Genomic DNA, 57,671 nt, shown 5'->3' on the forward strand with positions numbered 1-57,671 from the left:
GCTCTGCACGGCTAAAACACATTTCCTAGTCATATCTACCATATAATTATCAAGCTCAATAGCTGAGTTCCACTCTATCTTATGTGCCCATGCTTCAACTACATTTAGCTCTTCATCAGCAATAGATCCATCCACGGTAACAAAAAGCAAAGCAAGATCTAGAAGTGATTCTTTTTGTAGTTGTTCGACACAGATACCCATATCAAAATTATTTAATAATTGCTCAAATTTCATAACGGTCCTTTGATAAAATAAAGATAGAGTATTTGAGCTTATACCAAACCACTTTAAAAAGTAACCAAATAGGCTTCACTAATTAGGTGTGTTCGACTTGAGACGGCTGAACTTTTAATTGAGCTTGTCGCTGTGAGTGTGGTTTTTTAGGCAAGGCATAACTTACTTTACAGACTATTATTAACTGCAAATAGCGCTTTCATTATATATTTCACCTACAAACGCGGTGCTGGCTTGTAGTGAAATTTATACAAAAACACCGAGCTAATTTGCTCGGTGTTTAATTATTTTTAACAGCGGGTGCTGATTTAGCTTGTTTGGCCTTGTATAAACTTAAACAACATACCCACTAAAACCTAGCGCTTTAAAATACAGCTTTGGAATACCAAATTTGCACTCATTTAGCAGTTCGCTAAAGCGCATTCTATCAAGCGGGTAAAACTCGCTTTCTAGGTTGTGCCCCATTTGTGTTTGCCCTGCTGCTGTTAAACCAAGCTGCGCGCATGTTGTAAGTTGTGCTTCGCGCTCAAATGAAGTTTCGGGGCGCATTAAATCGGCAATATATAGGTTCGCGTCTTTTTTAAGGCTTCCTTTAATTGCTTTTAATAACTCTTTTTTATCGCCGTTATCTTCTAAAAAATGCATAACGAGTAAACATAAAACGGCATCAGCTTGTGTGTTTAACGTCTCAACTGAACCGCTATGAATAGTCACTCGGTTTGTTATGCCTTGCTCGTCAAAGCGTTGTTTTGCGATCGCCAGCATATCAGCAGATAAATCTTGCGCGGTAAATTGCCACGTAGGGTTCTGGGAGGCCAGTGTCAAAATTTCTTTGCCAGTGCCTGCCCCTACTACTAAAACATGTGCATTGTCGCTCAGCGTTGCTTGTAATTGTGCATTAGTAAGTTGATGTAATAGCTCGTAACCAGGTACTAAACGGGTAATGCGGCTATCGTACTGAGTTGCTTCTTCGCCTGTAAATGTTGGCACTTTAAACTCCTACTAATTTGTTATAAAACTTCAACGGTGGAGTATCCACCTGGTTTTTTACTTACATATACTTGCGTGGCTACGCGTTCACTCATTTCGCTAACGTGCGAAATAACGCCTACTTTTCTACCCTGTGCTTGCAAAGAATCCAAAGCGTCCATTGCAATGCTTAGGGTTTCGCTGTCTAACGTACCAAACCCTTCGTCAATAAACAAAGAATTGATTTGTACTTTGTTTGACGAAAGCGATGCTAAACCAAGTGCAAGCGCTAGCGATACTAAAAACGATTCACCGCCTGAGAGTGTATTAACAGAGCGTTGCTCGTCGGCCATGTCGCGGTCGATAATAGCAATGTCTAGCGATTGCGCAATAGCAGTAAGCTCGTAGCGTTTGTTGAGTGTTTTTAAATGGCTGTTGGCATAGTGCAGTAATATTTTTAACGTTTGTGTTTGCGCTAAGTTACGCATGGTTTTACCCGTTGCATCACCCAATACTTTATTAAGCAAATGCCACTGCTCAACCTGCGATTTAAGCGTAGCTAACACAGCTTGTTTGCCTTCAAGCGCTTTCGCATTTTGGTTATGTTGTTCAATAGCGGTATTAGTTGTTAGTAGTGAATTTTGCAGCTGCGTTTGTTGCTCGTTTAAGCTATTTAATTGCGTATTTAAAGCCTCTGCGTCTTGCGTTGGCTTATCACTATTGTTGTGTTTATCAAGAGTAAGTTGCTGCTGTTTTAATGCGGCATTCACATCTGTTAGCGCCTGAGTTAACTGCTCGTGTTGAGTTAAATGCGCTTTAATAGTATCACTACTAAGCGTTAGTAAAATTTTGACCTGTTCGTGCGTTGCATTGCTGTATTGCGCTTTAAAGTCAGTAAACCACTCGTTATAACGTTCTTCAAGCGTTGCTAGCTCTTGGCTGTTTTCAAGTAAGCGTTGCTCTACATTTTTAAGCGTTATAGCGTGCTCATCTCTTTGTTTTATAGCGTCGTCATAGGCTTTTTGACTCGCTTGAACTTGCGTTTGGCTTTGCTCTTGCTCACTTATAATTTTTGCTTGGTAGTCGTCTGCGCTTATTGGCTGGTTATTAAATAAAGCTAAGCGCTCACTTTGCGTAGCGTTTAATAGCGCTTTAGCTTTTGCGAGTTCTTCATTAAGCGTTTTTAACGACAGTTCGCTTTTACTTATAAGTGGGGTGAGCTGCTTTATTTGCTCATTAGCTGTGTGTTGATGTTTTTGGCTTTGCTCAAGTTGCATTTGAGTTTGCTGATACTGCGTAACCAGCTCGTGCAACTGGATAAGCTCAAGCGTATTGGCCTGTAGTTGTTGCCAAAAATCACAGTTTTCAAATTGAATATTGAGCGTTGTACCCAGCTCGTTAATTTGCGCACTTAGCTCGCTATGTTTACTCGTTATTTGGTTTTGCTGGTGTGTAAGTTCAAGGTGTTTATTACTCAGTTGCTGCTGAGCCTGCTGCTCTGCTTTAAATGCTGCTTGTAACTCATTTACTTTAGTTTGAAGAGTACGTTGGCGTTTTTGTTGCTCAAAGTACTGCGCTTTCTGATTGTTTAATTGCTTATAAGTCACTTCAAGCTGATCAGGCGTTAAGTCGTTAAGCTCACTACGTGCGCCTTGCATGGTATTTTTAATGTCGAGCTGTTTAGCTTTTGCCGTTTGTATTACTTGATCAAGTTGTCCGTGCTCTGCGGTTAATACTGCATGTTGAGTTTGATGCTTATGCAGCTCACTTTGTGCATGCTCAAATTGCTTTTTAGCAGTATTAAAAGCATTTTCAAAATCAGCAATTAAGTTACTTAATTGCTGATTTTGATTTACCGCATACGGGTGCTCAGTTGCGCCGCACACTAAACAAGGCTCATTAGGACGAAGTTCAGTACGTAAATGCTCTACGTTTTCGCTGGCTCTTAAACGCGCTTGGTTAAGTGCGTACTCGTTGCCTTTAAGCGCTTGCTCGCTGGTTATTAAATGCTGATTAAGTAAAACATGGGCTTGCTGGCTTTCATTTAACTGCTGATTGAGCACTTGTTGGCGTTGAGTGCTTTGTTTTAGTTCTGCGTTAAATTGCCCGTAACGCTCTCGCTGCTCTTTTAGGTAATCAATATTTTTTAGCTGCGCGTCGCAGTGCTCTGCATTAAATTCATTAAGCTGATTATTTAATACCTGCAAAGCAGACTGCTCACTGGTGAGCACCGCCTCGCACTGCTGCACTTTATTATTTTGCGTATTTAAACGATCACTCTGATTTGCAAGCTCATTATTAAGAGTTTGGTTTTGCGCAGCGTTTGCGGTTAATTGCTGCTGTGCATTTAAGTAGGTATTAAAGCTTTGCTGATAGTAGCTCCAGTCTTTTGCTAAAACGTGCAGCTGTGCATGCTCATTAAGCCATTGCTGGCTTTTAGTTGAGTCGAGATTGGCAATTTCTAGCTCGTTATTGCTTTGCTTAAGCTGTTGTTTGAGATCATCAAACTGAGATTGCTCTTTAGTTATTTGTGACTCAGTGCCTTTTACCGTTTGGGTTTGCAAAGCAATGTTGCTGTCGAGCTCTCTCGCTTTAACTATAACGGGCGCTGCATTTTGTTTTTGCTCATTGGCGTTATTAAGCAGCTCGGTATGCTTAACAAGTGCTGTATTACGCTCGTTAATGACCGCTAAATGATCAACACTTTTAAGCGATGAAATTTGCTGATTTAACGTTGTGTTTTGATCAGTTAATTGAGTAAAGCGGCTGCGGTTATCTTTTATTTCAAGCGCTTGTTTAGCTTGTTTTGCCTGCTCGCTTTGTGAGGTAATACTTTCAAGCGCTGAGCTTGCTTGTTGCTGGGTTTGCTGTGCTTGTAGTAGATTTTGTTCAAGCACTGTAGCTTGTTGATACCAGTTAAGTGCTTTTTCGGTTTTGGTTAGCTCTTTTTTAGTGTGTTCGGTTTGCGCTTTTAAATCGGTTAACTTGGTTTGTTGTAGCTCAAGTTCTTCAGGTGTTAACAAGGTATAGCTTTGAAGGCCTGCTTTAAGCGCTTCAAGCTTTGCTACTTGCTCTTTATGGCGTTCAAAAATACGCACGCCAATATGGCTAAATTTATCGGTGCCTGTTAAGCACTCTAAAAGTTGCGCTCGCTCATCGCCAGTGGCTTTTAAAAATGCAGCAAACTCATGTTGTGCTAAAAGTACGGCACGGGAGAACTGCTCAAAGTTAAGCCCTATTTTACTCTCTACTTCTTTTATTGTGTGACTTTTGTCAGCTATAAGGGTTTCGTCTGGCAAAGTTACTAAGGTGTGCTCTGCTACTTTAAGTTTGCCTGTTACCTTTTTATGAGTGCGTGAAATTGTATAGCGCGCGCGATAAAGCTGTTTATCTTGGCCTAAAAAGTCAACTTCGGCGTAGCCTTCCCAGGTACCTCTGCGCAGTAAATTACGCGCGTCATTGAGCTTTATGCTGTCGCCGTTAAACTCAATTAAATTACCTTTATCGCCACGTAAACGTGCTGTTTTAGTATAAAGCGCTAAACAAATGGTATCTAAAAAGGTACTTTTACCTGCACCGGTATCGCCTGTTATCGCAAACAAGCCTGCATCTTTTAATGGGGCTTTAGTAAAGTCTATTTCAGCGTCAACAATGGAGGCTAAATTATGAATACGAACTGCGGTTATTTTCATAGTTGCTCTTGCTCCGTAAGCTCGTTGATCACGTCACTTAAAAGTGCTTTTAGTTCATCGGGAACACTTTGCCCTGCCATGTCTTTATCGTTTGCAAATGCTTGTTCTAATAAATTAAGTGGATTGAGCATTTCAACTTCGCTTAAATCTTCAAATACGGTGTCATCTTCATTATTAGCGGATTGCTCACGTACGCGTTCAATACCACAAAATTTAATATGCTTGCCTTCAAGTGCTTGTTCTATTTGTTCTCTGAAGGTGGTGTCGGTATCGCTTGATTTAAGCTTTACCCGCAAATAAGGCGCTATTGTATTTTGTGTCGTGTCGAGCACTTTAATTTGCTCGCATAGTTCGCTTAATGGTACACACTCCCCTTCTGGTAAAATAATTACATCGGCAGAGCGCGGAATGTAAAGGGGGTTTACAGTCGTACTAATATGTTGTTTTTCATCAGTTATAAACTCAATAATATTTACTTGGTGCGTGTAATTACGCTCTGAAAACGACATAGGTATTGGTGTGCCGCTGTAACGAATAACATCACTTTTAGCGACTTGTTGCGCTTTGTGTAAATGGCCAAGGGCGATGTAGTTGGCCTGTTTACCAAATATATTGGCTGAAATGGACTCTTCACCACCAATTACTAAATTACGCTCAGAATCACTAGAAATATCCCCGCCTTTTGCATGTAAGTGCCCCATAACTATTAATGGTGAGTGTTGCTCATTTATATGAGCAGCATGCTCTAGGGCAAGTTCGTAAGCTTTTGCAACGCCTTGTGCATAGCTAGGGCCGTTTTGAGTTTGGCTAATTGAACTTACATCGCTTGCGCGCAAAAAGGGCATAGCAACGATTACAGCATGTTTACCATTGGTATTTATGGTAATAACTGCTTCATTGGGTGTTGCGACATCAAAGCGCCCTACTACATGTGTATCAAATTGTGCTAGTAATGGCTGAGCTGCCAAAATACGATTTGCAGAGTCGTGGTTACCGGCAATAATAATTATGTGTAATGCTGGGCACTGTTTTTTTGCGTCTTTAATAAATTGGTATAATTGGTTCTCGGCATTAGCACTGGGTGTTGCTGTATGATAAATGTCGCCAGCAACTAAAAGTAAGTCTATTTGTTGTTCAACAAGAGTGGCTAATAACCATGTAAAAAAGGCTTGGTGTTCAACACGGCGGTCGTGTTCATAAAATTGTTGGCCAAGGTGCCAATCTGAGGTGTGGAGGACTTTCATGCTGCGCTCTTAAAAAACCAATAAGAGCGCCAATATACCCAAGGCATTTAAAGATGCAAGCCTAGGGTAACCTTTAACTTAGGTTAAACTGTACCAAGCGGTAAAAATAATCGGTAATGTTAAAAATGCGACCAGTAATGGAATTTTCAATGTTCTGGTTTGTTTTGTTTGCAATGCTTTTAACGCATTAGTTTCGTTACAAGCCGCTACTTTATCAATGTAGAAATAACCAGAATCAAGATACTCTTTGCAATTGTTCTCATTTGCTGGAATTGCAATTAGTTCTTGTTGTTTTTTTAGGATATAAAAATCCATGAGTCCACCGCATTTATTGCTACTAATCTATATTTATTTGAGGATAAATGTGACGAATTTATTTGCCTCAAATAAAAGGGTGGGCGATTTTAAATACAAACAGCATTAAAGATCAATAAAAATATTAACTATTTTTAATTTATCGTATAAATAGCCAATATTATTGAGAGTACAGCAATATTTACGCCAACAATAACACGTTTCTTATTGCTTTTTTGTATGGATGGGAACCTTTTTAGTGCATCTTGTTTATTGCATGCAGATACCACATTTACAAATTTGTAGTTGTTAGCTTGGTAACTTTCAAGGATTAACCTTTGTGCAGGAATTGCTTCGAGTTGCTGCTCTTTTTTACAATATAAAACTTCATAGCAATCTCCGCTATTTAAAAATACATACTCACTGTAACGAATAGGAATGAATTAGGCCTGAACTTTTAAGTTGAGGTATTTCTCCTTTTTTTGATTCCACTGAATGTGTTTTGTAAACCCCCTTTACAGTTTTTTCTGTGTATTTTAGGTATATTGATAACGATAAAAAAATGATGTGAAAAAATAGTGAATATCAACGTATAAAAGCAGCACTTTATCGCTAATTTATTGAAGCCAAGCTGTTATTTTGTCAAAGTACCATTACTAAAATCTATTAGGACTAACAATGAAAAAAACAGTTCTTACGCTAAGCGCTTTTGTGTTGCCATTGGCAATGTCGAGTGCTGTTATAGCGTCTTCAGTTGAACAAACAAAAGGTTCTTACGTTGATAAATTTCGTCAATTAGATGAAGCCCTTCCAACACCCAATGTTTATCGTAGTGCCGCAGGCGAACCTGGGGAAAAATACTGGCAACAGCGCGTTAATTACGATATTGATGTAAAGCTAGATGAAAAAAAGCGCCGTATTACTGGTAGCCAAAGCATTGAATATAAAAATAACTCTCCGCATACACTCAAATATTTATGGTTACAGCTAGATCAAAATATTTTCAAAAGCGATTCTATTGCCGAGACAACTAAAACGTTTAAAAGTACGTTAAAAAGCTTGCCAGCCCAAAAGCCAGCGAAGTTAAGTTTAGGTGACTTACGCCGTCAGCAATTTATGAGCGACAACGAGCTTGGTTATACAATTAATGGTGTTAAAGATGAAGACGGTAAAGAACTTCGTGTAACTGTAGTTGATACTTTAATGCGCATTGATTTAAATGAGCCATTAAAACCGGGTAAAGAAGTCGAATTTAGCATGAACTTTGCCTTCAATATTGTAGAAGAAGATGCTGTAGGTGCGCGCTCTGGTTATGAGCACTTTGAAGAAGATGGCAACGACATATTCTTAATTGCGCAGTGGTTTCCTCGTTTAGCGGCCTACACTGATTACGAAGCATGGACAAACAAACCATTTTTAGGATCTGGTGAGTTTACACTTGAGTTTGGTGATTACGACGTTGAGATCACTGTTCCTGCGGATCATATTGTATCGGCAACAGGTAAGCTTGATAACGCGAGCAAAGTACTAACAAGTACTCAGCGTAAACGTTTAAAAGAAGCTGAAACATCAAAACGCCCTGTGTTTATTGTTAACGCAGAAGAAGCGTTAGAAAACGAAAAAGAAGGCACTGACAAAACTAAAACGTGGCACTTTAAAGCGCAAAACGTACGTGACTTTGCTTGGGCGTCGTCTCGTAAATTTATGTGGGATGCAAAAGGCTATCAACAAGGTGGTGATGTTCAACCATTAGTAATGGCTATGTCGTTTTTTCCTAAAGAAGGTGGCGATTTATGGGAAAAATACTCAACTGAATCTGTAGTGCACACTATGGAAGTGTACTCTAAGTACTCTTTTGATTATCCGTATCCAACAGCACAGTCGGTAAACGGTCCTGTTGGTGGTATGGAATACCCAATGATCACGTTTAATGGTCCGCGTACTAAGTTACAAGATGATGGCACACGAACTTACTCTCAATCAGAAAAACGCTTTTTAATTGGCGTAGTAATTCATGAAGTTGGCCATATTTACTTTCCAATGATTGTGAACTCAGATGAGCGCCAATGGACGTGGATGGATGAAGGTTTAAACAGCTTTTTAGATGGCGTTGCTGGTCGTGAATGGGATCCTACTATTCCTTGGGGCGTAGAGCCTCGCGATATAGTGAGCTACATGAAGTCTGAAAACCAAGTCCCTGTTATGACTCAGTCAGACAGTGTATTACGTTTAGGTCCTAATGCTTATACAAAACCAGCAGCAGCGCTAAATATTCTACGTGAAGTTATTTTAGGCCGTGATTTATTTGACTTTGCATTTAAAGAATATGCGCAGCGTTGGAAATACAAGCGCCCTACTCCTGCTGACTTTTTCCGTACAATGGAAGAAGCCTCAGGTGTTGATTTAGATTGGTTTTGGCGTGGCTGGTTTTACACCACAGACCATGTCGATATTTCTTTAGATAAAGTGTATCAGCTGCGTTTAGATACTAAAAATCCTGATATTGATTACAGTCGTCTACGCGATATTGAAGCTGATAAGCCAACGTCATTATTTGTTGAGCGTAACCGTGCAGAAGGTAAAAAAACGTGGGTTGAGCAAAACTCTGACGTGACCGATTTTTACGACGAGAACGACCGCTTTACAGTAACTAACAAAGAACGTAATGCGTACAATAAGTTTTTAAAAGGCTTAGAGCCGTGGGAGCGTAAAACGCTTGAACGTGCATTAGAAGAAGATAAAAACTACTACGTTATGGAGTTTTCAAACCTAGGTGGTTTGGTAATGCCTATTCTACTTGAGCTAACATATGAAGATGGCACTAAAGAAGAGCGTTATATTCCGGCTGAAATTTGGCGTCGTAATTACAAAAACGTTCAAAAGCTGATTGTTACCGATAAAAACAAACCACTTGTTTCAGTGACCGTTGACCCAGGTTGGGAAACAGCTGACGTAGACGTTGAAAATAATAACTACCCTCGTCGTATTATTCCTTCACGTATTGAAGTGTTTAAAAAGAAAAAAAGCAAAGCTAAAGTAAGTCGCGATATCATGCAAGATATTAAAACTGAGCTTAAAAGTGATGATAAAAAAGACCAAAAGGATGACGGTGAGGAGCAACAATAATGCGCTTTTTGCTTATTATTGTTTGCCTTTTAGTTGCTGCGCCAAGCATGGCGCATCAATTGAAATCGTCAATTACAACCGTGCTTTTTAATAAACGAACGCATAATGTTGAGCTAATGCATCGCTTTTACTTACACGATACCGAACATGCTGTAGGCACATTGTTTAATGGCAAAATCGATATTATTAGTAATAAAGTAGATCAGCAACGTTTTGCTAAGTATGTTGAATCGCACATTGCGCTACAAACGTTAAGTGGTGAACCTTTGCCACTTAGCTTTGTAGGGGCACAAGTTGACGGTAAGTTTTTTTGGGTTTATCAAGAAGCACCTATTCCAAAAGGGATTGAAGGAATTAAAATGAGTAATGGTGCACTGCGTGATCTGTGGCCTGCTCAAGTAAATATGGTTAATATTGAGGGCAAAGGGAAAATTAAAACCTTAAACTTTGCGCAAGATGATACTTGGCTTGAAGCACGCTTCGAGAAAAATTAGCTAATATTTCTTTTTACGCGCACTGTAATTAATGTGCGCGTACTTCCCTCTATTATTTTAGATACCCTCATAATTGATCTGTACTATGTAAAGTTACGTAAAATTTCTGAAGTTATATTGTATATTTACTTTATTTTACGCAATCTATTAGCAGATTTATTATCCAGAGTTCAGGTTACTTAGCATCATTTATCCAAAATATTGAGTATAAGCAGTAGATCATTTATGTTTAAAGTACGTTTAACTAATTATTACCACATTCAAGGAATGATATGATGACTCAGGTAGAGGCTATTAACGGTGTTATTTTTGATTTAGACGGTACGTTAGTATCATCAGAGTTAGATTTTTCACTTATAAAAGCACAAATAGGCTGCCCTTGTGAGCAAGACCTGCTCGACTTTATAGCGCAACTCCCTTCGGCTTATATGCGCGAGGAAGCCATGAACATTGTGCATCAGCACGAGTTACTCGATGCCCAGCACGCGACTATATTGCCTGGCGTCAGTGAAGCTATTGCACAATTAGACGCAAAAAAAATTCCGATGGCCATAGTAACGCGTAATTTTGACAAGGCTGCTGCAATTAAATTACAAAATAATCCACTGCCAATCAGCACGGTTTTAACCAGAAGTGATGCACCAGCAAAGCCCGATCCAAGTGCATTGAATGCCATTGCAACACTTTGGGATATTAGCCCTGCAAATATACTTTATGTAGGCGATTACTTGTATGACATACAAGCCGCGCACAACGCTAATATGCGTGCATGTTTATATGCTCCAGATATAGCACCTGCTTATGCCGATCAAGCCGATTACATATTGCATAATTTTTATGAGTTGGTAGGGCTAGTAGAAAGTTATTCCAAAAAAGTAGCGTTATGTTAAATAGCGTATTGTTTTTTTATTCTTAAGTTTAGTCTTTAGTTATACAAATTTTATTAATTGATTTTTGCCCATGGTGGAGCTAGCCCAATACGTTTCGAATTGGTAAAATACCGCAAAACGTAACGTATTCATTAGGGGCACAAAATGGGCAGAGCATTTGTAGTTCGTCAAAGTTCTATGATCAAAACAGCTAATGCGAAAACGAAAATAAACTCAAAGTATGGTAAAGAGATTTATGTAGCAGCAAAAAATGGCGAACCCGATCCGGAAGTAAATCAAACCTTGCGCCGCCTAATCGAAAAAGCTAAAAAAGATCAAGTTCCAGCGCACGTTATTGAAAAAGCAATTGAGAAAGCAGCCGGTGGGGCAGGGGAAGACTATTCTGTTGCGAGATATGAAGGCTATGGACCTGGCAATTGCATGGTTATTGTTGATTGTTTGACTGACAACCCAAATCGTACCATTAAAGATGTACGCTTACCATTTACAAAAACTGACTCAAAAATTGGTACACCCGGTTGTGTCGCGCATATGTTTGATCATTATGCAGTACTTGGCTTTGCAGGGGATGACGACGAAGTAGTACTCGACGCGTTAATGATGGCTGATGTTGATGTAAGTGATGTTGAAGCCGAGGACGGTAAAATATCGGTATTTGCGCCGCCAACAGAATACTTTAAAGCTAAAACAGCCCTTGAAGGTGCCTTTGAAGGTATTAACTTTGAAGTAGACGAAATTACGTTTATTCCTCAAGTTAATATTGAGATTGAAGACGAAGACGTTATTGCTAATTTTGATAAATTTATAAATATGCTTGAAGATTGTGACGATGTGCAAAATATTTATCATAATGCCATTGTAAAAAATTAGATTTAATTAGCTAAAAGCTTTTAAAAGCGTGTTTTGTGTATACAAAACACGCTTTTTTACGTTTGAATAAATGTTAGATATTCATGCTCGTTATGTTTATTTGAATATATCTTTTTAAAATGTCATAAAAGTGCTGTTATTTTAATTTCAGGCGATAAAAAACCAGCTTAAAAGCTGGTTTAGTACTTAATTTGAACTTTGGTTACGCAGTTAAAGCGTGTTCGTTTTTAGTGCTTTATATTTTATGCGGTAGCTATGCAGTAGTGGCTCTGTGTATCCGCTTGGTTGTGTTACACCTTCTAAAACGAGGGCAACTGCCGCCTGATACGCGATGCTGTTGGTAAGGGCTTCTTCGTTTGTTGCCATTGGTGTGTATGCGCTGTCGTGCTCATTTTGACTATCAACCACTTTAGCCATCTTAGCCATGGTTGACTTTATTTGCGACTCTGAACATACACCATGAAGTAACCAATTGGCCATATGTTGGCTTGAAATACGCAGGGTTGCTCTGTCTTCCATTAATCCAATATGGTTAATGTCGGGCACTTTTGAGCAGCCTACACCTTGGTTAATCCAGCGCACAACGTAACCTAAAATACCTTGTGCATTGTTTTCAAGCTCACTTTGAATATCTTCTTTTGAAAGCGTACTCGCATCGACCATCAATGGCGGTGTAAGTAGGTCGCTAAGGCTTGCAATAGCGCGTTTAGCAATACTTTGCTGCTCAGTAAAAACGTTTACATCATGATAATGCATTGCATGCAGAGTAGCTGCAGTAGGGGAGGGCACCCATGCCGTATTAGCGCCTGATTTAGGATGCGCTGATTTTTGCTCCATCATTAATGCCATTTTATCTGGCATTGGCCACATGCCTTTACCTATTTGTGCTTTATGACTTAAACCACAGGCAAGGCCAATATCGACATTGCGATCCTCATAAGCTTGTATCCACGGTTGCTGCTTAATCTGTGCTTTTGGAAGTACAACGCCTGCTTGCATTGAGGTATGAATTTCGTCACCTGTTCTGTCTAAAAATCCAGTATTTATAAATACAACACGCTCTTTAGCTGCATGAATACAGGCTTTTAAGTTGACAGATGTGCGGCGCTCTTCATCCATAATCCCCACTTTAAGCGTGTTTTTAGGTAAGCTTAAGGCTTCTTCTACATGGCTAAATAAAGTGTTTGTGAACGCGACTTCTTCGGGGCCATGCATTTTTGGTTTTACTATATTAATACTTTGTGCACTGGTGTTTTTAATGCCGGTTTTTTTATTTATGTCATGCAGAGCAGCAGTTGCTGTAAACATGGCATCCATAATGCCTTCAAATACGGGTTGGCCGTGTAAATCAGTAATCGCAGGGTTTGTCATAAGATGGCCAACATTTCGTACAAACATCATGCTGCGACCTTTTAACGTAACAATGCCACCATCGAGTGCGGTGTATGTTCTATCATTTTGCAGTGTTCGTTCTATGGTTTTATCACCTTTTTTGAAAGATTCAACTAAATTACCTTGCATCAAACCAAGCCAGTTTTTATAAACTTGTACTTTATCCTCTGCATCTACGGCGGCGACTGAATCTTCACAATCCATAATGGTTGTAAGGGCGGCTTCTAACACAACATCTTTTAAGCCCGCTTTATCTGCTTGGCCAATAATATGATGATGATCTATGTGAAGCTCTATATGTAAGTCATTGTTTTTTAATAAAACCACGGTTGGGTTTTGCGCTTCACCTTGATAGCCAATAAGCTGAGATGGATTGGCTAGCGTAGTTTGAGAGCTGTCGCGTAAAGTGATTGAAAGCGCACCATTGGTGACTGAATAGTTAGTGCTTTCTATATGCGAGCCATTGGTAAGTGGCAATGCTTTATCTAAAAATTGGCGGGCATAGGCCATTACTTTAAAGCCACGCACAGGATTGTAAGTATTGCCTTTCTCTGCACCATCGTCTTCACTTAGCACATCTGTGCCGTATAAAGCGTCGTATAGCGAGCCCCAACGTGCGTTAGCGGCATTAAGTGCAAAACGTGCGTTGCTAACAGGCACAACCAACTGCGGGCCTGCTGTAAGCGCTATCTCGGGTTCTACATTTTGAGTTTCTATTTCAAAGTTTGCAGGCTCTTTTACTAAGTAGCCAATATCTTGCAAAAAGGTATGGTATTTAGCACTATTCCACGTTTTATTCGTTAAATGATAGTCGTTTATTTTCTGTTGAAGTAGCTCTCGCTTTTCAAGCAGCGTCTTATTTATAGGGGTAAGTGTTTGAACTATATCTGCAAAGTTCTGCCAAAATTGCTGTTCATTTAGATGAGTACCAGGTAATAGTTGGTTTTTTACAAAATCAGCGAGTTGAGTATCTACGCTGAGGCCTGAGTGTGTGAGAGTGTGGGTCATAATAGCCTTCCTTAAACGGTCGCAGTGTGCGTTAAGACAACAATAACTCAAAAAAGCTACGTTGAGTGCTTTTTGCTCATTCATTAAATTTATAGCCGTAATAACAACTATAAATTTACTAAATCTAAAAAATGAGCCTAATGTTGATTTAAGCGCTACGGAGCATGAGCTTGGTAGCCACTCTCATAACACTAAATATTACATACCCGTTCGAAGGACTTTATTATGACAACATATCAACGCGAAACAGATACACTTTCTACTCTTTGCCAATCTCAAGGCAGTGCATGGCATGCAGTTAACCCTGAATATGCAAGTCGTATGCGTTTGCAAAACCGTTTTCGTACAGGAATTGAAATTGCACAATACACAGCAGACGTAATGCGTGAAGATATGGCAGCATACGATGCAGATACAAGCCAGTACACACAATCTTTAGGGTGTTGGCACGGTTTTACTGCACAGCAAATGATGATGGCAATTAAGCGCCACCAAAAAACGACAAAACGCAGTTATGTCTACTTAAGCGGCTGGATGGTTGCCGCACTTCGCTCTGCATTTGGCCCGCTACCAGATCAAAGCATGCACGAAAAAACATCGGTACCTGCACTAATTGAAGAAATTTACACATTTTTAAAACAAGCCGATGCACGTGAACTAGACCACTTATTTAACGATTTAGACGACGCAAAAGCAAACGGCGGTGATGTGCAAGCTGTTATTGATAAAATAGACAACTTTGAAACTCATGTTGTGCCTATTATTGCTGACATTGATGCAGGTTTTGGTAACGAAGAAGCCACTTATTTACTGGCTAAAAAAATGATTGAAGCTGGCGCATGTGCCATTCAAATAGAAAACCAAGTATCTGACGCCAAACAATGTGGTCACCAAGCGGGTAAAGTGACTGTACCGCATGAGGATTTCTTAGCAAAAATTAATGCGGTACGATACGCCTTTTTAGAACTCGGTATTGATAACGGTATTATTGTGGCTCGTACCGATTCATTGGGTGCCAGCCTTACGCAAAAGGTACCTGTATCGAAAAAACCTGGTGATTTAGCAAGCCAATACAATGCATTTTTAGAAACCACGCCAATTAACGGTGTTGATGACTTAAATGAAGGCGACACGGCAATGAAAATTAATGGCCAGTTATGTAAACCAACTCGTTTAGATAACGGCTTATTCCAATTCCGCGAAGGCACTGAAAAAGACCGTGTTGTACTAGATTGTATTACTAGCTTGCAGTCTGGCGCTGATTTACTGTGGATTGAAACAGAAAAACCGCATGTTAAACAAATTGCAGAGTTGGTAAATCGCGTTAAAGAGCAGGTGCCAAATGCAAAACTGGTATACAACAATTCACCTTCGTTTAACTGGACGCTTAAGTTTCGTGAGCAAGTTTATCAAGAGTGGGCTGATGAAGGTCGCGATCTTAGTGCTTATCCAAGCATTGGCGATAATAAAGCCCTTATGGCACCAGAAATGGATGCAACAGAACTTGCACAAGCAGCTGATTTATTAGTGCAAAACTTCCAGCGTGATGGCGCACGTGAAGCCGGTATTTTCCATCACTTAATTACTCTGCCTACCTACCATACAGCGGCGCTAAGCACTGATATTTTATCAGAAGGTTACTTTGGCGATATGGGGATGTTGGCTTATGTACGTGATGTTCAGCGTCAAGAAATCCGTCGTGAGCAAGCATCTGTTAAGCACCAAGATTTAGCGGGCTCTAATATGGGCGATACGCACAAAGAATACTTCTCTGGTGATAACGCGCTAAAAGCCGGTGGTGAAGATAACACCATGAACCAGTTTTAATTCCTAACTAGATAGTGTTACTCAAGGGCCTTAAGGCCCTTTTTTATTGTTTTAAATAAAGTTAGAACATTGAAGCATAATTACAGATCAGACTTTAACTAGCCAAATCATGTTGGATCACTATTTAACTACCTAAGTGAATGTACGGATCAGAGTTTAACTAACCTCTCATAAAACGGCATTTTTTAAGTGATTTTGCTGTAAATATCTTTTACAGCGACCTAAAAATGTTGATAAGTGACTGATTTTTGCTTTAATCGGCAAACTTAGCGAATTCACAAACCGATTTTTTACTAACTTCTCGTTGCTATAAAACAAAATTTTACTAACTGAGAGGTTATAAACAGTGACCCAAACCGGTTTTTTACCAACTCAAGTAATAAAAAATGCTATAAACCGAAATTTTACTAACTGAATTATTAACTAAGTCCGATATTTAATTGTCATAGAAGTGTAAAGGGGGTTTACAGTTTGAATACTACCGCAGTAAATACAAAAGCCACTTGTTTGAAGTGACTTTTATTTAAGCTATAAATTTATTATCCAGAGTTTATTTAGTGTGTTTATCAAACCACCATTGAATATAAGCAACCTTAGTCATTAAATTAGATGGGCGAGCTGTAATACCATGTGATGCATTAGGAATTCGCACCATTGCGGTATCAACGCCTTGTAGTTTTAGTGCTTGATAAAACTGTTCAGTTTCTGAAATTGGTGTCCGGTAGTCAGATTCACCAGTGAGCAACATAGTAGGAGTTTTCACACTACCAACATAGCTAATCGGTGAGCGCTTCATATAATGCTCAATGTGATCCCATGGTTTTCCTGGAAACCAGTAATCAGCAAAAAACGGGTAAAAATCGGCAGTTAGTACAAAGCTGATCCAATTAATAACAGGCTTAGCAACTACAGCTGCAGCAAAGCGATCGGTATGACCTACAATCCATGCAGTTAATACACCGCCGCCAGAGCCACCGGTTACAAACAATTTAGACTCGTCAATAAAGCCTTTCGCTATTACTGCATCAACGCCAGTCATTAAGTCATCAAAATCATTACTTGGGTAATTATGATGAATGGTTTGTGCAAATTCTTTTCCGTATGAATTACTACCACGTGGGTTCATATATAAAACGACATTTCCTTTTGCTGCAAAAAGTTGAATCTCGGTGCTAAAGTGTGGACCGTAATTAGCAACTGGGCCGCCGTGAATTTCTAGTATTAGTGGGTATTTTTTGCTGCTATCAAACTCTGGCGGGTAGGCAATCCATCCCTGAATCGGGAGTTCATCGTGGCTCGATTTAATCCATATTTCTTCAACCTTGGCAAGTTGCTTATTGCCTAGTGCATCTTTATTAAGAGTTGTTAAGCGCTGCGCATTACCACGTTTAATTGTTGCTATATCTGAAGGGCGCTGGGTGTCAGCAAGGGTAAAGGCGACTTCACCGTCTTCGCTCACATCAAAGTCGCCGCCAGAATAAGGGCGGCCAAAGGCAACGCTGCCAATTTGCTCTGTAATTATTTTACGTTTACCGTTGCGTGGTTGATAGGCAAGCGCCGTTTGACCCTTATCGTCGTAACTAAAGTAAAGACCTTTTGAATTTGCACTCCATTTTACTTGACCTACGCTGCGATCAAAATCAGGCGTTATACTTGTCGTGTTAGCTGTTTTTAAATCGCGAATATAAAGCTGAGTGTTTTCGTAGTTAGTGCGTTTATCATCGTAACCTGTGTACGCTAAGTAACGACCATCAGGAGATACTTTAGGCTGTTCGTCAGGGCCATTGCGGTCGGTAATTGCGGTTATATTTTGTGAGGCTAAATCAAGTTGATAAATTTCACTGTTCGTGGGTTTTAGCTGGTAGTTTTCATGTCTATTTGCAGAAAAATAAAGCGACTTGCCGTCTTTACTAAAACTTACATCACCGGCGTTATTAAATTCATCATGGGTGAGTTGTTTAGCGTTACCGCCGTTAGCGTCTATGGTAAATAGCTGATTAAAACCCTTTTGTGTATAACCGCCACCGTCTGAACGATAATAAACATCATCAATAAACTTGGCGGGCTCTGCCCACGTTGCTCCTTTTGGTTTGCCTGGTAAGCTTACTGGCGCAGAAGTAGCGCTTGGAACAAACATGCTAAATATTAATTGGTTAGAATTAGGGCTCCAAGTGATTGCACGTGGGCTGTTGGTTAAGTTGCTAATTTTTGCCATAGCACCTGTTTTAAGCCATTTAATATATATTTGGCTGCTACCATCGCGGGTTGATATAAACGCAAGCCTTTCACCATCAGGTGACAGTACTGGCGAATAATCCATATGAATGCCAGAAGTTAATGGCTGCATTTGTTTTGTTTTATAATCAACGGACCAAATATTACCTACTTTACGATCTGTTTTTATGTCCATGCGATTACGTACAAAGTAAACAGTTTTACCATCTTCGGTTATGTCTATTTGATTGGCGTACTCTAAATTGAATACATCTTGTAATTGTAGTGTGTTTGTTTCAGCGTAGGCTAAGTTGCTACAGCCTAAAACGAGGCTAAGTGTTAAAAGTTTTTTCATTTTTATCCCTGTTGTGATTTTACTTTTGTTAATACAGTTATATGTTAGGTAAACAAGGATTAATAGAAGGGTGCGATGAAACTCTAAATTTTATCTGTGAGTTAAAGCTGTAAAGGGGGTTTACAGCTTATAATTTAAGGTTGTGTGAAAAGCCTAATTGGCTGAGTTACAAAGCGCTTTAATCTCTTTTATAAGTGCGATGCCATCGGCATTATCGCCATGTACACATAAGCTATGTGCATTAAGCATTAATTTTTTTCCTGTTCGTGTTGTCACGCTACCATCGGATAAAAGTTGAGTAACTTGTTCTAATAAAGCTATTTTGTTGTGAACGCTTCCTTGCAGTTTTCGTGAAACTAGCTGCCCGTCATCGTTATATTGCCTGTCGGCAAATGCTTCGAGTATTAGCTCAACGCCTAAGTCTTTAGCTATTTGAGTATGCTTATGGGTATTTTCAGTGGCTAAAATCATTAATTTTAAATTGCTAGGGTAATTAGCAATAGCACTTATAACGGTTTGTAATATTTCCTCGTTATTCATCATATCGTTATAAAGCGCGCCATGTGGTTTTACGTAGCTAAGAGTTAAACCTTGTATTTTTGCCATGCCTTCAAGGGCCGCAATTTGGTAGTGTAGGCAATTTGTAAGCTCTTTTTCGCTAAGCACCATTGAACGTCTACCAAAGCCCTGCAAATCTGGGTAGCTTGGGTGAGCGCCAATTTGTACATTATGCTGTTTGGAAAGCGCCAGCGTGTTTGCCATTACATCGGCATCGCCGGCATGAAAACCACAGGCAATGTTAGCCATATCAATATGTGGCATTACGTCATCATCAAGGCCCATTTTCCATGCACCAAAACTTTCTCCTAAATCACAGTTAAGTTTCATATTAGTGCGCTTCTTGCGGTTTTATCGTGACAGGTAATACGCCGTTAGCAGGCGATTTCCCTAATAGTACTTTCGCAAGCGCTGTAAAAGCAGGGCCCGCTACCATATCGTCTTTATCTACATCAATATTGTATGCATATGATGCGAGCACAGCATTGGCATAATCGCCAAATTCGGCAATATCGTAAGGCGCTCTGAGGCTTATAAATACAGTGTTTTTATGTTTAGTTTTAGCAAAGTTGAGTAATGATTTAAGGGCTTTTGGTTGCTCTGCATTATTAAGTGCAAAATTAGGATCGTCTTTTAAATCGTCCATACCGCCAATTTCTACCGCACTTTGATTGGGCGTGGCATTACCAGCAATGATCACGTCGGCAGTAGTAATATCTGCATGTGCTTGTTGTGGATTAAATCCTTGGAGACTACTACAGGTATAGTTGAGCTTTTTATCACTTATAGCTTCAATCGCTTGCTGCATTGCCATGCATTTACGTGTGTCAGGCATAATAATATGCACATGCTGACCCGATTTAAGATTAAGCGGTAAAGTGTTTTGTTTATTTTTAACTTGCGTTATTGCCTCTACAGCAAGCTGCGCTTCTATGTCACGATGTGCTGCACTGCCAATTGTTTGCTTTGCATTTATGAGTGCGTTGATAGGGTCAAAATGAGTACTTAACTCAAATTTGTTTTTAAGTAAAACGATACGCTGAGCCGATTGTGATATTTCCTGCTCATTTAGTTGTTTTGCTTTGACTGCGTCAACAAGCCTTTTAATCAATTCATCTAATTTTATAAAATCGTCTGGTGTTCTAATTTCAATAGGCATCAGAGCTATATCAACACCTGCTAAAAATGTATTGATCACCGCTTGAGTGGGTGTGAAAAAGTGGCTAATACCTGCCATATCAAGTGCATCCGTTATTACAACACCCTGATAATTAAGCTCGCCTCGTAAAATATCAGTAATGATTTTACGTGACATAGTCGCGGGCTTTATCATCGTTTTACCATCAACACTTACAAACGTGGTGCTATCAAGGGCTGGGTATTGAATATGCGCCGTCATTATCATACCAGGGTTTTGTTTGGCGATAATGTGTTTAAACGGTGCTAAATCTTGCTCATAAATAATCTCTTTAGAATGGTTTACTTTGGGTAAACCTGTATGGCTATCTACGTTTGTATCGCCGTGCCCAGGGAAGTGTTTTAACGAGGTGATAACACCGTTGTTTTCAAAGCCTGCAACCTGCGCAGCGCCAAGTTCAGCTACTATTGCAGGGTTCTCTCCGAATGAACGTACGTTTATAACGGGGTTGTCAGGGTTCATGTTTACATCAACAGTCGGGCCGTAATTTACGTTTATACCTAAAGTACTCAGCTCTTTAGCAATGACAGTGGCTGTTTTAGTCGCAAAGCTTACTCCGTGTTTTTTATATGTAGCACCAATCGACATATTACCTGTAAATGAGGTGGCGACATCACGTGGTAGTCTAGCGACACGTCCGCCTTCTTGATCTATTGATATGAATAACGGCAGTTTACTACTGGATTGGCTTGCTGCAGCTTGTAATTGGTTATTAAGGGTAATTATTTGTTCAATTGATTGGGTATTTTCAGAAAATAAAATAACACCACCAATATTATGCTTTGTAATTGCCTGTGCAAGCTCGTTTGGTAATTGAGTTAAAGGTGTTCTGCATTGTTTACTGCTGCCTTGCTCACAAAAATAGCGAAGATCAACCATAAGTTTTTGGCCAAGTTGTTGCTCAAGAGAAAGTACAGGTTTAGCAAAGGAAGATTGTAATGGCATTAAGCACCCAGATAAAAAAACGATAGACGATACAACATACTTATTTAGCAAAACTGACTCCAAGGCTAAATAAAATAGATAAGTATATGCAGCTTATCTACTTTTTGAAGCAACTGCAAAGCCATACAGAAGGCGTTTTTATAAACCTTGTTTTTAACAACTAATTTGTATATGTGGAAGCATATTTGGCACGCTGTTATTGAGCTGAGCGTTAATATTATAAACGTGCTTAAGTCGCTCTGCGGTTAATACTTCCTCAGGAAGGCCCGTTGCTTCAATTACACCGTTATTAATCATGTAAATTCTATCGGCAAAACTTGCCGCTAATGATAGGTCATGGATCACTGCCACAACACCGGCACCTTGTTGTGCAATATTTTTGGCTTGAGCCATTACATCGTACTGATGAAAAATATCTAAGCTTGATGTTGGCTCGTCGATGAGTAAGTAGGCCGGTTTATTTATTTTTAAAGTAGGTTGAATTTGGCACAGCACGCGGGCTAGCTGAACTCGTTGCTTTTCTCCGCCTGAGAGTTGCGTAAAAGTATGATCTTTTAAATGCGTAATGCCAAGCGCCTCAATGGCTTGGTTTGAAAATTCCTTCAAAGTTTGTCGGCTATATTGCATTTGATGAGCAAAGTGAGACATATCAACAACTTCGCTTACTGTGAATGGAAAATCGAGTTCATAATTTTGAGTTAATACGGCGCGGCGCGTAGCTAAATCTTCAACTGTGTATGTATGCAATGGTTGCTCGTCAAGCAAAATACTGCCTTGTGTCAGTTTAATGTCGCCACAAAGCGCTTTTAATAACGATGACTTACCAGCGCCATTAGGACCAACAATGACAATGACTTCTTTTGGTTTTACGTAAAAATCAACATTATTCAGTAAGCATTTTGAGCCGACTTGTGCAGAAATATTGTTAGCATACAGCATTAGTGACTCCGTTTTTTGTATGTTTTTAATAGCATTAGTAAAAAGAATGGACCACCGATTGCACTCGTTATTAAACCAATTGGAAGTTCAGCGGGTAGCATCACAGTACGTGCAAATAAATCGGCAAAGCTTAGTAATAATGCCCCACCTAATATACTTGCGGGCATTAAGTAACGGTGATCGGGTCCTAATATTAATCTCACAATATGAGGCACTATGAAGCCTACAAAGCCAATTATGCCAGTAATTGATACCGCAGCACCTGTGCAAAGGGCAGTGCAAATAAAGACCTGTTTTTTGAGACGTGTAACATTTATGCCTAAATGTTTAGCTTGTGCTTCGCCAAGTAAATATAAGTTGAGTGGTTTAGCTAAGCGCATTAACAGCGAAATACTAATGACAATAATACAAAGGGATGGCAGCATCATTGCAAAATGGTTGCCAGCAAGCGAGCCCATACTCCAAAACGTAAGGTCCCGAAGTTGCTGCTCGTTACTAATTAAAGTGAGCCCGCCAATAAATGAACCAACTATTGCATTTACGGCTATTCCTGCAAGCAATAAGCTAATAATAGTAAACTGGCCACTGTGCGCACTTAATCTATAAATAAACACACATACAGCAATACAGCCCAAAAAAGCGCCTATAGGCACAGCGTAAACGCCAAAAGTGTTACTAAAATTAGTAAATAGACTGGTGCCCAATACTATGGTTGCTACCGCGCCAAGTGCAGCACCACTGGATACGCCAATTAAACCAGGATCGGCTAATGGATTTCTAAAGATAGCTTGCATAGCAGCGCCACACGCAGCCAAGCCTGCACCTACCGCCATTGCTAATACAATACGTGGTAAACGAATTTGCCAAATAATTGCATTTTTTAAACTATCACTTTCAAGATTGTTAATAATGGCGATTATTTCACTAAAACTTAAGTTAACCCCACCTTGACTAAGCGCCGTAAAAAACATTAAAACACAGGCTATGAGTAAACACGGGATCGCCATTTTGCGCTGTTTATGCCCTGTGAGCATGGTACTGCCTAATGCAAGCATGTTGATTACTCGCTTAATTCAGTTGTTGTCTGAGAGGTTTTAGCAAAGCGAAACTTATAACCAGTAGGCAGTTGAGTACTGGGGTGTAATACGCTGGCAAGTTCAACTACGGCCTGCGGAGTACGTGGACCCATACCCAATAAGTAACTGCCATCAAAACTATATACTTGTTTATTTTTTGCTGCGTTAGAGAACTTAAAATGAGCTAATTTGGCTATGTCGGTAAGAGGGTCATCACCATGACGGCCCATCGTTATAATTGCATCGGGGTTAAATGCTAATGCAGCTTCGCTAGAAAGTGGTTTCCAGTTATCTAAGTGCTTTTCAGCTATATTAATGCCGCCAGCAGCATTAATTAACTCATTTGCAGAGGTATGCGCCCCAGCAACAATAGGCTGCCCACTGCGAACGCTTAAAACAAAGAGCACGCGAGGTTTATAGTCAGATTGTGATAAAACATAGCGTAGTGCATCTCTATCGGCTTTTAGGCTGTTTGCTAAAGTGTGGCCTTTAGCAGGTACATTAAGCAATTTTGCAATATGATTAATTTTATTCTCTATGGTTAAAAAGTTATCTTCCTCTGAGAGAATAACCATATTTACGCCCGTACTTTGTAGTTGCGAGACGACTTTTTTTGGCCCAGTGTCGGCTTCCCCTAAAACAAGATCGGGCATTAAAGAGAGTATGCCTTCAGTGCTTATCTTTCGTACGTAACCTATTTGCGGCTTTAGTGTTGCAGCAATAGGAAACATGCTAGTGCTGTCGACTCCTACAATGCGATCTTGTTCTTCAAGTGCATAAATTATTTCGGTTATTGAACCACCAGATACTACGACTCTTTGCGGGGTAGGTTCTAATGCTTGAGATATGTTCGTAGTGATTAAAAAGCTAGCGATGACTAAATATGTAAATAGGGGTTTCATAACAAATCCGATATTGATACCATTGGTTAATGCAAATAATAACAGTTATCATTTATATTTAAAAGATATGAAATTTACTATTTTTATCATTCTATCTGGGTTTTTCCACTTTATTGGTTTGTTTATTCAACCCGAGACGCACACCCCTATTACGTTTTTACAGGGGCAAAGAGCCGATAAAGTCTCAATTAATCTGATTAATTCACAAGTCGCGATAAGCAAAAGCCTCTTGGTAAAAGCAAGCGAGCAGCCCCAAGCTGTAATTGAGCCTACAGCGAGTACAATGTTTTCAGGTCAAAGGCGGCACGTTAGTAAAACAACAAAGCCAGATAGCAAAATTATAAGCAAATCGGTTATAAATAAGCCGCCTCGTAAAATAAAACCACAAACAAAGAAAACAGTTAATCAGCAAACAGTCGCCAAAAAGAAACCTGTGCAGCGGAAACCTTCAAAAACAGCAGCAAGCGTTAAGGCTGACTCTTTAAAAACGCCGACACAGATGGCTTCTGCAGCTGAGTTAAGTAAACAAAATTCAGCGACCAGTGAACTAGTGAACATTGCAAAGCTACCTTTATTTAAAGCCCCAAAACCTACTTTATCTTATCCATTACGTGCAAAGAAAAGAGGTTATGAAGGTGTCGCCATGTTGCAAATAGAACTAAATAAAAATGGAGAAATAGCCAAGCTTACGCTGATCAAAAGCAGTGGTTTTGTAGAACTTGATCAGGCTGCACTTAATAATGTGGCGCAATGGCAGTTTTATCCTGTATTAAAAAATAGCCATCCAGTAAAAGCATTGTTTAGTGTGCCAATTAAATTTTCGTTAAACGTATAATTAAGAGTGATCGTATGAAATTTATATTTAATGCCATTGGTATAATGGCTTGGCCGTTATTATGTTTATCGATAATTGCACTGGCTATTGTACTTGAGCGCAGTTTCGTAATGCTCGTTGCTAAGCTGCAGTTACAGCAACATAAAGCTGGGCACAGTCAATTTGCAAAGGCGCTTAAGAGTAAACAACAACAACCAAGCGAACAGCGTCTGCAGTGGTGCCAGTTGTACTTACAAGATTGTTTAGTTAACTGGCGTAAGCGTTTAAATATACTTAGTTTACTTGCTTCTTTAAGCCCATTAATGGGCTTATTAGGAACTGTGTGGGGATTAGTCCTTATGTTTAAAAATATAGCACAAACAAATCAAGCTGTTACCCCTGCATTACTCGCCGATGGACTATGGGAGGCGATGTATTCGACTATGGCTGGATTAGTTATTGCTATTCCATGCTTATTAGCAAGTGGCTTATTAAATGGCATGTTGGATGCTCTACAAAATGAATTTACACGTGTTATTAATCATCTAAATTATACCTTTACATTTAATGAATGCCCGCATGCTTGAGCTGCCCAAAAATAATTCAACCCCTCCTTTATTACCTGATTTAACAGCCTTATTAGATGTGCTGTTTATTTTGTTGGTGTTTTTGCTACTCACTGCGGCAGTAAAATTAAATATGCTTGATGTAACTCTCCCTGATACAGGAAAAAATACCAGTACGCCGGTACAGCAATCTGATGTGCAAGTGTTGAGTGTACGTATTCATAATAAAAAAACACAATATGGATTTGACCACCAACTCTATGACTCGTTAAGTAGTGCTATAACAGCATTAAAAGCAGAAAAACAAGATATCCCACTTTATTTAGCCGTTGATGAGCAAGTACCAAGTGGTGAGCTTGTTGTGCTATTGGCCGCTTTGTCGAGAGAGAAATACCAAGTTGCAAATATTTTAGTTAAAAGCGAGTGATAATGATTATCATTTGAGTTTTATTTTGTTATAGTGCAGCGGCTTGAGACTACTAGGGCCTGTTGACCTTTTAGGATTAAAATTTGTTCAATCTAGGGGCGATTTAATCGCGGCGTGAGGTTTGTAACCTATGGGCTAAGTAAAAACCGAGCAACAAAGAGTAAATTGCCCCTAGGCAGAACCCAAAGGGCAGCGCATGTTTGGCATTTATGCTGCGTTATCGCCTATTTATGGGGAGTAACCACACACCATAGGCTCTGCCTTGCCTAAATACCAAACAGACTGCTGCAAATTTAACCTCGAAAGATAAACAGGCCCTAGGGGCTATGTCTTAAGCATAAAGTAATAAAATATGGCCGACCAGCCGTGTTTAAACAAAATAAAACTATTATACGGAGTAAATTATGCGCCTTTCAAAACTGGCTTTATGTATTGCCAGCGTTTCAATGCCTCTTATGGCTGCTGAGATAAAAGTAATAGACAGCTTAGACAATCAAATTCCAATCACCACCCTTGATGCAGTAACCGTTACGGCAACGCGTACCGCCAAATCAGCCTTAAACTCAGCTCAAGCCGTTAACGTAATTACACAGCAGCAAATAGCACGGGTACTTGCAAGTACTGTGTTTGATAGTCTTATTAATGTGCCAAATGTTACGTCAACGGGTGGCCCAAGAAGCGGAGGCCAAAAGTTTAGTGTGCGCGGTTTTAGTGATGCAGAAGATGTATTAATAAGTGTTGATGGTGCAATTCAAACATTTGAAAAATATCGAATGGGGAGCTTTTTTTCTGACCCCGAACTTTACCGCTCAGTAAGCATAAAGCGCGGACCAAGCACCGTGTTACATGGTGGTGGCGCTTTAGGTGGTGTAGTAGAAATGGAGCTTAAAGATGCAAGTGACTTTTTAGCACCTAACGAAAAAGCGGGCGCTAAAATTAAGCTTGGTCACCATGGAAATAATAATGAAAAGAATGGTGCAGTATACGCCTACGCAAGACCTACAGAATCGCTTGATGTCGTTGCAGCCTATGTAAAACGAAGCAGTGATGATTTTGAATTATCTAACGGGAAAACATTGGATAACTCAGCAATTGAAGCTGAATCGCTACTATTAAAAGGCGAATACTATTTAAATGAAGACTCGTTAATTGGGCTTTCATACACAAAAAGTGAAGACAGCCAACGGACTGAGTTTAATACCACGGATCCTGGTGCGTGGGGCACAGTTTATAGAACGATAGATCAATCGGTTACTAATTTAAGTTATGAGCTCAACCCTGCACATAACCCGTATGTTAATTTAAATGCCCGTTTTGGGTATAGTCAAAGTCAAGTGACAGAGAGCGATGGTTTAGGTACATTAAAAGATTTTATTGGCATTGCCTCTAATTATGAATACAACATAGCAACATTAGATATTGCAAATACCTCTGTTTTTAATAAGCATACATTAACGTATGGGATTCAGTATTCAGATAAAGAGCGAATCGGTACAAAGCTCAGTTATCCTTGCCTTAATCTAAATAGGCAAACGTATCAGTGTGTTGAATACGCAAATAACGCGGTACAAGCTGAAATTACTTCTCAGCCAGGAGGCACTCAAAAGCGCTTAGGTGTGTATATTCAAGATGAATTTACGTGGCAAGATCTGACGCTTACAGGGGGTCTTCGTTTTGAGAAATATAAGACAACAGCAACCAGCGGTTTTAACCAAATATTTAATAATCTAGATACTCAAGCCGAACACTCTCAAGTTGTCCCCGCTGTTACGGCTAACTATCAAATAAACAAAATGTTCGCTATTTTTGCAAGTTACCAAGAAGGCTTTAGAGCGCCGCTAATTGACGAGCTATACGACCAATACAGCGGTCGTAATCCTGCTTTAGGTTTAGAAATAGAAAATAGCACGAATAAAGAAGTTGGCATGAGCTACCAAACAGCGAATGTATTGACTAGTAGAGACGCACTAACTGCTCGCTTCATTTATTTTGATATAGATGTAAATGATGAAATTCAATCAAACACGAATAGCGCTACAAACCCTGCACCAGCGCCACGCTATAGCAATATTGGTGACAATCAACGTGATGGCATTGAGTTTGAGGTTAATTATGCGCATACCCTTGGTTATGCCAACTTTTCTTATAGCCGTATTTCTGGTGAAAACGAAAACAATAAACCTTTATGGTATTTACCTGCCGACAAGCTTGCACTAAGTGTTGGTTTACACTTTTTTGACGATACCATTAAAACCGGTTTGAGAATTCAAAATGTAGACAAACGAACAGTGCTCATTAATGGCGTAGAGCAGCAACACAAAGACTATACGCTAATAGGTATGAACGCGAGTTGGGATATAAACAAAAGCTGGAGCGCACGAGTTGCAATTGATAATTTATTCGATAAAGAATATCAGGTAATTGCAGGTACAGGTGGTGGAATTGGTGAGTACGGTATTGGTCGTAACATTAAAACACAGATTAGCTTTAAATTTTAAGCTGCAGCAGCATGTAAATGTTGCTGCATTTTTAGGAGCACATAATGAACACATTATTTAATCAATACCAAGCTTTAAAAGCAGAGCAGCCTACTATTAGAGCTGTTGACGCTGCTTTAAAGCTAAATACCACCGAGGCGCAATTAGTTGCAGCTCAAGTTGGTACTAATGCAATTAAACTCGACATAAATCATATTGAAAGCATTCTCAAAGGCTTAAAAAAGCTTGAGCATGTTATGGCAATGACCCGAAACGAACTAGTGATTAATGAAATTAAAGGGTGTTACGAGAAATTATATACATCAGAACGTAATGAGCAAAAAATGGCAATAGCCATAAACCCTGGCGGAATTGACTTAAGATTATTTTTGTATAAATGGGCGAGTGTATTCGCCGTTAAGCTAAATAATATGGTGAGTATTCAGTGCTTTGATAAATATGGGCAAGCCGTTCATAAAATTTTTAGCACTGAGCAAACAAACCTAGCAGCATACGAAGCATTAATTAATAAATACAGTGATTGCGAACAAAGTAATGTGTTAGCAATAGAGCCAAAAATTGTAAAGGCTTTAACATTTAAGCCTCAAGAAAATATTGATCTGGCAGACTTTTTAAACGCATGGGAAAACCTGCAAGATGTACATCATTTCCCCGCATTATTAACCAAATTTGATGTATGTAGAACACAGGCCCTTGAAATAGCTCAACCTCATTGGGCACAAGAAATACTCCCAATAAGCCTGCCTTATATATTTGAAACGTTAAAAAAACAGCAAAATGAGGTAATGATTTTTGTTAATAATGATGCCGCAGTGCAAATATATTCAGGCACACTAAATAATTTAAAGCAAGTTGGCCCATGGTATAACGTGCTTGATGAGGGCTTTAATTTACATGTGAGGAGTGATGATTTTGCTCGTGCATTTGTTGTAAAAAAACCAACCGATAATGGTGACGTTGTTGTTCATTCTATCGAGTTTTTTGACAGCTTAGGTAACACAGTACTGACATTGTTTGGCCGCAGAACCGAAGGTAATAAGCAATCAAATAAATGGGTTACTTTGTGTGAGCAGCTTTGGCAACAGCGCTTAGACGCCTGAACTAGACAAAGCTAAACAATAAATCTAGGGCTGTTTATATTAAGGTTCAATTAATTGTAGTGTATTTAGTTGCTGAGCAAGGCCACGCTTGTATCGTGTGGCTACTTTCTATAAATAGACGACCAACAGTGCATAAAAGTTAAACTTTGGGTTCGTTCTAGAGGTTTTTTGAGTTTAGTAATTAGATTATAGGGCATTAAGCAGTTATAATTGTTGGTATAATATACAAAAAGGTACACACATAATTGTTTGTACTGTGGGCGATACGCATTTGTTATACAAATTACTACCTGCTTTAAACCTTAGGTTTCTTATTTTATTGTTAGCACTTACTGCTTCTGTAAGCACACTTGTAAGTAGTTTTTATTCTACCTATCAGGTGCAAAAAGAGCAGCTAATGAGCTACACATTAAAAAGTAACTACGCTTATGCTAACAAGCTAGCATCTGCAACCGATAACTTTTTAGAGGCGGCAATGCAGCAATTAGCTTATTCAGCTAAAAAAATAGAGCTGAGTATAAATAATGATGCGCTTTTGCAAGAAGAAGTAGCAAGATTAAATTTACAAACAAATAGCTTTAACTCTGTGGTTATTAATAAGCGCGGTATTATTGCTGCCACCTCACCTGATTTACCTCAAATTATCGACAAGCCAATTTATTCAACAGGGGCCTTGCAGGCCTTGGAACAAAAAAAACCATTAATTAGTGAACCCTATATGTCGGCTGCGGGAAATTTGATTATTTCTATTTCATACCCGCTATTTAATTTACAAGGCGATTATTTGGGTTATGTAGGCGGAACTCTTTATTTAAAAGAGCGCAACATTTTAAATAGCCTACTTGAGCAGCACTATTATAAAGGAGGCACCTATATTTATGTGGTTGATGTAAATAAACGCTTACTTTATCACCCAGATCACGATCGTATTGGTACTTATATCGCTAATAATGCCATTATAGATAAAGTGGTTGCAGGAGAAAGAGGCACTGCTATGGCTTTAAATAGTCAGGGTAATGAAATGCTTGCTGGTTTCGCGCCTGTTGCACTAACACAATGGGGAATTGTTGCTCAACGACCAGTTAAGGCCACACTTGCATCGCTTGATTTATTAATAGTTGAGGTTATAAAGCGTACGTTACCTATGGCTATTATTACGTTTATTTTAATTGGATTATTTGCTCACTTTATTTCAAGGCCTTTAAAACAACTTGCTGAAGGCGCCACTACGCTGGATGATCCAAATAGTCTTACAAAGTTGAAAAGTATTAAATCATGGTATTTTGAAAGCCAAAGGTTAAAACTTGCCATGCTCAAAGGAGTGAATATTTTGCAAATGCAAATAGGACAACTTCGTTACGATGCGCAAACAGATCCCTTAACCGAAACTCATAATCGTAGAAGTTTAAATGGTTTGCTCAACCAGCTTATGCTTAAACAAACACCCTTTGCAATCTTAGAAATAGACATCGATTTTTTTAAACGTGTAAATGATACCTTTGGCCATGATAAAGGTGACGAAGCGCTTAAAGCACTCACTAACATCATAAAAAAGTTATCTCGAAAAGACGATATTGTAGCGCGTATTGGTGGTGAAGAGTTTGTGCTCGTATTACCGAATGAAAACAGTGAAAGCGCGCTTAATATAGCAGAGCGATTACGAATTACTGTTGAATCCACAAGTATGGAAACCATTGGATTTATAACTATATCTATAGGTATTGCAACTTGGCCTGAGCATAGCAACGACATAGATCAAGTGTATAAATGTGCCGACAAAGCGCTATACCATGCAAAAGAACATGGTCGAAACCAGTGCGTTGTTGCACAAATAAGTTAAGTCACCTGATCACAAAGCCTCTAAATTAATACAGAGGCTTTTTATTTTTATTAAATTACCTTTCTTAAGTTTTCTTTAAGTTTCGCTCGCTAAATTCTAAACATACACTTTATATGAGCGATGTTTATGCAATTAGCACAATTACCTTCATCACCCGATTTCATAGAAAATAATTCACGCGTTGTTAGTGCAGGGCTCAACGATGAGCACCGTAAAGCGCTAGAAGATACCGTTAAAGAAGGTTTTTTAGTTGCTTATAACGCAACGCTCACATCTTTTATGCCACTACTTAGCCAGTACACTCCACGCGAAGGGAAATGCACTTTAGGATTAAGACAAGCGACGGATCCTTTATTCATAGAGCAGTATTTAGCTGAGCCTATTGAACACTTTTTACCAGAGCATACACTGCGCGATAAGGTATTTGAGCTTGGCAACTTATGCTCGACACACCGAAAAGCCACTCTTGGGCATTTTATTGTGGTTAATGAAGCGCTGCAAAGTGTAGGGGCCAAGTATTTAGTATTTTGTGCTACTAAAAAAGTGCGCGCATTACTGCGCTTACTTGGTGTTAATTGTACTGAAATTGCAGTCGCGAATAGTTTTGTTGTTGAGCATCCATTAAATTGGGGGAGTTATTACGCTAACCAACCAACAGTATGTGTTGTGAGCTTAGAACAAGCGCATCAGCAAGTGCTAAATACACCTATGCTTTATAGTTTAATGCAGCAAAATCACACTGAAATTAACTCGCTTGTGAATGCATTGGTGAATGTATGAGCATTTACAATACGCAAACAAACACGCCTATTATTGTTGCTCATCGTAGTAATAAAACACAAAGTATTAGCGGCGTTGAGTTTGACCAACAAGTAAAAGAGTTAGCGAATTCGTTACATGATTTTAGCGGTAAGGTTGTTGCATATAAATTAGATAACACACCAGCCTGGTTAGCTTTAGATGCTGCGACAACATTTGCTAACAAAGTGGCAGTGCCTATTGCTCACTTTTTTAGCGAGCAACAAACGCATTATGTATTGTCGCAATGCGGTGCTAATTTATTTATTAGTGACACTGCGAACCACTCTTTGGGTGAGCCCACCACATCTATTACTGTGTTTGAATTTTATACGTTGTATATTTATGAAATAGCTGCTTTAAAACCAGTCAGTTACTTTGCCGGAACACAAAAAGTAACCTTTACATCAGGTTCTACTGGGCAGCCTAAGGGAGTCTGTTTATCGGCAAATAGTCAAATTCAGGTAGCTCAATCGCTTTGCGATAAGATTAATCTTAAAAACCCTGTTCATTTATGCCTATTACCGCTTGCTGTATTACTTGAAAATATAGCGGGTGTGTATGCCCCTTTAAAAAGTGGTGGCACTGTTCATGTAATGCCACTTAATAAGCTTGGCTTTGTTGGGTCGGCATTAAAAAAACCAGCCCAGCTTATTGCTGCTATTGATAACGTTCAGCCAAATACGCTGATCTTAGTGCCTGAGCTATTAACATGTTTGGTTGCTTTTGCTGAGCAAGGTTGGCAGCCACCAAGTTCATTACAATTTATAGCCGTTGGTGGTGCGCTTGTTAGTGAAATGCTAATCGCAAAAGCGCGTCGTTTAAATTTACCGGTATACCAAGGGTATGGTCTATCTGAAGCCGCATCGGTTGTCAGCTTAAACACGCCAACAAACGATAATCTTCACAGTGCAGGAACAGTGCTTCCACACCTTCAAACCAAAATTGAAGACGGCCAGCTGTTCATAAAAGGTGAGATATTTTTAGGTTATTTGAATCACCCACCGCATGATAAAAACCACTGGTATGCCACCGGTGATCTAGTCGAACAACGTGACAATACTTTATTTATTAAAGGCCGCCTAAAAAACCTAATTATTACCAGCATGGGGCGCAACATCAGTGCCGAATGGCCTGAGTCACTATTGCTAAGCCAAAGTGGCATATTACAAGCCGTTATATTTGGGGAAGGGAGGCCTTTTTTAACAGCCATTATTTACGCCGATACAAAGCTAAGTAACCCAGTGTTAGCGCAGTATATTAACGCAATTAATAAACAACTACCCGATTATGCACGCATTCAAAAATGGCATCGTTTAGCGGCTCCGTTGAGTGTGCAACAAGGGTTGTTAACTACAAATAATCGCCCAAAACGAATGGCAATTAGCCAACAGTATCATGACGTTTTTGAGCAATTTTATCAATTTGGAGAAGTAATTAATGAGTGATTTTTTTAACATCCTTAAAGAGCAAACGACGCAAGAGCAAGATTACTTACTCGCAGCGCCTATTATTCAGCGTGTTTTTAAAGGCGAAGCATCACTTGAAGAATACGCCTCGTTTTTAGCGCAAGCGTATCACCACGTTAAACACACCGTGCCATTAATGATGTCGGTTGGTGCACGATTAACCGACGATCAAGAATGGCTGCGCGAAGCCGTCGCAGAATATATTGAAGAAGAAATTGGCCACCAAGAATGGGTGCTTAACGATATTGCAGCCTGCGGATTTGATAAAGAAAGCGTACGGTGTAGTCAGCCACAATTTGCCACTGAAATGATGGTGTCTTATGCGTACGACTCTATTGCTCGTAAAAACCCATTGAGCTTTTTTGGTATGGTACATGTGCTTGAAGGGACGTCCATTGCACTTGCTGATGGCGCGGCTTCAAATATTGCAAACGCAGTGGGCTTACCTAAAAAAGCATTTAGCTATTTAACGTCCCATGGGGCGCTTGATGTAGAGCATGTAAAGTTTTTTGAAAACCTTATGAACCAAATAACAGACGAGGCAGATCAACAAGCCATACTTCATGGGGCAAAGCGCTTTTATCGTTTATATGGCGATATATTTCGTGGTTTGGATGATGAGCCTTTTTTTAAAGCCAATATACAAGGCAAACGGGCATGAGCAGCTCTTTATGTGTATTAACTGGCGCCACCGGCGGAATAGGACAAGCAATTGCTAAAGCCCTATACGCTAAAGGGTGGAAATTACTCCTTGTTGGGCGAAATGCTCAAGCTCTTGAAAAACTCAGTGCTGCATGCCCAGGTAGTGAAATATTTATTGGCGATTTAACCGACGATACAACACGCATTAATTTAGCTGTAAAAGCAAAGCAATTAGGCGGCGTTAAATTGCTAATTAACAATGCCGGTGTTAATACAATGCAAAGTCTTGAGCACACAAGCTCTGAGCAAATAGACAATATGCTAAGTACCAATTTGTCGGTGCCTATTAAATTATGTCAGCTATTTTTAGGGCAGTTAGAGTATACCAAAGGCACCATTGTTAACGTGGGATCATCATTTGGCAGTATTGGCTACCCGTTTCAAACACTTTATTGCGCGAGTAAATTTGGTTTGCGTGGTTTTACAGAGGCGCTTTCGCGGGAGCTATACGGTTCGGGTGTTAAAGTCGCTTACCTAGCACCAAGAGCCACTGACACCACCATTAATAACAGCAAAACCCGTGCGCTGAATAAAGAGCTCGGTAATAAAATGGACTCGCCAGAATTAGTCGCCAGAGAGTTACTTGCGCTTCTTGATTCTAATCAGACACGGCGTTTTATCGGCTTTCCTGAAAAATTATTTGTACGCATTAATGGTGCTTTTCCACGTATTGTAGATAACGCCATTGCAAAACAACTACCTAAAATAAAACGTTTTTTAAGTTAAAAATAGATGAACAACGAGGATAAAATTATGTATAAAATAACCTTAGCATTATATTTAGTATTCACGAGTGTATTTACTGTATCGGCCTATGCTGATGAATCGCAAGATTTAGTCGCTATTCAACAAAAGTGGGCAATTGCTAATTATGAACTTAAAGATGACGCGCAAATAGATGCGTTCACGCAATTAAGTGAGCAAAGCGCGTTATTTGTTAAAAACTACCCAAATTTGGCACAAACGCATATTTGGAATGGTATTGTGTTAGCTAGTTTTGCAGGTGCAAAAGGCGGGTTGGGCGCACTTGGTTTAGCAAAAGAGGCAAAAACGTCACTCGAACAGGCGCTCTCAATTGACGGTACAGCACTCGATGGCTCAGCATACGCAAGCCTTGCAACGCTTTACAGTAAAGTACCTGGTTGGCCAATTGGTTTTGGTGATGATGACAAAGCTGAAAAATTATTTAAACAAGCACTCGCTTTTAATCTCGAAGGCATTGATACTAACTACTTATATGGTGAATACTTGTACGATGAAGGCGATTACAAAGAAGCGAAAGCACGTTTGCTAGCAGCCCAAGCTGCGGGTCTCCGTGATACTCGCGCTAAAGCAGATGAGTACCGCCAACAAGCAATAAGCCAGCTATTGGCAAAAGTAGACAAAAAACTTAAAAGATAAACGACACAATGCATTTATTACTCGTTGAAGACGATCATTTAGTGGCGCAAGGGCTTATTCGCTCTTTGCGTCAAGAGGGTTATAGCGTAGAGCACAGTGGAACGATAAAACATGCCCTAGAATGCCTTTCAAGTGGTGAAATTGAACTCGTTATTCTCGATTTAGGATTGCCAGATGGTGACGGTTCACTGGTTTTAAAGCATATTAAAGCACAAAAAAAAGTAATTCCAGTGGTCATTTTAACCGCTCGCGGCAGTATAGACGACAAAGTGCAAGGGCTTGATATGGGCGCTGATGATTACCTTGCAAAGCCGTTCGACCCTGCAGAGTTATTTGCTCGACTACGTGTGGCAAGTCGACGCGTTAATCAAACTCAATCGAGTTTACTGCAATGCGGGGAGGTGGTCATAGACAGCTCTGCTCATACGGTGACACTCAATGGAGAGTCACTGACATTACCGCGTAAAGAATACATGCTTTTAAAAGCGTTAATGGAAAACCAAGGTCGTGTGCAGTCAAAACAACAACTCGAAAACAAACTTTACCAATGGGGTGAAGAAGTCGGCTCTAACGCGATAGAAGTACACATTCACCACCTTAGAAAAAAATTCCCTAGCGACTTTATTAAAACCTTACGTGGCATTGGCTACGTGGTTGGCAAGCGCTAGAGCGTGTTTATCTTTCGAGGTTGAAAATGTCTATTCGTAAACGTCTGACCTTAATTTTACTGTCTATGATGGTGCTTACGTGCTTTTTAGCATTAGTAAAAGGCTATCAAAAAAGTATGCATCATGGTGAAAACTTGCTTGATGATGAGCTTAAAATAGTTGCAGGGGTTTTAATTGAACAGCCATTAGCAATAACCACAAGTGCAGTGCAAGTAAGTAATAACAGCGCTCAATTGTTGTATCAAATTTGGCAAGGTACGACATTGCTTAGCGGCTCGATGAGTTTAACGAATAACCAAACCAGTTTTAACGAAGGTTTTCAAACTGCCAACATAGCAGGGCAACGTATGAGGGTCTTTGTATTAAATAAACATGCACGCAAAGTGATTGTGGCCGAGCCAATGGCAAAACGATTTGAGCTTGCTGAAGCTGTTATTTTATCGGCAATGTTACCTATGTTGTGGGCAGTCCCTTTACTTGCTATTTTTATCAGCTTTTTTGTTAAATATGCTCTTGCACCACTTACTCGACTCTCGAAGCAATTGGCCCTTCGTCAAGCGAATGATTTTACGCCAATTAACTGGCAAGTGACTGATGAAGAAATTAAACCCGTTATTAATCGCTTAAACGACTTATTTAAACGGGTAGAAACCGCCTATTTAAGAGAGCGTTTTTTTGCCTCAGATGCAGCGCACGAATTGCGCACACCGCTTAGTAGCTTAAAAATAAATGTGCATAATTTAGCAAACAAACAAAACGTGCTGCAAAATAATGAAGAGCTACAAGCGATGTCGCAAGGTATTAATCGCTTGAGTAATATTGTCGAGCAAATGCTGATTTTAGGACGTACTCAACCAGAGCAGTGGCAAAAACAGTTTAGCGAGCAATCCTTACTAGCGATTACACAACAGTCTGTGTCGGAGCAATACGACAAAATAGATGCTAAAAATCAGACTATTTGCCTCGAAGGTGACGACTTTATAATTAACGGAGATGAATTTACTCTCACTACGCTTATCTCTAATTTACTCAGCAATGCTATAAAGTACACGCCTGATAATGGTCAAATTATTATTAAATTAGCATCAAGTAGCACAGGCTTTAGTTGGCAAATAGATGATTCGGGATCAGGCATGACTGAGGAGCAAAAAGAGCGAGTATTCAATCGTTTTTACCGAGTGGGTGGCGATCAGCACCCCTCAGGCGAGCAAGGTGCAGGTTTAGGCATGGCAATCGTGCAGCACATCATTGCTATTTATGATGCAAAAATAAAATTAAAAGATAGCGCTCTGGGTGGATTGAGAGTGAACGTTACTTTTACAGGAGCTCAATGTGACTAAACGCTTACTTAATCAATGCATGTTCCTTTTATTGTTGTTGTCGCTTAATGCTAAAAGTAAAGAGTATCTTATAGTTTTAAAAGATCACTTGTTTTATCCCTCGCAAATTATTATTCCGGTGAATAAAAAAGTAAAATTATTAATAGAAAATCAAGATAGTACGCCAGAAGAGTTTGATAGTTTTGATCTAAATAGAGAAAAAGTACTCTATCCAAACCGTAAAAGCGTGATTTATATAGGGCCGTTGAGTAAAGGGCATTACGAATTTTTTGGTGAGTTTTCACCAAATACAGCAAGAGGCGTTGTTATCGTTAGCAATGAGGGGACGCAGCATGCTGATAACTAGTTTAGTAATGAGCCTCAATCAATTACTACCTGTGGCTATTTTATTAGTATTGCTGCAAGTAGTTGCAAAGCAAAGTAGGGCGCAGGTGTGGTTTGCTTTAGTAATTGCTGCAGTAATGTCATTTTTGTACATGCAAAGTGCGTCGTGGGTGAGTCAGTGGTTTGAACATCAAGGCTTAGAATATTCACAAATAGGGCTTTGTGTTAGTGCATTTGTTGCTGCTCTCGTATTTGCTATAAAGCAAAAAACAGCCGCATTTTATGTCGCAGTGATAAGTACAACAACATTATATTTAAGCCATTATATTATTTATCTCACCAGTTTTTGGCAAAACAGCGATGTGGGCCAAAGCTTGTTTATTGGCACTTTATTAGGCGTTGGGATTTGTTTGAGCTTTAGCGTTTTACTGTATTTTTTTATGAACGCAATTAAACAGCGCTTTGGTATTTACCCGCTGTTAGTGTTACTTGCTTTAAATAGTGCCGCTAAGTTATTAGTAGCGTTGGATTTAGCAAGCCAAATAGATTTAATAACAAACACTGCAACAGTATGGGATTTACGTGACATATTAAGCGAAAACTCTGAGCTGGGCCGTGTTCTGCGTGCTCTTGTGGGTTACGAGGCAACGCCTGATTTTATAAGCGTACTTATTTATAGTATGAGCAGCACATTATTTTTATCATTTTGTTACTTTATTCCGGCATCAATAACTGAGGAACGTGTATGAAAGCAATCAACCTATATTTAGCACTTATTTTTACTGCTTTTTGTTTGTTGTTATTGCCATATAAAGCAAATGCAGATGGTATTGTTGTTGATAAGGTATACCACCCGTATGTGTTACCTTTTGAGCGTGAATTTGAGTGGCGATTAGTGTCGCATCAAACAGATAGTGGCAACTTGTTAGCGCAACGCCTAGGTATGGGGCGGGCTATAAACGATACAATGGCGCTTGAGGGATATTTAGTTGGTGAGCGAGATGATAATGGTGACTTTGGTCTTGAGGCCTACGAGCTTGAACTACGCTGGCAATTAATTGAACAAGGTAAGCTATGGGCGGATTGGGGCGCACTATTTGAACTTGAGAAAAAGCACAACGAAGATATATACGAAGCGACATCAGGTTTTGTAATCGAAAAAGAATTTGGTAAAACGAGTGTTACCATGAATGCCTTTTTAGTCTATGAGTGGGGGCAAGATATAAAAAATGAATGGGAAACAGAGTTCAGAGCGCAGTATCGCTATCGTTATCGCTCTGCCTTTCAGCCAGCGCTCGAATTATATGTGGGGGAAGATTTTGTTGGTATTGGCCCTGGGTTTATAGGGTTGCATAGGTTTGCAGGCCAAAAACAATTAAAGTGGGAAGCTGGTTTTATTTCTGAAATAAGCCAATCAGAAAAGAACCATAGCTTTAGGCTCGCGCTAGAGTTTGAATTTTAAGAATAAAAAAGTGATAAATGTTTATTATTCAGTAGTGGATAAGTACTTGACATATTTTTCGAAATCTATATAGTGGGCTGCAGCTAGAAAGAAAGCATGTAAGCTATAAATCTCCATTTCGATGTTGTATAAGTAATACTTGTAGTACCGTCCTGAAGTTTTTAAAGTACCATCTCATTTTTTGCTACACCCGCTCATATGAGCATATTTTTTATTTTATATCAGGATATTACAATGTCTAACATCGTATCAGGTACAGTTAAGTGGTTTAACGAGTCTAAAGGTTTTGGTTTCATCGAGCAAGAAAATGGCCCAGACGTTTTCGCACATTTCTCAGCAATCAAAAGCGAAGGTTTTAAAACTCTTGCTGAAGGCCAACGTGTAGAGTTTACTCTTTCACAAGGTCAAAAAGGTCCTCAAGCTGATAACATCACAGCTGTATAATTTTACTTTTTAAGTAAAATGAAAAAAAGCGCTTAAGGCGCTTTTTTTGTGCCTGAAACAAACCTAACTTATTCAACAACCACGACCTAATACCAAGGATCACAATTAAAGTGCTTCGATTTGACCCCAAGGTCTAATATAAACAACTATTAAGTGACAGGGTCACGTGGTTAATAAAAAGCCTCTATAGCTTTAATTAGTAAAAGCCTAGAAGAAAGCGAGTTCAAGCACCGCTGAACTAATACCACTTATTGTTAGTCATTTACCTCACCTGCACATCATTTAATTCAAAAGCCGAGTGTAATTTAACTCATTTATCGTAAGGGCTTCTTTTAGTTTTGCTCACTTCTTTGTGCGCTTCTTCCATTTTTTCTATAAGAACTTTATCTGTATCTTTATTTGCAGCTAAATAAGCAACCGTTGTTAATGCATCTATTTTAAAAATAAATTTTAAGTGGCCAGGTTTAAGTTTAAAGTGATCACTATATTGGAGCATATAAAGCGGGTCATCCAATATTAGGTCTACTTTTTTGGCTAGTAGTAACTTATAAGAATGCTGTATATCTGAAGTTATAACGCCCTCAAACCCCATTTTAGTGAGAGTTTGGGTTGAGAAGTCGTTATGTTGCATAGCTATTTTGTAATTTTTCGCTTGGTTAATATTATTGATTACTATATCGGTTCTGTCTGATAGCCCAACAAACCCCATTTCAAAGCGACCAATTTCCCCTACCCACTGAAATTGATCTTCACGTTCTGGCGTTCGAGCAATGCTGTAAATAAACGCGTTTTTCTTCTCGCTTACCATTTTATAGGCGCGGGCCCAAGGGTACATTTGTATGTTTGGCGTTAAATCAGCCTGTTTAAATATATCTCTTATGTACTGTGTCCCTTTACCTTGAACTTCACCGTCTATTAAAACTTGATTAGGTGGCGCTAATTCTGTAACAACGAGTAAAGGCTCTTCAGCTAAAGTACTAAATGATAAAAAAAGGATAAAAAAGGTCAGATTATATTTCACTACAACTAGTCATTTTTGGCTTGAAAACACTTAATTAAGTGTGGTTTAAAATTGTTAAATTTACAAAGTATTAGCGGTTAATTGAGTTGTAAAAATCTCATAATGAAAATAAATAGAAGGATATAAGAAGAAAGGTTACTTTATTAAAGCCCTAAAACGATAAAAGGGCCTTGCGGCCCTTGGTGAAGTATCGTTCAAATCAGATAGTGCTTTAACCCCTTAAAGCGCTATCCTATTGTTTTGCAACACCGGTCATTTGTCTCTATCAGTTTCTAAGCTAGCGAGAGGAAAAAACCAGCAATTGCTGCGCTCATAAGGTTAGCCATAGATCCTGCTAACACTGCTCTGAGCCCTAAGCGTGCGATATCCTTCCGCCTGCTAGGCGCCATACCGCCTAACCCACCTAGTAAAATGGCTATCGATGATAAATTAGCAAACCCACAGAGTGCGAATGTAACAATCGCTTGTGTGTGTGCGCTTAACGTATCGCGATAATTTATAAAGTCTAAGTAAGCAACAAATTCATTTACTACTATCTTTTGACCAATAAAACTGCCGGCTATAATTGCTTCATCCCATGGTACACCAAGTAACCATGCAACTGGGGCAAATACATAACCTAAAATTTCTTGTAGTGTTAATGTTGGATAATCAAACCATCCACCAATACCACCTAATAAACCGTTTAGTAACGCAATTAATGCGACAAAGGCAAGTAACATTGCACCAACATTAAGTGCTAAGTGCATACCATTTGCTGCACCAGATGCCGCAGCATCAATTACATTTACAGGTTTATCTTCATCATCTAAATCTAAATCGGCTAAGTTATCCTTAGGTGTTTCAGTTTCTGGTACGATCATCTTGGCCATTAAAAAGCCGCCAGGCGCTGCCATAAAACTTGCTGCTATTAAATACTTAAGCTCGATACCAATAATAACGTAACCGGCCATTACAGAGCCTGCTACTGTGGCTAGGCCACCAACCATAACTGCAAACAATTCTGATTTTGTCATCGTTGCAATAAATGGTTTAACAATAAGTGGTGCTTCAGTTTGGCCAACAAAAATATTGGCTGTTGCTGAAAGTGATTCTGTGCGTGAGGTTTTCAATAATTTTTGTAAACCACCGCCCAAAATCTTAATGATCCAGTCCATAATGCCAAGGTGATATAACACAGCAACCAATGCTGAGAAAAACACGATAACGGGCAAAACCTGAATCGCAAAAATAAAACCAAGTGTGTCCTGTGAAGCAAGCGGGCCAAATAAAAACCCAATACCGTCGTTAGCATAACCAATAACTGATGAAACGGCTGCTGACATGCTCGTTAATACATTTTTTCCTGCTTCAAAAAATAATACAAAACCGCCAATAACAACTTGCATAGCAAACGCTATACCAACGGTTCTTAAATTAATTGCCTTGCGATTAGTCGAAGCAGCAAAAGCAATGCTCAGTAGCACACACATGCCTACTAAGCTCATAAATGTTGTCATACAAATGTTTCCCGTTGTTATTCTTGTAGTAAATATTTTATCTTACTTTTAATAATATCAATCGCAACACGATTCATACCGCCTCGAGTCACAACTAAATCGGCGTTATGCTTCGAAGGCTCAATAAATTGATAAAACATCGGTCTAACAGTTGCTTGATATTGCTCAACAACGGATTGTAATGTTCTGCCTCGTTGCTCCATATCACGTTGCATACGGCGCATTAAACAAATATCTAAAGGTGTGTCTATAAACACCTTAATATCAAATTCTTTATTAAGTGCTTTATCACTCAATAATAAAATACCTTCAACAATGAGTATTTTTGCAGCGGGGACACGTCGTGTTTTTTCACTGCGTGTATGCTGCGCATAATCATAACTAGGTACTTCAACTGAGTTGCCACTGCGAAGTTGCGTTAAATGCTCTAACATTAACGCGTGCTCAAATGCATCAGGATGATCGTAATTCGTTTGCGTACGATGGGCCATCGGCAAATGCGACTGATCCTTGTAATAAGCATCTTCTTCAATAATGGCGATAGCGCCTGGTTCAAGCTCATTAACCAATTCATTATAAATTGTTTGGCTAAAAAGGGATTTGCCCGACGCCGATGCGCCTGCAATAGCTATAATAGTAGTTCGTGTCACTAAAGTTCTCACCCACACAGAAGGATATATTGTTGGTAGATCACAATAGCAAAAAAGACACGATTAATCTCTTTTGCTTCGCTCAGAACGTAAATTTATAATGTTTAGGTTTTATGAAACAGGACTTTTGTCCTGTACGGAAAATTCCAAGAGCAGATAAAGTAACCACCTAGAAACAAAGTGAGGTCAAAATGACAAGAGCAATTATCTTAATGGCAGATAGCCTAGGAATCGGTGCAGCACCAGATGCAGATAAATTTGGTGATCTTGGCGCAAATACATTCGCTCACTTACTAAAAGCATATTACGACGAAACAGGTATTGCGTTGTCACTTCCTAATTTATCTAAACTAGGATTAGTTGATGCGTGTGAAGCTGCCGGTGGCGAACCGTGTTTAATTTTAAATCGCCAAGCACCACAAGGTGCATGGGGTTACGCTAAAGAGATATCAAGCGGTAAAGACACACCATCGGGTCATTGGGAAATGGCGGGGGTTCCTGTGTTATTTGATTGGGGATATTTCCCAAAAACACAGCCTAGTTTTCCGCAAGAATTTATAGACGAGTTTATTGCTCGTACGGGTATTCCTGGCATTTTAGGCAATTGTCATGCATCAGGAACGACCATTTTAGAACAGCTAGGTGAAGAGCATGTAAAAACAGGTAAACCAATCTGTTACACCTCAGCTGATAGCGTGTTTCAAATAGCCGCGCATGAAGAGTCATTTGGCCTAGAGAAGCTTTATCAAGTTTGCGAAATCGCACGGGCGCTACTTGATGAAATGAACATAGGACGAGTGATTGCGCGGCCATTTTTGGGTTCAAATAGTCAAGACTTTGCGCGAACGGGTAATCGTCGCGACTATTCAGTACTCCCGCCAGCACCTACGTTGCTAGATGTATTAGCAAAGGACGGCGGCGAAGTAATTAGTATTGGTAAAATTTCAGACATTTACGCGCATCAAGGCATAACCCAAAAGCATAAAGCACCAGGGCTTATGAACTTGCTAGAAAAAACCAGCGAAGTAATGAAAAGCGCGCCAGATCGCAGCTTGATTTTTACTAACTTGGTTGATTTTGATGAAAAATTTGGTCATCGCCGTAACCCAGTAGGTTACGCGAAAGCATTAAAAGAATTTGATGACTATTTACCTACTATACTAAATCAGTTAGACGCAGATGACATATTAATGATCACTGCAGATCACGGCTGTGACCCTACCTTTCCAGGTTCAGAGCACACCCGTGAATACGTACCCGTTATTGCATATCAACCGGGTATGAGTAATACACCATTAGGTGAACGCAACAGCTTTGCAGATATAGGTCAAACACTGGCACAGTGGTTTAGCTTATCTGCGCTTGATTACGGCGACAGCTTTTTAAATGAGTTAACAACGCCAAATAAAAAGGAAAACAATTAATGAGTACTCCGCATATCAGTGCAAACGTTGGTGATTTCGCCGAAACAGTATTAATGCCAGGCGATCCGCTACGTGCGCAATATATTGCTGAAAACTTTTTAGATGATGCAGTACAAGTGACAGGCGTGCGTAACATGTACGGTTTCACTGGTACTTACAAAGGTAAGCCAGTAAGCATTATGGGTTCAGGCATGGGTATTCCATCAATGTCTATTTATGCGCGTGAGCTAATTGTAAGCTTTGGCGTTAAAAATATTATACGTATTGGTACGTGTGGCGGTATTGGTACAGATATAAAAATCCGTGACGTAATTTTTGCACAAGGTGCAAGTACTGATTCAAACGTAAACCGTGCTCGCGTTCGTGGCTACGATTTTTCTGCTATTGCTAACTTTGAACTGCTTTTAAACGGCGTAAACGCTGCAAAAGAGCTAGGTATTAAAGCTAAAGTAGGTAACGTATTTACAACCGACACTTTCTACCAAGCAGACGACTCTTTTTATAAAGATTTAGACAAGTTAGGCATGCTAGCTGTAGATATGGAAACAGCCGGTTTATACGGCGTTGCGGCTGAATACGGCGCAAACGCAATGGCATTATTTACAGTAAGTGATCACGTGATCACTGGCGAAGCAACACCTGCTGATGAGCGTCAAAGTACGTTTAACGAAATGGTTAAAATTGCATTAGAGTCAATAGCTTAAATAATACATAACAGTTCCTTGGTAACGTATTCACTAAGTTTTGGAGACACGCCCAAAGTGAAGTGAGACTAAACCTCCAAAGCCGCATTTTATGCGGCTTTTTTTATGTCTTTATTTTTGATATTTATTCAACTTTGATGCAGAGAAACCTAAACTCAGTAATATTAGTTAAATTTTTGTAATTATTTGTATTTATTAAATCATTTTTCTATTTTAACACTAATAACTTATTACTATTTTGTATATATTTAGTACTTAAGTGGCGACTTTTAAGTGGTTTTAAGGTAATTTGTTATACTATATGTGAAATTAGTATTAGGCTGTTCGGTAAATGTTAATAGTAGACAGTGGACGTTCAAAAAACTTAATTTTTCCTGAAGAATGTTTTCAATACGATATAGCTAGTTATCATTTCCATTTTCAGCCTATTTATTGCTTAAAAACGGGAAAAATTAAGCTATACGAAGCGTTATTACGTAACAGCGAATCGACTACCAATATTGAAAAAACTGTGATGGCATTAATTTCACAAGGAAAAGAGGATTTATTAACATTGCACACGCTTAGTGCAGTAAAGCCGTTCTTTTCAGATAATGTAAAAAGCCCATTTAGTTTTTCTCTAAACTTTGAACCCGCACAAATTGCCTCGTCTAGATTTCCTGCACTCGTAAAATACTTTTTTAATCGCTTTAATATACCCAAGCAAAATGTGATGCTGGAGATTACTGAGCGCGCCTGCTCTACAAAAATGTACCAATCAATGATTAAAAATATAGAAAAGTTAATTACCGAAGGGTTTGCTTTTGCAATGGATGACTTTGGTACCGGTATGTCTAATTTTGAGTTGTTATCGCAGCTAAATATAAAACTAATTAAAATTGATGGCTGTTTTATTAATAGCGCATTTGATAATAGCTACTCTAAAAGTATTATCGAAATGGCAGCCACCTTTAAAGAAAAGTTTAATTGCTCAGTGTGTATAGAGGGTCTAGAAACTCAAGAGCATATTGATTTTGTTAAAAAACTGAACTTTTGTTTTGGTCAAGGCTATGCACTTGCAAGACCAGCACCGCTTAGCCCTATTTTTGCGTAAATAAAAGATCACCTCGCTCTAATTTCCCCTGTAAGTTCACTTAGCTTAGTGCTAATGTTTACCTTATAAAGCTTACTTTTGCAGTGAGTAATGTTTAAATTACATATTAACTCGCTTAATTAAGTGAGCTATTTTGAGGTAAGAAAATCGTGTCGATAATAAGGCAAAAATTTCGTTATTTATTCTATATCAGAAGTTTTTAACGTAGTTAACGTCAGGTTTAATCCCTCAAATTGATTAAGTATTTTTGCGGGTTGGTATTATTGATAGTTAAACTCTGGAGTCAAATATGTCGAACTGGGTTGATGCAAGCGTAAAAAAAGTAACGTGGTGGAACGAAACGCTTTTTAGTTTAACGTTAAACGCCGATGTTGAGCCATTTAAAGCAGGGCAATTTACAAAACTTTCAGTAATGGATAACGACAAACGTATCGCGCGTGCATATTCATACGTAAACTCTCCCGAAAATAACGATTTAGAATTTTACTTCATTAACGTAGCCAGTGGTTTACTATCGCCACGCTTAGCCAAGTTGCAGCCAGGTGATACAGTTTTAATTGAGCGTCGTGCAACAGGCTTTTTTACCTTAGATGAAATACCACAAAGCGAGCAACTTTGGATGCTTAGCACTGGCACTGCTATCGGCCCATTTTTATCAATGCTACAACAATCTGAAATATGGCAAAAATATCAATACATCAATTTAGTACATGGCGTACGTTATAATAACGATTTGAGCTATCAAGAGCTTATTAATGAGTTGCTAAAACAGTACCCTGATCAGCTTAACTATATCCCCGTTGTTAGCCGTGAGAAGCCATTACAGGGGCTAAATGGTCGTATTACCAATGCTATCGCTAATAAAACCTTATTTGAACACGTAAAACTAAGCCCAACTGCAAATAATGCTCAGTTTATGATTTGTGGAAACCCGCAAATGGTTAAAGACACAACCGAGTTACTTGTAGGGCAAAACTTTAAGCGAAACCGCCGCAGAGAGCCTGGTCAAATAACGGTTGAACAGTACTGGTAAAGAGGTGTTTAGCAGCATGCGCGCACTGCAAGTACATAATAACTACCCGAAAACTCTAAAATTTGCTATGTTGCGTGACTAACAACGTTTAGTGTTCATATTAGGAAAACTATGAAATCGTTATCTATTATTTTTGCTTCATTAATTACCTGTTTGGCATTGAGTAGTTATGTTGCTGCTCAGCAATCTGAATCAGATGAAACTAAAAAAGCAAATACAGAACAAACGACAAACGATAAAGTCAACACGCTAGAATATTCAGCGCCTGTGCTAAAAAAACCAATTGTAAACAATACTAAAGTTGATGACTCTAAAGTATTGGGCAGTGAAGCTGCGCAACCAGTTACAAAACTTAAAAGTAAAATAGAAAAAGCAGCGGCTGTAGCGCAAGCTGAAAAAGTAGTGGCGCAAGCAAAAGAAGCACTAACAGCCAAACAACAAAGTAAAGCAAAGCAGTCGCGCGAATCACTTACTGTGGTTGAGCAATTAATTAAAGCCTATAATGCACGAAACATAGAAGAATTTATTCGTGTATATGCTGAAGATGTAGAGTTTTATATTTTCCCTAATGAGCTATTATTTAAAGGAAAAGAAAAGCTAATAGCACGTTATGGGCTAATGTTTAAAAAGCTAAAGTGTATCCACTCATCGCCTATTAAACGTATAGTGCATGGGGATATAGTGATTGACCATGAGTTATCAGAAACTTGCTCAACCGACGAAAACGTCGTAGATAAACGTTCAGAGCTTGTATCTAGTTATCAAATTAAAGACGGAAAAATAATCCGCGTATTATTTTTTCGTTAAAGGATCATTATGCAAATAAGTGAAGAAAAAAAAGTCCGTTTAATGTATCGAGTTGAGCCAGGTTGCTTAGGACCTGATGGTGCAAACCATATAGAAGATTTTTGTCGCTTTGCGAATAAGCATATTAAGTCGCCGTATTATGGTCAATTTGTATTTTTACCACGTTACGATAAGCAAGTCGGTGAGCGTCAATATAGCGTAAACAGCCGAAATTTATCTCAAGCGCAGGCTAAAGCATATTTAAATCACTTTGAAATAGAAATTGAGCATTTTGAAGAGCAGCTTGATGAATTGCTTACTAAAGCGATTGATTTATACTTTAAGCGCTAACATTTTTACAAAGCGTAGCGCCGTATTCTATGTAGGCGTAGAGCTTGCTCACGGCAGAAACGCAGCCTCTAATTATTTACCCATTTAAAAACTGCGTTTTTATACGCCAGCAAGCTGCGAGTCTACAAGTCAGAGTAAATAATGGAACGCATTTCATGTAGGCGTAGAGCTTGCTTACGGCAGAAGCGCAGCCTCTAATTATTTACTTATTTAAAAACTGCGTTTTTATACGCCAGCAAGCTGCGCGTCTACAAGTTAGAGCAAGTAATGAGGCCGAGTTTAAACATTTTCATCTAGGCGTAGAGCTTGCTTACGGCAGAAGCGCAGCCTCTAATTATTTACCCATTTAAAAACTGCGTTTTTACACGCCAGCAAGCTGCGCGTCTACAAGTTAGAGCAAATAATGGAGCCGTATTTCATGTAGGCGTAGAGCCTGCTCATGGCAGAAACGCAGCCTCTAATTATTTACCTATTTAAAAACTGCGTTTTTACACGCCAGCAAGCTGCGCGTCTACAAGTAATAGCAAATAATGGAACGCATTTCTGTAGGCGTAGAGCTTGCTCACGCGAGAAGCGCAGCTTCTAATTATTTACCTATTTAAAAACTGCGTTTTTACACGCCAGCAAGCTGCGCGTCTACAAGTAATAGCAGACAATGCGACGGGTTTAAACATTTTCTTGTAGGCGTAGAGCTTGCTCACGCGAGAAGCGTAGCTTCTAATTATTTACCTATTTAAAAACGGTGTTTTTATACGCTAGCAAGCTGTGCGTCTACGAATGAGAGCAAATAAAGGAATGTATTTCTTGTAGGCTAGAGCTTGCTCACGCGAGAAGCGTAGCTTCTAATTACTTAAATGCTACAAAAAGGGCATACGCCCTTTTTTATCAGCCTAATTAAACTGGCTCACCGGCCACAATGGTATTAAAGCTATCGTTATCATGCAGGCTTGCAAACGCGCTTTCGTGTAATAATTCGTTTCGTAGATTAGGTGAATAATCTAATGCCATTTTTATATCAGCCAAGGCATCTGCGTGTTTATGTGTAAGCGCATAAGCACAGGCGCGTTGCCAGTAAGCGTAGCCATAATCGCTATCAATATCAATGGCTTGATTGCATAGCTCAATTGCTTGTGCAGTTTCGTTAATCTCTAATAATGCATCGGCTTTATAAGCAATTGCTTCTACATCTTCTGGTTTTCGTTGTAAAATTTCGTCAAATATTTCAATTTTATTGGCAAAATCACTTTCTAAATTTGCGCGCATCCACAGAGAATGAACCTCATTGGTGATCGATATGCGTTCTTGGTTACTCAGTATTTCTTCAGAGCGCACACGTAATTTTTCCTCTAGAATTTTTAATCTATCCTCGTATTCATCAGTAATAACACTTACGCGTGTATTTACAATATCTTCTACTTTGTTTTTAACATCGCGTAGCGAATTCCAGCCAACCAATACTAAAATTGATGCTGTTGCGGTAATAATAAAAAATACATTATTAATCGTATCGGTGGTGTAAGTTATTGCACGATCGGCGGTATCAAGTTGTGCGTGAGTAACTTGTTTAGTGACATCTTCACGTAGCTTTTGTTGATCTTGACGTACGGCTTTTAATTCATCTAAAACATAGCGCTCCAAAAGCGGTTTATACATTGGCTCTTTTAATCGATTTAATTCTTGTTGTTGTTCTTGTGCTGTGAGCACATTAGCTTTTTGTTCTGCTGCGTTCACTGTGGCCGAAAAAAGTGTAAAGCAAACAAATAGTAATGACATGTAATAACGCATTGGTACGCCTAGTTAAATTAATTACGAGTATAACTTTAACACGCACAGCTAAAAGGCACAAAGCTAGCCAAGCCAAAAATTTTGCAAAAAAAAGCCAGTTCAAGGAGAACTGGCCAAAACTGCTTAAACAACAAAAAGTTGTAGGGAATCACAGGAGAATAAATTACATACTAACCGCATCTAACTGAACTATAACTTAATTTAATTCAATTAGTTAAAAACTTAAAAAAGGTAGAAAGTAAAGGTGTATTGGGCTTATGTAATACACCTTTATCATAATTACAATTTCATGGCGAAGGGGGGGGGTCCAATGTGGCTTGAGTAAACTAAAGCCACTTTCAAACCCTTCACATACCATTACGGCAAAATATTTCGATTCGATCACCACTATTTTAAAAAGATTGAATAGTTGAGTTCTAGGGCGTGTTGACCTTTGTGGATTGAAATTTGTTCAATCTAGGGGCGATTTAATCGCGGCGCGAGGTTTGTAACCTAGTGGGCTCGGTAACTGCTCCTGCGTTACTCTAATGGCTTACATCCCTGTAAGAATAAGTAAAAATCGAGCAACAAAGAGTTAATTGCCCCTAGAAAGAACCCAAAGGGCAGCGCATGTTTGGCATTTATGCTGCGTTATCGCCTATTTATGGGGAATAACCACACTGCATAGGCTCTGCCTTGCCTAAATACCAAACAGTCTGCTGCAAAATCAATCACGAAAGATCAACAGCCCCTAGGGCGTGTTGACCTTTGTGGATTGAAATTTGTTCAATCTAGGGGCGATTTAATCGCGGCGCGAGGTTTGTAACCTAGTGGGCTCGGTAACTGCTCCTGCGTTACTCTAATGGCTTACATCCCTGTAAGAATAAGTAAAAATCGAGCAACAAAGAGTTAATTGCCCCTAGAAAGAACCCAAAGGGCAGCGCATGTTTGGCATTTATGCTGCGTTATTGCCTATTTATGGGGAATAACCACACTGCATAGGCTCTGCCTTGCCTAAATACCAAACAGCCTGCCGAAAAATCAACCACCAAAGGTCAACACGCCCTAATACCCATCAAAATTATAAATCGGTGCAATCGTTTTAAACTGTGAGCCAGCGCTGGTATAGCATAATTTATACGCCTATATTAAGGATACGTAAGTTTTAGGTAGGCACACTGGGTGAGACGTAAGGCAATTAAATAAAAATAGCCGTTACTTTATTAAGCACAACATTAAGCATAAACGATGAAATTGATTAAGTATTTTTACTTTCCACAATAAGGATTTACAATGAGCAACTCTAAAACGGGTCAATGTCCGGTCATGCACGGTAGTAATACCAAAGCGTCTAATACCAATACAGATTGGTGGCCAAATGCCCTCAACCTCGACATACTTCATCAACACGATACAAAAACAACCCCATACGATAGCGATTTTAGCTACGCCGATGCATTTAAAACGCTTGATTTAGAAGCTTTAAAAACAGATTTAAAAAACTTAATGACGCAAAGCCAAGAATGGTGGCCAGCTGATTGGGGGCATTACGGCGGGTTGATGATCCGTATGGCATGGCATTCAGCGGGTTCGTACCGACTTGCCGACGGGCGCGGTGGCGGTGGTACAGCTAACCAACGTTTTGCTCCACTAAATTCATGGCCAGATAATGGTAACTTAGACAAAGCGCGTCGTTTACTTTGGCCAATCAAAAAAAAATATGGCAATAAACTCTCATGGGCCGATTTAATCATTTTGGCAGGTAACATGGCTTATGAGTCTATGGGGTTAAAAACCTTTGGCTTTGCAGGCGGTCGTGAAGATATTTGGCATCCTGAAAAAGACGTTTACTGGGGAGCTGAAAAAGAATGGCTAGCACCAAGTGATGGGCGCTACGCAAATGTAGACAAACCCGACACAATGGAAAACCCATTAGCGGCAGTACAAATGGGCTTAATTTATGTTAACCCTGAGGGCGTTAATGGCAAGCCTGATCCACTTAAAACCGCAGAGCAAGTACGCGAAACGTTTGCACGTATGGCAATGGATGACGAAGAAACGGCTGCATTAACGGTCGGTGGTCACACGGTAGGTAAAACACACGGGAACGGTAAAGCCGAAAACCTAGGCCCAGAGCCAGAAGCGGCCGATGTACATGAGCAAGGCCTTGGTTGGAATAACACCACCACACGTGGTATTGGTCGCGATACCGTAACTTCTGGTATTGAAGGTGCATGGACCACACACCCAACTAAATGGGATAACGACTATTGTAAACTACTGTTAACTTACGAATGGCAGTTAACAAAAAGCCCTGCAGGCGCTCATCAGTGGGAACCCGTTAATATTAAAGAAGAAGATAAGCCTGTTGATGTAGAAGATCCATCAATTCGATTAAACCCAATAATGACAGATGCCGATATGGCCATGAAAATGGATCCCGCGTATCGTAAAATTATTGAGCGTTTTTATAACGACTTTGATTACTTCTCAGACGTATTTGCTCGCGCTTGGTTTAAATTAACTCACCGCGATTTAGGTCCTAAATCACGTTATTTAGGTGCCGATGTGCCAAGTGAGGATCTAATTTGGCAAGATCCAGTGCCAACCGCTAACTACACACTAACTGACGCTGAAATTAGTGATTTAAAAACTACATTACTTAATTGCGGTATTAGCGCAGCCGATTTAATTAGCACAGCATGGGATAGTGCCCGCACGTATCGTGGTTCTGATCACCGTGGTGGCGCAAATGGTGCACGTATTCGCCTTGCACCGCAAAAAGATTGGCAAGGTAATGAGCCCGCGCGTTTAGCAACAGTGCTAAGCGCACTTAAAAAAGTACAAGCAGGTTTAAACAAGCAAGTTAGCATCGCCGACTTAATTGTTTTAGGCGGAACAGCCGCAGTAGAGCAAGCTGCTAAAAATGCCGGTGTTGATGTAACAGTACCGTTCGCACCAGGGCGCGGTGATGCCACAGACGACATGACCGATGCAGAATCGTTTGACGTACTTGAACCGATTCATGATGGTTTTAGAAACTGGCTTAAAAAAGACTATGTTGTATCTGCCGAAGAACTCTTGTTAGAACGTAGTCAGCTAATGGGGCTAAGCGCACCAGAAATGTCAGTGTTACTTGGGGGTATGCGCGTATTAGGGACTAACCATAATGGCAGTCAGCACGGTGTATTTACAAGTAATGTCGGCACCTTAAGTAATGATTTTTTTGTAAACTTAACCGATATGGCATACCGATGGGAGCCCGCAGCTAAAGGCTTATACGATATTGTAGAGCGTACAAGCGGCGAAACTAAATGGACTGCAACACGTGTTGATTTAGTCTTTGGTTCAAACTCCATTTTACGCGGGCTTGCTGAGTTTTATGCACAAGACGATAACAAAGAACGTTTTGTACACGACTTCGTAAATGCGTGGGTAAAAGTAATGAACACCGACAGGTTTGATATTAAATAAGCTGTGCGTTATATATTTGTAGGCGTAGAGCTTGCTCACGCGAGAAGCGCAGCTTCTAATTATTGAATCATTTAAAAACGGTGTTTTTATACGCCAGCAAGCTGCGCGTCTACAGGTAATAGCAAACAATAGAACGCATTTCTTGTAGGCGTAGAGCTTGCTCACGCGAGAAGCGTAGCTTCTAATTATTTACCTATTTAAAAACTGCGTTTTTATACGCCAGCAAGCTGCGCGTCTACAAGTCAGAGCAAGTAATGGAATGTATTTCATGTAGGCGTAGAGCTTGCTCACAGCAGAAGCGTAGCTTCTAATTATTTACCTATTTAAAAACGGTGTTTTTATACGCCAGCAAGCTGCGCGTCTACAGGTAATAGCAAACAATGGAACGCATTTCTTGTAGGGGTAGAGCTTGCTCACAGCAGAAGCGTAGCTTCTAATTACTGAATCATTTAAAAGCTGTGTTTTTATACGCCAGCAAGCTGCGCGTCTACAAGTCAGAGCAAACAATGGAACGTATTTCTTGTAGGCGTAGGGTTTGCTCACGCGAGAAGCGCAGCTTCTACACATTAGAGCAATCTATGCGGCGGGTTTACGGATTTTTATTCATCACCCATAAAAAAACGGGGCTAAATTTAGCCCCGTTTTTGTAAGCAATTAGAAAAAGCGTTTACGATTTTTTCTCTTCACAACTTGAAAGGTATTCGTCAAACGTACCTTGGAAGTCGATTACTTCTTTATCTTTTATATCAATAATACGTGTCGCTAATGATGATACAAACTCTCGGTCATGGCTTACAAAAATAAGCGTACCTTCAAAGTCTTTAAGCGCATTGTTAAGCGCTTCAATTGCTTCCATATCCATGTGGTTAGTTGGTTCGTCCATGACAAGTACGTTAACGTCCTGCATCATTAACTTACCAAATAACAGGCGGTTTTTTTCACCACCAGAGCAGTTGCGGGCTTTTTTGTTTGAATCGTCTGCGGTAAACAACAAGCGGCCTAACATGCCACGAACCATTAAATCGTTGTGCTTAGCAGTGCGCCATTGCGACATCCAATCAAACAAGGTTAAATCGTTATCAAAATCTTTTGTGCTGTCTTGTGGGCAATAACCAAAGGTCGCATTTTCAGACCATTTAATTTCGCCCTCTAAACTTTTTAGCTCATCTACTAAACAGCGTAAAAAGGTGGTTTTACCCACACCATTTTCGCCAATAACCGCAAGCTTAGCGCCGGCTTCTAGTAATAAGTCGCCACCAGTAAATAACGTTTCGCCATCAAAACCATGGCCAAGTTTATTAACTTCAAGCGCTTGACGGTACATTTTTTTACCTTCGTCAAACGAAAGCGATGGGCTCATACGGCTTGACGATTTAACTTCATCAAGCTTAATTTTATCCATTTTTTTAGCGCGTGAACTTGCTTGTTTAGCTTTTGACGCGTTAGCACCAAAACGGTTAACAAAGTCTTGTAGCTCGTCGATTTCAGCACTCTTTTTAGCGTTTTCAGCTAAAAGTTGCTCGCGTTGTAGGCCCGCAGCTTCTAAAAATTTCTCGTAGTTACCAGGGTAAATACGCAGCTCGCCGTAATCAATATCGGCCATGTGTGTACATACCGAGTTTAAAAAGTGACGGTCATGGGAAATAATAATCATCGTACATTTACGTTTGTTAAGCTCGTTAGCAAGCCACGTAATGGTATGAATATCCAAGTTATTGGTAGGCTCATCGAGTAGCAAAATATCAGGGTTTGCAAACAACGCTTGTGCTAAAAGTACGCGTAGTTTCCAACCTGGCGCTACGTTTGCCATTAAACCGTAATGAAATTCTTTATCGATACCCGCTTCAAGCAAAATTTCTTCTGCGCGGCTCTCTGCTGTATAGCCGTCCATTTCAGCAAATACGCTTTCAAGATCGGCTACTTTCATGCCGTCTTCTTCGCTCATTTCTGGTAATGAGTAAATACGTTCGCGTTCTTGCTTTACTTTCCAAAGCTCCACGTCACCCATAATTACCGCGTCTACAACGCTGTATTGCTCAAAAGCAAACTGGTCTTGGCTTAGGTTACCAACTTTTAACCCTGGAGTAATAGAGACATTACCCGCACTTGGTACAAGCGCACCGCTTAAAATTTTCATGAAAGTCGACTTGCCGCAGCCGTTAGCGCCAATTAAACCGTAACGGTTACCGTTACCAAATTTAGCTGAAATGTTTTCAAACAACGGCTCTGCGCCAAACTGCATCGTAATATTTGCGGTGGAGATCAAAAAAGGTAATCCTAGAATTAGTACTGACAGGAGTACGCTGCAGCAACACGCCACAAACAAGAACCAGACAATAGGGTAAATTAGCTGGCGAATTATACAGATCAGCCAAGAGGAAGGAAAGGTAAAAGGTTAGTTTTACAGCCATGAAGCTGTTTTCGGCACATCTTATAATTTAATAGCGCTTTAGCTTGCCAATAAGTGCCCAAAGCGTATTAAGTTTTAGAGTGTATTTAATCTCGGTGCAATTTTAAAACGGCTTTATGTAAAGTACTGCTACTTAAATAATGCATCAAGCGCTGCTTTGTTGCTTTTTATATGCTGGCTTATTATGGCGACTTCTTCAGCCGAAACTGTTTTTTTGCTCAGCATTAAATGTATTTGGTCTTTATTTACAAACTTAATGTTATCGACTAACTGCAAATTAGCGCCGCGCTTACTAAAAAACGCGCCAACGAGCGAGTCTTCAATTGCAAAATCAATACGCTTTTTATTAAGCAGTTCAAAGCGCTTACTGGCCGAGCTGGTATATTCAATTTGTTTTTTATACCTTTTTTTATATTGCTCAAACTCTTTACCATAATAGCTTCCAAAGTTAGCACCTACAGTAAGTCCTTGTTCAAAAATATCGGCTAAGTTTTTAATGTTATGTGGATTGCTTTTATTTTCGTACAAGCGCATAACCTCAGTTCGGTAGCTATCGGTAAAGTAAACATATTCAGCACGTGCATCGGTATAGCTAGCAGCCCAGCCTATATCTATTCGGCCATGTTTTAATTCGGTAAAAGCGCGTTTTGAATTAGGCAACAGCTCCACTTTAAAACAAAAAGGGGAGTCTTTAAAAATAATATTTAATGCCTCTACTTCAGTGCCTTTAAATATATCACTCATTCCCATGACATATGGCGGCCAAAAGGCATCGTGGGAGGCAATAGTAAATGTTCTGTTGCAAGCAAAAGCGCTGTGTGATGCAGTGCAAAGTAAATAGAATAAAAGGGTGTTTAGTCTCTTCATTACAGCTCTGTTTTAATTATTATTTGTTTATTATTAATACAGTATAAACCAGCTTGAGTATTTTAGTGAAAAAAGGGATGTGTAAAAATATAAATGCGAGGCAATTTACAAAACGAGCACGGGGGCCGAGCACTTAATCACAAATTGCACTTATATTATAAATTTAACAAATTATATTGTTGGTAACTTTAGCTATCGGTACACTAAGCTAAATTTATATATAGCAGAGCACGTTATGTCGCCAACAAAAATACGCAACGATGTTGTAAAACTGAGTGCATTAAGCACTAAAAAACCAGATTATTACTTTATTCAGGGTTATTTAATGGGGTTGGGTGTATTACCACAATTGCTTAACCCGAGTGAGTGGCAACCAGATCTATTTGGAGATCTTAATGTTCAAAATGCGACTGAACTAAAATACTTAGAAAGCTTAATGGCTCTGTATAACCAATGCATGGAAAAAGTAATTCAAAACGAATTAAAAATGCCAGCCAAATGCAGTCTATCTAAGC

Annotated in this window: 49 protein-coding genes (2 of these 49 running past the window's edge); 31 read left to right on the forward strand and 18 right to left on the reverse strand. The window is 39.5% G+C overall.

Features of this window, described 5'->3' with window-relative positions; all coding sequences use genetic code 11:
- From ACJJVZ_RS00335 to ACJJVZ_RS00355, 5 genes are all read right to left on the reverse strand, one after another.
- On the reverse strand, positions 1–234 hold the 5' portion of the coding sequence (locus tag ACJJVZ_RS00335; protein ID WP_193156787.1) for a hypothetical protein. 159 nt of this gene lie to the left of the window's left edge; 234 of the gene's 393 nt are visible here — the first part of the coding sequence; its start codon is at positions 232–234; its stop codon lies beyond the left edge, outside the window.
- Between the two features lie 333 nt (positions 235–567).
- The gene (locus ACJJVZ_RS00340; RefSeq protein ID WP_405597120.1) at positions 568–1,224 is read right to left on the reverse strand and encodes a class I SAM-dependent methyltransferase; all 657 of its coding nucleotides are present in this window, start codon (positions 1,222–1,224) and stop codon (positions 568–570) included.
- A gap of 20 nt (positions 1,225–1,244) precedes the next feature.
- Entirely contained in the window at positions 1,245–4,895 is a 3,651-nt protein-coding gene (locus ACJJVZ_RS00345) for an AAA family ATPase (RefSeq protein WP_405597122.1), read from the reverse strand.
- Positions 4,892–6,139: an exonuclease SbcCD subunit D C-terminal domain-containing protein gene (locus tag ACJJVZ_RS00350; protein ID WP_405597124.1), complete on the reverse strand. Its 1,248-nt coding sequence runs from the start codon at positions 6,137–6,139 to the stop codon at positions 4,892–4,894. Before ACJJVZ_RS00350 ends, ACJJVZ_RS00345 begins: the two co-directional genes overlap by 4 nt.
- A 78-nt stretch (positions 6,140–6,217) precedes the next feature.
- On the reverse strand, positions 6,218–6,454 hold the full coding sequence (locus tag ACJJVZ_RS00355; protein ID WP_405597126.1) for a hypothetical protein: 237 nt from the start codon (positions 6,452–6,454) through the stop codon (positions 6,218–6,220).
- A 657-nt stretch (positions 6,455–7,111) separates the two neighbouring features.
- Between ACJJVZ_RS00355 and ACJJVZ_RS00360 the strand changes: the two genes are divergently transcribed.
- The 4 genes from ACJJVZ_RS00360 (at position 7,112) to ACJJVZ_RS00375 (ending at position 11,813) form a co-directional block, all read left to right on the forward strand.
- On the forward strand, positions 7,112–9,559 hold the full coding sequence (locus tag ACJJVZ_RS00360) for a M1 family metallopeptidase (protein ID WP_405597128.1): 2,448 nt from the start codon (positions 7,112–7,114) through the stop codon (positions 9,557–9,559).
- On the forward strand, positions 9,559–10,053 hold the full coding sequence (locus ACJJVZ_RS00365) for a DUF6702 family protein (protein ID WP_405597131.1): 495 nt from the start codon (positions 9,559–9,561) through the stop codon (positions 10,051–10,053). Before ACJJVZ_RS00360 ends, ACJJVZ_RS00365 begins: the two co-directional genes overlap by 1 nt.
- A 272-nt stretch (positions 10,054–10,325) precedes the next feature.
- Entirely contained in the window at positions 10,326–10,943 is a 618-nt protein-coding gene (locus ACJJVZ_RS00370) for an HAD family hydrolase (RefSeq protein ID WP_193156793.1), read from the forward strand.
- 144 nt (positions 10,944–11,087) lie between these two features.
- Positions 11,088–11,813, forward strand: coding sequence for a YebC/PmpR family DNA-binding transcriptional regulator (locus ACJJVZ_RS00375; protein WP_077535404.1), 726 nt, complete (start codon positions 11,088–11,090; stop codon positions 11,811–11,813).
- 210 nt (positions 11,814–12,023) lie between these two features.
- Here the strand turns inward: ACJJVZ_RS00375 and ACJJVZ_RS00380 are convergent, their stop codons facing one another.
- Positions 12,024–14,213: a malate synthase G gene (locus tag ACJJVZ_RS00380; protein WP_405597135.1), complete on the reverse strand. Its 2,190-nt coding sequence runs from the start codon at positions 14,211–14,213 to the stop codon at positions 12,024–12,026.
- Positions 14,214–14,438: 225 nt separating this feature from the next.
- Here ACJJVZ_RS00380 and ACJJVZ_RS00385 point away from each other — a divergent pair, with 225 nt between their 5' ends.
- Positions 14,439–16,040 (forward strand): isocitrate lyase, encoded by a 1,602-nt coding sequence (locus tag ACJJVZ_RS00385; protein WP_405597138.1) that lies wholly within the window; start codon positions 14,439–14,441, stop codon positions 16,038–16,040.
- A 550-nt stretch (positions 16,041–16,590) separates the two neighbouring features.
- Here ACJJVZ_RS00385 and ACJJVZ_RS00390 read toward each other — a convergent pair.
- The 6 genes from ACJJVZ_RS00390 to ACJJVZ_RS00415 form a co-directional block, all read right to left on the reverse strand.
- The gene (locus ACJJVZ_RS00390) at positions 16,591–18,609 is read right to left on the reverse strand and encodes a S9 family peptidase (protein WP_405597140.1); all 2,019 of its coding nucleotides are present in this window, start codon (positions 18,607–18,609) and stop codon (positions 16,591–16,593) included.
- Positions 18,610–18,762: 153 nt separating this feature from the next.
- Positions 18,763–19,497, reverse strand: coding sequence for a 5-oxoprolinase subunit PxpA (locus tag ACJJVZ_RS00395; protein ID WP_193156797.1), 735 nt, complete (start codon positions 19,495–19,497; stop codon positions 18,763–18,765).
- A gap of 1 nt (position 19,498) precedes the next feature.
- Positions 19,499–21,310, reverse strand: coding sequence for a glycoside hydrolase family 3 N-terminal domain-containing protein (locus ACJJVZ_RS00400; RefSeq protein ID WP_405597142.1), 1,812 nt, complete (start codon positions 21,308–21,310; stop codon positions 19,499–19,501).
- Between the two features lie 153 nt (positions 21,311–21,463).
- Complete coding sequence (locus tag ACJJVZ_RS00405; RefSeq protein ID WP_405597145.1) at positions 21,464–22,249, reverse strand: heme ABC transporter ATP-binding protein; 786 nt, start codon at positions 22,247–22,249, stop codon at positions 21,464–21,466.
- The gene (locus tag ACJJVZ_RS00410) at positions 22,249–23,304 is read right to left on the reverse strand and encodes a FecCD family ABC transporter permease (RefSeq protein ID WP_405597148.1); all 1,056 of its coding nucleotides are present in this window, start codon (positions 23,302–23,304) and stop codon (positions 22,249–22,251) included. The genes ACJJVZ_RS00405 and ACJJVZ_RS00410 overlap by 1 nt, the downstream gene beginning before the upstream one ends.
- Before the next feature lie 5 nt (positions 23,305–23,309).
- Positions 23,310–24,227: a hemin ABC transporter substrate-binding protein gene (locus ACJJVZ_RS00415; protein ID WP_405597150.1), complete on the reverse strand. Its 918-nt coding sequence runs from the start codon at positions 24,225–24,227 to the stop codon at positions 23,310–23,312.
- A gap of 67 nt (positions 24,228–24,294) precedes the next feature.
- Here ACJJVZ_RS00415 and ACJJVZ_RS00420 point away from each other — a divergent pair, with 67 nt between their 5' ends.
- From ACJJVZ_RS00420 to ACJJVZ_RS00500, 17 genes are all read left to right on the forward strand, one after another.
- Positions 24,295–25,062, forward strand: a complete 768-nt coding sequence (locus ACJJVZ_RS00420; protein ID WP_167368301.1) for an energy transducer TonB — start codon at positions 24,295–24,297, stop codon at positions 25,060–25,062.
- Between the two features lie 14 nt (positions 25,063–25,076).
- The gene (locus ACJJVZ_RS00425; protein WP_077535414.1) at positions 25,077–25,628 is read left to right on the forward strand and encodes a MotA/TolQ/ExbB proton channel family protein; all 552 of its coding nucleotides are present in this window, start codon (positions 25,077–25,079) and stop codon (positions 25,626–25,628) included.
- Positions 25,621–26,034: a biopolymer transporter ExbD gene (locus ACJJVZ_RS00430; protein ID WP_077535415.1), complete on the forward strand. Its 414-nt coding sequence runs from the start codon at positions 25,621–25,623 to the stop codon at positions 26,032–26,034. Before ACJJVZ_RS00425 ends, ACJJVZ_RS00430 begins: the two co-directional genes overlap by 8 nt.
- Before the next feature lie 404 nt (positions 26,035–26,438).
- The gene (locus ACJJVZ_RS00435) at positions 26,439–28,532 is read left to right on the forward strand and encodes a TonB-dependent receptor domain-containing protein (protein WP_405597154.1); all 2,094 of its coding nucleotides are present in this window, start codon (positions 26,439–26,441) and stop codon (positions 28,530–28,532) included.
- Positions 28,533–28,576: 44 nt separating this feature from the next.
- Positions 28,577–29,632: a ChuX/HutX family heme-like substrate-binding protein gene (locus ACJJVZ_RS00440; protein WP_405597157.1), complete on the forward strand. Its 1,056-nt coding sequence runs from the start codon at positions 28,577–28,579 to the stop codon at positions 29,630–29,632.
- 397 nt (positions 29,633–30,029) lie between these two features.
- Positions 30,030–31,472, forward strand: a complete 1,443-nt coding sequence (locus ACJJVZ_RS00445) for a diguanylate cyclase (RefSeq protein WP_405597160.1) — start codon at positions 30,030–30,032, stop codon at positions 31,470–31,472.
- Between the two features lie 126 nt (positions 31,473–31,598).
- Entirely contained in the window at positions 31,599–32,252 is a 654-nt protein-coding gene (locus ACJJVZ_RS00450; protein ID WP_405597162.1) for a thermostable hemolysin, read from the forward strand.
- Positions 32,249–33,718, forward strand: a complete 1,470-nt coding sequence (locus tag ACJJVZ_RS00455; RefSeq protein ID WP_405597164.1) for an AMP-binding protein — start codon at positions 32,249–32,251, stop codon at positions 33,716–33,718. The genes ACJJVZ_RS00450 and ACJJVZ_RS00455 overlap by 4 nt, the downstream gene beginning before the upstream one ends.
- Positions 33,711–34,400, forward strand: coding sequence for a TenA family transcriptional regulator (locus tag ACJJVZ_RS00460; RefSeq protein ID WP_405597167.1), 690 nt, complete (start codon positions 33,711–33,713; stop codon positions 34,398–34,400). Before ACJJVZ_RS00455 ends, ACJJVZ_RS00460 begins: the two co-directional genes overlap by 8 nt.
- A complete protein-coding gene (locus tag ACJJVZ_RS00465; RefSeq protein WP_405597169.1) occupies positions 34,397–35,167 on the forward strand; it encodes an SDR family oxidoreductase in 771 nt (256 codons plus the stop codon). Before ACJJVZ_RS00460 ends, ACJJVZ_RS00465 begins: the two co-directional genes overlap by 4 nt.
- Before the next feature lie 27 nt (positions 35,168–35,194).
- Positions 35,195–35,842, forward strand: a complete 648-nt coding sequence (locus tag ACJJVZ_RS00470; protein ID WP_405597172.1) for a hypothetical protein — start codon at positions 35,195–35,197, stop codon at positions 35,840–35,842.
- An 8-nt stretch (positions 35,843–35,850) separates the two neighbouring features.
- On the forward strand, positions 35,851–36,510 hold the full coding sequence (locus ACJJVZ_RS00475; RefSeq protein WP_405597175.1) for a response regulator: 660 nt from the start codon (positions 35,851–35,853) through the stop codon (positions 36,508–36,510).
- 26 nt (positions 36,511–36,536) lie between these two features.
- Positions 36,537–37,850 carry an ATP-binding protein gene (locus ACJJVZ_RS00480; protein ID WP_405597177.1) on the forward strand — a complete coding sequence of 438 codons (1,314 nt, stop codon included), beginning with the start codon at positions 36,537–36,539 and terminating at the stop codon, positions 37,848–37,850.
- Entirely contained in the window at positions 37,843–38,196 is a 354-nt protein-coding gene (locus ACJJVZ_RS00485) for a cupredoxin domain-containing protein (protein ID WP_138585573.1), read from the forward strand. The genes ACJJVZ_RS00480 and ACJJVZ_RS00485 overlap by 8 nt, the downstream gene beginning before the upstream one ends.
- Positions 38,183–38,923 carry an iron transporter gene (locus ACJJVZ_RS00490; RefSeq protein WP_193156808.1) on the forward strand — a complete coding sequence of 247 codons (741 nt, stop codon included), beginning with the start codon at positions 38,183–38,185 and terminating at the stop codon, positions 38,921–38,923. Before ACJJVZ_RS00485 ends, ACJJVZ_RS00490 begins: the two co-directional genes overlap by 14 nt.
- Positions 38,920–39,636 carry a hypothetical protein gene (locus ACJJVZ_RS00495; RefSeq protein WP_193156809.1) on the forward strand — a complete coding sequence of 239 codons (717 nt, stop codon included), beginning with the start codon at positions 38,920–38,922 and terminating at the stop codon, positions 39,634–39,636. Before ACJJVZ_RS00490 ends, ACJJVZ_RS00495 begins: the two co-directional genes overlap by 4 nt.
- Before the next feature lie 234 nt (positions 39,637–39,870).
- Positions 39,871–40,080: a cold-shock protein gene (locus ACJJVZ_RS00500; protein ID WP_002959120.1), complete on the forward strand. Its 210-nt coding sequence runs from the start codon at positions 39,871–39,873 to the stop codon at positions 40,078–40,080.
- Positions 40,081–40,390: 310 nt separating this feature from the next.
- Here ACJJVZ_RS00500 and ACJJVZ_RS00505 read toward each other — a convergent pair whose 3' ends face one another.
- The 3 genes from ACJJVZ_RS00505 to udk all read right to left on the reverse strand — a co-directional run bounded on the left by ACJJVZ_RS00505 (position 40,391) and on the right by udk (position 43,250).
- Positions 40,391–41,101 (reverse strand): ABC transporter substrate-binding protein, encoded by a 711-nt coding sequence (locus tag ACJJVZ_RS00505; RefSeq protein ID WP_171037498.1) that lies wholly within the window; start codon positions 41,099–41,101, stop codon positions 40,391–40,393.
- Positions 41,102–41,373: 272 nt separating this feature from the next.
- Positions 41,374–42,600, reverse strand: coding sequence for a NupC/NupG family nucleoside CNT transporter (locus ACJJVZ_RS00510; RefSeq protein WP_077535428.1), 1,227 nt, complete (start codon positions 42,598–42,600; stop codon positions 41,374–41,376).
- 17 nt (positions 42,601–42,617) lie between these two features.
- Entirely contained in the window at positions 42,618–43,250 is a 633-nt protein-coding gene (gene udk, locus ACJJVZ_RS00515; protein WP_077535429.1) for a uridine kinase, read from the reverse strand.
- A 191-nt stretch (positions 43,251–43,441) separates the two neighbouring features.
- On the opposite strand from udk, the gene ACJJVZ_RS00520 reads away from it, so the two are divergent.
- The 7 genes from ACJJVZ_RS00520 (at position 43,442) to ACJJVZ_RS00550 (ending at position 49,118) form a co-directional block, all read left to right on the forward strand.
- Complete coding sequence (locus ACJJVZ_RS00520; RefSeq protein WP_405597182.1) at positions 43,442–44,674, forward strand: phosphopentomutase; 1,233 nt, start codon at positions 43,442–43,444, stop codon at positions 44,672–44,674.
- A complete protein-coding gene (gene deoD, locus ACJJVZ_RS00525) occupies positions 44,674–45,378 on the forward strand; it encodes a purine-nucleoside phosphorylase (RefSeq protein WP_077535431.1) in 705 nt (234 codons plus the stop codon). Before ACJJVZ_RS00520 ends, deoD begins: the two co-directional genes overlap by 1 nt.
- Positions 45,379–45,709: 331 nt before the next feature.
- Positions 45,710–46,471 (forward strand): EAL domain-containing protein, encoded by a 762-nt coding sequence (locus tag ACJJVZ_RS00530; protein WP_405597185.1) that lies wholly within the window; start codon positions 45,710–45,712, stop codon positions 46,469–46,471.
- A 289-nt stretch (positions 46,472–46,760) separates the two neighbouring features.
- Complete coding sequence (locus tag ACJJVZ_RS00535; protein ID WP_405597188.1) at positions 46,761–47,504, forward strand: ferredoxin--NADP reductase; 744 nt, start codon at positions 46,761–46,763, stop codon at positions 47,502–47,504.
- Between the two features lie 111 nt (positions 47,505–47,615).
- Positions 47,616–48,311: a nuclear transport factor 2 family protein gene (locus ACJJVZ_RS00540; RefSeq protein WP_405597190.1), complete on the forward strand. Its 696-nt coding sequence runs from the start codon at positions 47,616–47,618 to the stop codon at positions 48,309–48,311.
- Positions 48,312–48,320: 9 nt separating this feature from the next.
- The gene (locus ACJJVZ_RS00545) at positions 48,321–48,641 is read left to right on the forward strand and encodes a hypothetical protein (RefSeq protein ID WP_138585581.1); all 321 of its coding nucleotides are present in this window, start codon (positions 48,321–48,323) and stop codon (positions 48,639–48,641) included.
- Between the two features lie 306 nt (positions 48,642–48,947).
- A complete protein-coding gene (locus ACJJVZ_RS00550; protein ID WP_405597193.1) occupies positions 48,948–49,118 on the forward strand; it encodes a hypothetical protein in 171 nt (56 codons plus the stop codon).
- A gap of 417 nt (positions 49,119–49,535) precedes the next feature.
- Here the strand turns inward: ACJJVZ_RS00550 and ACJJVZ_RS00555 are convergent, their stop codons facing one another.
- Positions 49,536–50,426, reverse strand: a complete 891-nt coding sequence (locus ACJJVZ_RS00555) for a tetratricopeptide repeat protein (protein WP_405597195.1) — start codon at positions 50,424–50,426, stop codon at positions 49,536–49,538.
- Positions 50,427–51,698: 1,272 nt separating this feature from the next.
- Between ACJJVZ_RS00555 and katG the strand changes: the two genes are divergently transcribed.
- Positions 51,699–53,879: a catalase/peroxidase HPI gene (gene katG, locus ACJJVZ_RS00560; protein WP_405597198.1), complete on the forward strand. Its 2,181-nt coding sequence runs from the start codon at positions 51,699–51,701 to the stop codon at positions 53,877–53,879.
- Between the two features lie 667 nt (positions 53,880–54,546).
- On the opposite strand, the gene ACJJVZ_RS00565 is transcribed toward katG, so the two are convergent.
- On the reverse strand, positions 54,547–56,145 hold the full coding sequence (locus ACJJVZ_RS00565; protein ID WP_405597201.1) for an ABC-F family ATPase: 1,599 nt from the start codon (positions 56,143–56,145) through the stop codon (positions 54,547–54,549).
- A gap of 273 nt (positions 56,146–56,418) precedes the next feature.
- The gene (locus ACJJVZ_RS00570) at positions 56,419–57,156 is read right to left on the reverse strand and encodes a substrate-binding periplasmic protein (protein WP_405597203.1); all 738 of its coding nucleotides are present in this window, start codon (positions 57,154–57,156) and stop codon (positions 56,419–56,421) included.
- 235 nt (positions 57,157–57,391) lie between these two features.
- On the opposite strand from ACJJVZ_RS00570, the gene ACJJVZ_RS00575 reads away from it, so the two are divergent.
- On the forward strand, positions 57,392–57,671 hold the beginning of the coding sequence (locus ACJJVZ_RS00575) for a UPF0149 family protein (protein ID WP_405597205.1). The gene runs 959 nt beyond the window's last position; 280 of the gene's 1,239 nt are visible here — the first part of the coding sequence; the start codon lies at positions 57,392–57,394; its stop codon lies beyond the right edge, outside the window.

The sequence above is a fragment of the Pseudoalteromonas sp. Ld19 genome, assembly GCF_045064135.1.
GTDB lineage: Bacteria > Pseudomonadota > Gammaproteobacteria > Enterobacterales > Alteromonadaceae > Pseudoalteromonas > Pseudoalteromonas aliena.

Coding starts and splice junctions, on each gene's coding strand:
- ACJJVZ_RS00445 (WP_405597160.1), top strand. CDS start 30,030: ATGAGCTACACATTAAAAAGTAACTACGCTTATGCTAACAAGCTAGCA.
- ACJJVZ_RS00420 (WP_167368301.1), top strand. CDS start 24,295: ATGAAATTTACTATTTTTATCATTCTATCTGGGTTTTTCCACTTTATT.
- ACJJVZ_RS00400 (WP_405597142.1), bottom strand. CDS start 21,310: ATGCCATTACAATCTTCCTTTGCTAAACCTGTACTTTCTCTTGAGCAA.
- ACJJVZ_RS00475 (WP_405597175.1), top strand. CDS start 35,851: ATGCATTTATTACTCGTTGAAGACGATCATTTAGTGGCGCAAGGGCTT.
- ACJJVZ_RS00480 (WP_405597177.1), top strand. CDS start 36,537: ATGTCTATTCGTAAACGTCTGACCTTAATTTTACTGTCTATGATGGTG.
- ACJJVZ_RS00535 (WP_405597188.1), top strand. CDS start 46,761: ATGTCGAACTGGGTTGATGCAAGCGTAAAAAAAGTAACGTGGTGGAAC.
- ACJJVZ_RS00460 (WP_405597167.1), top strand. CDS start 33,711: ATGAGTGATTTTTTTAACATCCTTAAAGAGCAAACGACGCAAGAGCAA.
- ACJJVZ_RS00450 (WP_405597162.1), top strand. CDS start 31,599: ATGCAATTAGCACAATTACCTTCATCACCCGATTTCATAGAAAATAAT.
- katG (WP_405597198.1), top strand. CDS start 51,699: ATGAGCAACTCTAAAACGGGTCAATGTCCGGTCATGCACGGTAGTAAT.
- ACJJVZ_RS00345 (WP_405597122.1), bottom strand. CDS start 4,895: ATGAAAATAACCGCAGTTCGTATTCATAATTTAGCCTCCATTGTTGAC.
- ACJJVZ_RS00375 (WP_077535404.1), top strand. CDS start 11,088: ATGGGCAGAGCATTTGTAGTTCGTCAAAGTTCTATGATCAAAACAGCT.
- ACJJVZ_RS00540 (WP_405597190.1), top strand. CDS start 47,616: ATGAAATCGTTATCTATTATTTTTGCTTCATTAATTACCTGTTTGGCA.
- ACJJVZ_RS00555 (WP_405597195.1), bottom strand. CDS start 50,426: ATGCGTTATTACATGTCATTACTATTTGTTTGCTTTACACTTTTTTCG.
- ACJJVZ_RS00390 (WP_405597140.1), bottom strand. CDS start 18,609: ATGAAAAAACTTTTAACACTTAGCCTCGTTTTAGGCTGTAGCAACTTA.
- ACJJVZ_RS00380 (WP_405597135.1), bottom strand. CDS start 14,213: ATGACCCACACTCTCACACACTCAGGCCTCAGCGTAGATACTCAACTC.
- ACJJVZ_RS00410 (WP_405597148.1), bottom strand. CDS start 23,304: ATGCTTGCATTAGGCAGTACCATGCTCACAGGGCATAAACAGCGCAAA.
- ACJJVZ_RS00570 (WP_405597203.1), bottom strand. CDS start 57,156: ATGAAGAGACTAAACACCCTTTTATTCTATTTACTTTGCACTGCATCA.
- ACJJVZ_RS00545 (WP_138585581.1), top strand. CDS start 48,321: ATGCAAATAAGTGAAGAAAAAAAAGTCCGTTTAATGTATCGAGTTGAG.
- ACJJVZ_RS00455 (WP_405597164.1), top strand. CDS start 32,249: ATGAGCATTTACAATACGCAAACAAACACGCCTATTATTGTTGCTCAT.
- ACJJVZ_RS00415 (WP_405597150.1), bottom strand. CDS start 24,227: ATGAAACCCCTATTTACATATTTAGTCATCGCTAGCTTTTTAATCACT.
- ACJJVZ_RS00435 (WP_405597154.1), top strand. CDS start 26,439: ATGCGCCTTTCAAAACTGGCTTTATGTATTGCCAGCGTTTCAATGCCT.
- ACJJVZ_RS00495 (WP_193156809.1), top strand. CDS start 38,920: ATGAAAGCAATCAACCTATATTTAGCACTTATTTTTACTGCTTTTTGT.
- ACJJVZ_RS00350 (WP_405597124.1), bottom strand. CDS start 6,139: ATGAAAGTCCTCCACACCTCAGATTGGCACCTTGGCCAACAATTTTAT.
- ACJJVZ_RS00365 (WP_405597131.1), top strand. CDS start 9,559: ATGCGCTTTTTGCTTATTATTGTTTGCCTTTTAGTTGCTGCGCCAAGC.
- ACJJVZ_RS00465 (WP_405597169.1), top strand. CDS start 34,397: ATGAGCAGCTCTTTATGTGTATTAACTGGCGCCACCGGCGGAATAGGA.
- deoD (WP_077535431.1), top strand. CDS start 44,674: ATGAGTACTCCGCATATCAGTGCAAACGTTGGTGATTTCGCCGAAACA.
- ACJJVZ_RS00385 (WP_405597138.1), top strand. CDS start 14,439: ATGACAACATATCAACGCGAAACAGATACACTTTCTACTCTTTGCCAA.
- ACJJVZ_RS00425 (WP_077535414.1), top strand. CDS start 25,077: ATGAAATTTATATTTAATGCCATTGGTATAATGGCTTGGCCGTTATTA.
- ACJJVZ_RS00355 (WP_405597126.1), bottom strand. CDS start 6,454: ATGGATTTTTATATCCTAAAAAAACAACAAGAACTAATTGCAATTCCA.
- ACJJVZ_RS00405 (WP_405597145.1), bottom strand. CDS start 22,249: ATGCTGTATGCTAACAATATTTCTGCACAAGTCGGCTCAAAATGCTTA.
- ACJJVZ_RS00395 (WP_193156797.1), bottom strand. CDS start 19,497: ATGAAACTTAACTGTGATTTAGGAGAAAGTTTTGGTGCATGGAAAATG.
- ACJJVZ_RS00440 (WP_405597157.1), top strand. CDS start 28,577: ATGAACACATTATTTAATCAATACCAAGCTTTAAAAGCAGAGCAGCCT.
- ACJJVZ_RS00370 (WP_193156793.1), top strand. CDS start 10,326: ATGATGACTCAGGTAGAGGCTATTAACGGTGTTATTTTTGATTTAGAC.
- ACJJVZ_RS00470 (WP_405597172.1), top strand. CDS start 35,195: ATGTATAAAATAACCTTAGCATTATATTTAGTATTCACGAGTGTATTT.
- ACJJVZ_RS00510 (WP_077535428.1), bottom strand. CDS start 42,600: ATGACAACATTTATGAGCTTAGTAGGCATGTGTGTGCTACTGAGCATT.
- ACJJVZ_RS00530 (WP_405597185.1), top strand. CDS start 45,710: ATGTTAATAGTAGACAGTGGACGTTCAAAAAACTTAATTTTTCCTGAA.
- ACJJVZ_RS00490 (WP_193156808.1), top strand. CDS start 38,183: ATGCTGATAACTAGTTTAGTAATGAGCCTCAATCAATTACTACCTGTG.
- ACJJVZ_RS00500 (WP_002959120.1), top strand. CDS start 39,871: ATGTCTAACATCGTATCAGGTACAGTTAAGTGGTTTAACGAGTCTAAA.
- ACJJVZ_RS00520 (WP_405597182.1), top strand. CDS start 43,442: ATGACAAGAGCAATTATCTTAATGGCAGATAGCCTAGGAATCGGTGCA.
- ACJJVZ_RS00360 (WP_405597128.1), top strand. CDS start 7,112: ATGAAAAAAACAGTTCTTACGCTAAGCGCTTTTGTGTTGCCATTGGCA.
- ACJJVZ_RS00430 (WP_077535415.1), top strand. CDS start 25,621: ATGCTTGAGCTGCCCAAAAATAATTCAACCCCTCCTTTATTACCTGAT.